General features: G+C 36.9%; 58 protein-coding genes, 1 other RNA gene and 1 pseudogene. 20 read left to right on the forward strand and 40 right to left on the reverse strand.

Annotated features, from left to right (window positions below):
• From H4K35_RS08140 to H4K35_RS08175, 8 genes and pseudogenes are all read right to left on the reverse strand, one after another.
• Window positions 1-1,078, reverse strand: a pseudogene (locus tag H4K35_RS08140) (hypothetical protein); the annotation flags it as partial.
• A 36-nt stretch (window positions 1,079-1,114) separates the two neighbouring features.
• On the reverse strand, window positions 1,115-3,076 hold the full coding sequence (locus tag H4K35_RS08145) for an OmpA family protein (RefSeq protein WP_182626884.1): 1,962 nt from the start codon (window positions 3,074-3,076) through the stop codon (window positions 1,115-1,117).
• Between the two features lie 11 nt (window positions 3,077-3,087).
• A complete protein-coding gene (locus H4K35_RS08150) occupies window positions 3,088-3,993 on the reverse strand; it encodes a type IX secretion system membrane protein PorP/SprF (protein ID WP_255492410.1) in 906 nt (301 codons plus the stop codon).
• A gap of 38 nt (window positions 3,994-4,031) precedes the next feature.
• Complete coding sequence (locus H4K35_RS08155) at window positions 4,032-5,345, reverse strand: gliding motility-associated C-terminal domain-containing protein (protein ID WP_182626888.1); 1,314 nt, start codon at window positions 5,343-5,345, stop codon at window positions 4,032-4,034.
• 424 nt (window positions 5,346-5,769) lie between these two features.
• A complete protein-coding gene (mnmD, locus tag H4K35_RS08160; RefSeq protein WP_182626890.1) occupies window positions 5,770-6,438 on the reverse strand; it encodes a tRNA (5-methylaminomethyl-2-thiouridine)(34)-methyltransferase MnmD in 669 nt (222 codons plus the stop codon).
• Between the two features lie 4 nt (window positions 6,439-6,442).
• Complete coding sequence (locus H4K35_RS08165; RefSeq protein ID WP_255492403.1) at window positions 6,443-6,910, reverse strand: hypothetical protein; 468 nt, start codon at window positions 6,908-6,910, stop codon at window positions 6,443-6,445.
• 10 nt (window positions 6,911-6,920) lie between these two features.
• Window positions 6,921-7,436, reverse strand: coding sequence for a DUF4920 domain-containing protein (locus H4K35_RS08170; RefSeq protein ID WP_182626891.1), 516 nt, complete (start codon window positions 7,434-7,436; stop codon window positions 6,921-6,923).
• A 302-nt stretch (window positions 7,437-7,738) separates the two neighbouring features.
• Window positions 7,739-7,876, reverse strand: a complete 138-nt coding sequence (locus H4K35_RS08175; protein ID WP_182626893.1) for a hypothetical protein — start codon at window positions 7,874-7,876, stop codon at window positions 7,739-7,741.
• A 319-nt stretch (window positions 7,877-8,195) separates the two neighbouring features.
• On the opposite strand from H4K35_RS08175, the gene H4K35_RS08180 reads away from it, so the two are divergent.
• From H4K35_RS08180 to H4K35_RS08190, 3 genes are all read left to right on the forward strand, one after another.
• Entirely contained in the window at window positions 8,196-9,269 is a 1,074-nt protein-coding gene (locus H4K35_RS08180) for a branched-chain amino acid aminotransferase (RefSeq protein ID WP_182626895.1), read from the forward strand.
• Window positions 9,270-9,368: 99 nt separating this feature from the next.
• Window positions 9,369-9,554, forward strand: a complete 186-nt coding sequence (locus tag H4K35_RS08185; protein WP_182626897.1) for a hypothetical protein — start codon at window positions 9,369-9,371, stop codon at window positions 9,552-9,554.
• Between the two features lie 29 nt (window positions 9,555-9,583).
• Window positions 9,584-10,735, forward strand: a complete 1,152-nt coding sequence (locus tag H4K35_RS08190; protein WP_255492404.1) for a hypothetical protein — start codon at window positions 9,584-9,586, stop codon at window positions 10,733-10,735.
• 59 nt (window positions 10,736-10,794) lie between these two features.
• On the opposite strand, the gene kdsB is transcribed toward H4K35_RS08190, so the two are convergent.
• On the reverse strand, window positions 10,795-11,520 hold the full coding sequence (kdsB, locus tag H4K35_RS08195) for a 3-deoxy-manno-octulosonate cytidylyltransferase (protein ID WP_182626899.1): 726 nt from the start codon (window positions 11,518-11,520) through the stop codon (window positions 10,795-10,797).
• Between the two features lie 80 nt (window positions 11,521-11,600).
• Window positions 11,601-13,052 carry an ATP-dependent RecD-like DNA helicase gene (locus H4K35_RS08200; RefSeq protein WP_182626901.1) on the reverse strand — a complete coding sequence of 484 codons (1,452 nt, stop codon included), beginning with the start codon at window positions 13,050-13,052 and terminating at the stop codon, window positions 11,601-11,603.
• Between the two features lie 132 nt (window positions 13,053-13,184).
• Here H4K35_RS08200 and H4K35_RS08205 point away from each other — a divergent pair, with 132 nt between their 5' ends.
• Window positions 13,185-13,976 (forward strand): DUF3822 family protein, encoded by a 792-nt coding sequence (locus H4K35_RS08205; protein ID WP_182626903.1) that lies wholly within the window; start codon window positions 13,185-13,187, stop codon window positions 13,974-13,976.
• Entirely contained in the window at window positions 13,973-14,545 is a 573-nt protein-coding gene (rsmD, locus tag H4K35_RS08210; protein WP_182626905.1) for a 16S rRNA (guanine(966)-N(2))-methyltransferase RsmD, read from the forward strand. Before H4K35_RS08205 ends, rsmD begins: the two co-directional genes overlap by 4 nt.
• Before the next feature lie 236 nt (window positions 14,546-14,781).
• Here the strand turns inward: rsmD and rnpB are convergent.
• Window positions 14,782-15,097: RNase P RNA component class A (gene rnpB, locus H4K35_RS08215), an RNA gene on the reverse strand.
• A 63-nt stretch (window positions 15,098-15,160) separates the two neighbouring features.
• Window positions 15,161-16,000 carry a 1,4-dihydroxy-2-naphthoyl-CoA synthase gene (locus H4K35_RS08220; RefSeq protein ID WP_182626907.1) on the reverse strand — a complete coding sequence of 280 codons (840 nt, stop codon included), beginning with the start codon at window positions 15,998-16,000 and terminating at the stop codon, window positions 15,161-15,163.
• A gap of 311 nt (window positions 16,001-16,311) precedes the next feature.
• Here H4K35_RS08220 and H4K35_RS08225 point away from each other — a divergent pair, with 311 nt between their 5' ends.
• Window positions 16,312-17,496: a serine hydrolase gene (locus H4K35_RS08225; RefSeq protein ID WP_182626909.1), complete on the forward strand. Its 1,185-nt coding sequence runs from the start codon at window positions 16,312-16,314 to the stop codon at window positions 17,494-17,496.
• Window positions 17,497-17,688: 192 nt separating this feature from the next.
• Here H4K35_RS08225 and H4K35_RS08230 read toward each other — a convergent pair whose 3' ends face one another.
• From H4K35_RS08230 to ettA, 7 genes are all read right to left on the reverse strand, one after another.
• Window positions 17,689-18,372 (reverse strand): TrkA family potassium uptake protein, encoded by a 684-nt coding sequence (locus H4K35_RS08230; protein WP_182626911.1) that lies wholly within the window; start codon window positions 18,370-18,372, stop codon window positions 17,689-17,691.
• 14 nt (window positions 18,373-18,386) lie between these two features.
• Complete coding sequence (locus tag H4K35_RS08235) at window positions 18,387-20,177, reverse strand: TrkH family potassium uptake protein (protein ID WP_182626913.1); 1,791 nt, start codon at window positions 20,175-20,177, stop codon at window positions 18,387-18,389.
• A 2-nt stretch (window positions 20,178-20,179) separates the two neighbouring features.
• On the reverse strand, window positions 20,180-20,554 hold the full coding sequence (locus tag H4K35_RS08240; RefSeq protein ID WP_182626915.1) for a DUF3037 domain-containing protein: 375 nt from the start codon (window positions 20,552-20,554) through the stop codon (window positions 20,180-20,182).
• A complete protein-coding gene (locus H4K35_RS08245) occupies window positions 20,541-21,335 on the reverse strand; it encodes a HipA family kinase (protein WP_182626917.1) in 795 nt (264 codons plus the stop codon). The genes H4K35_RS08240 and H4K35_RS08245 overlap by 14 nt, the downstream gene beginning before the upstream one ends.
• Before the next feature lie 154 nt (window positions 21,336-21,489).
• On the reverse strand, window positions 21,490-21,888 hold the full coding sequence (locus tag H4K35_RS08250) for a hypothetical protein (protein ID WP_182626919.1): 399 nt from the start codon (window positions 21,886-21,888) through the stop codon (window positions 21,490-21,492).
• Between the two features lie 126 nt (window positions 21,889-22,014).
• Complete coding sequence (locus H4K35_RS08255) at window positions 22,015-22,440, reverse strand: hypothetical protein (RefSeq protein WP_182626921.1); 426 nt, start codon at window positions 22,438-22,440, stop codon at window positions 22,015-22,017.
• 301 nt (window positions 22,441-22,741) lie between these two features.
• Window positions 22,742-24,430, reverse strand: coding sequence for an energy-dependent translational throttle protein EttA (gene ettA, locus H4K35_RS08260; protein ID WP_182626922.1), 1,689 nt, complete (start codon window positions 24,428-24,430; stop codon window positions 22,742-22,744).
• A 401-nt stretch (window positions 24,431-24,831) separates the two neighbouring features.
• Here ettA and H4K35_RS08265 point away from each other — a divergent pair, with 401 nt between their 5' ends.
• Together H4K35_RS08265 and H4K35_RS08270 are read left to right on the forward strand one after the other, a co-directional pair.
• A complete protein-coding gene (locus H4K35_RS08265) occupies window positions 24,832-26,046 on the forward strand; it encodes a hypothetical protein (RefSeq protein WP_182626924.1) in 1,215 nt (404 codons plus the stop codon).
• 447 nt (window positions 26,047-26,493) lie between these two features.
• A complete protein-coding gene (locus H4K35_RS08270) occupies window positions 26,494-26,682 on the forward strand; it encodes a hypothetical protein (protein WP_182626926.1) in 189 nt (62 codons plus the stop codon).
• Between the two features lie 182 nt (window positions 26,683-26,864).
• Here H4K35_RS08270 and H4K35_RS08275 read toward each other — a convergent pair whose 3' ends face one another.
• On the reverse strand, window positions 26,865-27,053 hold the full coding sequence (locus H4K35_RS08275) for a CAL67264 family membrane protein (RefSeq protein WP_002986661.1): 189 nt from the start codon (window positions 27,051-27,053) through the stop codon (window positions 26,865-26,867).
• A gap of 6 nt (window positions 27,054-27,059) precedes the next feature.
• Window positions 27,060-28,064, reverse strand: coding sequence for a DNA polymerase III subunit delta (gene holA, locus H4K35_RS08280; RefSeq protein WP_182626928.1), 1,005 nt, complete (start codon window positions 28,062-28,064; stop codon window positions 27,060-27,062).
• A 52-nt stretch (window positions 28,065-28,116) separates the two neighbouring features.
• Here holA and H4K35_RS08285 point away from each other — a divergent pair, with 52 nt between their 5' ends.
• The 4 genes from H4K35_RS08285 to H4K35_RS08300 all read left to right on the forward strand — a co-directional run bounded on the left by H4K35_RS08285 (window position 28,117) and on the right by H4K35_RS08300 (window position 31,619).
• Window positions 28,117-28,575, forward strand: a complete 459-nt coding sequence (locus H4K35_RS08285; protein ID WP_182626930.1) for a type I restriction enzyme HsdR N-terminal domain-containing protein — start codon at window positions 28,117-28,119, stop codon at window positions 28,573-28,575.
• A gap of 4 nt (window positions 28,576-28,579) precedes the next feature.
• The gene (locus tag H4K35_RS08290; RefSeq protein WP_182626932.1) at window positions 28,580-29,587 is read left to right on the forward strand and encodes a glycosyltransferase family 2 protein; all 1,008 of its coding nucleotides are present in this window, start codon (window positions 28,580-28,582) and stop codon (window positions 29,585-29,587) included.
• Between the two features lie 74 nt (window positions 29,588-29,661).
• Window positions 29,662-30,495: an OmpA family protein gene (locus H4K35_RS08295; RefSeq protein WP_182626934.1), complete on the forward strand. Its 834-nt coding sequence runs from the start codon at window positions 29,662-29,664 to the stop codon at window positions 30,493-30,495.
• 167 nt (window positions 30,496-30,662) lie between these two features.
• Window positions 30,663-31,619 carry a metallophosphoesterase gene (locus H4K35_RS08300; RefSeq protein WP_182626936.1) on the forward strand — a complete coding sequence of 319 codons (957 nt, stop codon included), beginning with the start codon at window positions 30,663-30,665 and terminating at the stop codon, window positions 31,617-31,619.
• Here the strand turns inward: H4K35_RS08300 and H4K35_RS08305 are convergent.
• Window positions 31,616-32,587 carry a DUF4421 family protein gene (locus H4K35_RS08305; RefSeq protein ID WP_182626938.1) on the reverse strand — a complete coding sequence of 324 codons (972 nt, stop codon included), beginning with the start codon at window positions 32,585-32,587 and terminating at the stop codon, window positions 31,616-31,618. The two genes, H4K35_RS08300 and H4K35_RS08305, sit on opposite strands and share 4 nt — an antisense overlap.
• Window positions 32,588-32,602: 15 nt before the next feature.
• Window positions 32,603-34,081: a hypothetical protein gene (locus H4K35_RS08310; RefSeq protein ID WP_182626940.1), complete on the reverse strand. Its 1,479-nt coding sequence runs from the start codon at window positions 34,079-34,081 to the stop codon at window positions 32,603-32,605.
• Between the two features lie 130 nt (window positions 34,082-34,211).
• Between H4K35_RS08310 and H4K35_RS08315 the strand changes: the two genes are divergently transcribed.
• Window positions 34,212-34,616 (forward strand): hypothetical protein, encoded by a 405-nt coding sequence (locus tag H4K35_RS08315; RefSeq protein WP_182626942.1) that lies wholly within the window; start codon window positions 34,212-34,214, stop codon window positions 34,614-34,616.
• A gap of 145 nt (window positions 34,617-34,761) precedes the next feature.
• Window positions 34,762-35,643, forward strand: a complete 882-nt coding sequence (gene rfbA, locus H4K35_RS08320) for a glucose-1-phosphate thymidylyltransferase RfbA (protein WP_182626944.1) — start codon at window positions 34,762-34,764, stop codon at window positions 35,641-35,643.
• 4 nt (window positions 35,644-35,647) lie between these two features.
• Here rfbA and rfbB read toward each other — a convergent pair whose 3' ends face one another.
• The 6 genes from rfbB to H4K35_RS08350 form a co-directional block, all read right to left on the reverse strand.
• Window positions 35,648-36,673 carry a dTDP-glucose 4,6-dehydratase gene (gene rfbB, locus H4K35_RS08325; protein WP_182626945.1) on the reverse strand — a complete coding sequence of 342 codons (1,026 nt, stop codon included), beginning with the start codon at window positions 36,671-36,673 and terminating at the stop codon, window positions 35,648-35,650.
• 111 nt (window positions 36,674-36,784) lie between these two features.
• Window positions 36,785-37,903, reverse strand: coding sequence for a DNA polymerase III subunit beta (gene dnaN / locus H4K35_RS08330; protein ID WP_182626947.1), 1,119 nt, complete (start codon window positions 37,901-37,903; stop codon window positions 36,785-36,787).
• 80 nt (window positions 37,904-37,983) lie between these two features.
• Window positions 37,984-39,672: a gliding motility-associated ABC transporter substrate-binding protein GldG gene (gene gldG, locus H4K35_RS08335; RefSeq protein WP_182626949.1), complete on the reverse strand. Its 1,689-nt coding sequence runs from the start codon at window positions 39,670-39,672 to the stop codon at window positions 37,984-37,986.
• Window positions 39,672-40,391 carry a gliding motility-associated ABC transporter permease subunit GldF gene (gene gldF / locus H4K35_RS08340; RefSeq protein WP_182626951.1) on the reverse strand — a complete coding sequence of 240 codons (720 nt, stop codon included), beginning with the start codon at window positions 40,389-40,391 and terminating at the stop codon, window positions 39,672-39,674. The genes gldG and gldF overlap by 1 nt, the downstream gene beginning before the upstream one ends.
• 13 nt (window positions 40,392-40,404) lie before the next feature.
• A complete protein-coding gene (locus tag H4K35_RS08345; protein ID WP_182626952.1) occupies window positions 40,405-40,701 on the reverse strand; it encodes a putative quinol monooxygenase in 297 nt (98 codons plus the stop codon).
• Window positions 40,702-40,717: 16 nt separating this feature from the next.
• Entirely contained in the window at window positions 40,718-41,545 is an 828-nt protein-coding gene (locus tag H4K35_RS08350; protein ID WP_182626954.1) for an S-adenosyl-l-methionine hydroxide adenosyltransferase family protein, read from the reverse strand.
• 96 nt (window positions 41,546-41,641) lie between these two features.
• Here H4K35_RS08350 and H4K35_RS08355 point away from each other — a divergent pair, with 96 nt between their 5' ends.
• A complete protein-coding gene (locus tag H4K35_RS08355; RefSeq protein ID WP_182626956.1) occupies window positions 41,642-42,628 on the forward strand; it encodes a PhoH family protein in 987 nt (328 codons plus the stop codon).
• Between the two features lie 41 nt (window positions 42,629-42,669).
• On the opposite strand, the gene H4K35_RS08360 is transcribed toward H4K35_RS08355, so the two are convergent.
• Both H4K35_RS08360 and H4K35_RS08365 read right to left on the reverse strand, forming a co-directional pair.
• Entirely contained in the window at window positions 42,670-43,443 is a 774-nt protein-coding gene (locus tag H4K35_RS08360; protein WP_182626958.1) for a hypothetical protein, read from the reverse strand.
• Window positions 43,444-44,230: 787 nt separating this feature from the next.
• Window positions 44,231-44,467 carry a hypothetical protein gene (locus tag H4K35_RS08365; RefSeq protein WP_182626960.1) on the reverse strand — a complete coding sequence of 79 codons (237 nt, stop codon included), beginning with the start codon at window positions 44,465-44,467 and terminating at the stop codon, window positions 44,231-44,233.
• A 306-nt stretch (window positions 44,468-44,773) separates the two neighbouring features.
• On the opposite strand from H4K35_RS08365, the gene H4K35_RS08370 reads away from it, so the two are divergent.
• The 3 genes from H4K35_RS08370 to H4K35_RS08380 all read left to right on the forward strand — a co-directional run bounded on the left by H4K35_RS08370 (window position 44,774) and on the right by H4K35_RS08380 (window position 47,093).
• Window positions 44,774-45,721, forward strand: coding sequence for an isopenicillin N synthase family oxygenase (locus H4K35_RS08370; RefSeq protein WP_182626963.1), 948 nt, complete (start codon window positions 44,774-44,776; stop codon window positions 45,719-45,721).
• A gap of 139 nt (window positions 45,722-45,860) precedes the next feature.
• Window positions 45,861-46,208 carry a translation initiation factor gene (locus H4K35_RS08375; RefSeq protein ID WP_182626965.1) on the forward strand — a complete coding sequence of 116 codons (348 nt, stop codon included), beginning with the start codon at window positions 45,861-45,863 and terminating at the stop codon, window positions 46,206-46,208.
• Window positions 46,209-46,220: 12 nt separating this feature from the next.
• On the forward strand, window positions 46,221-47,093 hold the full coding sequence (locus H4K35_RS08380; RefSeq protein WP_182626967.1) for a nucleoside phosphorylase: 873 nt from the start codon (window positions 46,221-46,223) through the stop codon (window positions 47,091-47,093).
• A gap of 45 nt (window positions 47,094-47,138) precedes the next feature.
• Here the strand turns inward: H4K35_RS08380 and H4K35_RS08385 are convergent, their stop codons facing one another.
• Entirely contained in the window at window positions 47,139-47,840 is a 702-nt protein-coding gene (locus H4K35_RS08385) for a pseudouridine synthase (protein ID WP_182626968.1), read from the reverse strand.
• A 103-nt stretch (window positions 47,841-47,943) separates the two neighbouring features.
• Between H4K35_RS08385 and H4K35_RS08390 the strand changes: the two genes are divergently transcribed.
• Window positions 47,944-49,359: an MATE family efflux transporter gene (locus tag H4K35_RS08390; protein WP_182626970.1), complete on the forward strand. Its 1,416-nt coding sequence runs from the start codon at window positions 47,944-47,946 to the stop codon at window positions 49,357-49,359.
• A gap of 161 nt (window positions 49,360-49,520) precedes the next feature.
• Here the strand turns inward: H4K35_RS08390 and H4K35_RS08395 are convergent, their stop codons facing one another.
• The 6 genes from H4K35_RS08395 to H4K35_RS08420 form a co-directional block, all read right to left on the reverse strand.
• Entirely contained in the window at window positions 49,521-49,970 is a 450-nt protein-coding gene (locus tag H4K35_RS08395; RefSeq protein WP_182626972.1) for a GNAT family N-acetyltransferase, read from the reverse strand.
• Window positions 49,971-50,041: 71 nt separating this feature from the next.
• A complete protein-coding gene (locus H4K35_RS08400; RefSeq protein ID WP_182626974.1) occupies window positions 50,042-50,758 on the reverse strand; it encodes a CPBP family glutamic-type intramembrane protease in 717 nt (238 codons plus the stop codon).
• Between the two features lie 98 nt (window positions 50,759-50,856).
• On the reverse strand, window positions 50,857-51,342 hold the full coding sequence (locus H4K35_RS08405) for a hypothetical protein (RefSeq protein ID WP_182626975.1): 486 nt from the start codon (window positions 51,340-51,342) through the stop codon (window positions 50,857-50,859).
• A gap of 30 nt (window positions 51,343-51,372) precedes the next feature.
• Window positions 51,373-52,323 (reverse strand): NAD(P)-dependent oxidoreductase, encoded by a 951-nt coding sequence (locus H4K35_RS08410; RefSeq protein ID WP_182626976.1) that lies wholly within the window; start codon window positions 52,321-52,323, stop codon window positions 51,373-51,375.
• A gap of 18 nt (window positions 52,324-52,341) precedes the next feature.
• Window positions 52,342-53,409, reverse strand: coding sequence for a 3-phosphoserine/phosphohydroxythreonine transaminase (gene serC, locus H4K35_RS08415; RefSeq protein ID WP_182626977.1), 1,068 nt, complete (start codon window positions 53,407-53,409; stop codon window positions 52,342-52,344).
• Between the two features lie 4 nt (window positions 53,410-53,413).
• On the reverse strand, window positions 53,414-54,472 hold the full coding sequence (locus H4K35_RS08420; protein WP_182626978.1) for an acyl-CoA reductase: 1,059 nt from the start codon (window positions 54,470-54,472) through the stop codon (window positions 53,414-53,416).
• Between the two features lie 73 nt (window positions 54,473-54,545).
• Here H4K35_RS08420 and H4K35_RS08425 point away from each other — a divergent pair, with 73 nt between their 5' ends.
• The gene (locus H4K35_RS08425; protein ID WP_158962820.1) at window positions 54,546-54,896 is read left to right on the forward strand and encodes a 4Fe-4S dicluster domain-containing protein; all 351 of its coding nucleotides are present in this window, start codon (window positions 54,546-54,548) and stop codon (window positions 54,894-54,896) included.
• 84 nt (window positions 54,897-54,980) lie between these two features.
• Here the strand turns inward: H4K35_RS08425 and H4K35_RS08430 are convergent, their stop codons facing one another.
• Both H4K35_RS08430 and H4K35_RS08435 read right to left on the reverse strand, forming a co-directional pair.
• Window positions 54,981-55,208: a hypothetical protein gene (locus H4K35_RS08430; RefSeq protein ID WP_220497669.1), complete on the reverse strand. Its 228-nt coding sequence runs from the start codon at window positions 55,206-55,208 to the stop codon at window positions 54,981-54,983.
• Between the two features lie 76 nt (window positions 55,209-55,284).
• Entirely contained in the window at window positions 55,285-57,327 is a 2,043-nt protein-coding gene (locus H4K35_RS08435; protein WP_182626979.1) for an LTA synthase family protein, read from the reverse strand.
• Window positions 57,328-57,671 lie beyond the last annotated feature (344 nt).

Raw genomic sequence — 57,671 nt, forward strand, 5'->3', positions numbered from 1 at the left:
CGGTATTGTTGATGATCTCTTCAAAGTTGTTGATCACATCGGCCTGAACGTCTATGACAACCGCTGTACCTTCCTCGTTGGTGTAGGTGTACTGCCCATTGCCATTGGCGTCTTTCACTAAAGTGGTTATCGTTTCATTGGCTTTGACAATCGCCTCAATATCGATGGTGGTCGTTTGTCCATTTTCATTTACATAGGTAAAATCACTGCCGTCATAGCTAACATTGCCGCCAATATTATTGATCACTTGATTTAAGATCTCTTGCACCTCGGTATTGTTGATGATCTCTTCAAAGTTCTGGATCACATCGGCCTGTACGTCTATGACAACCGCTGTACCTTCCTCGTTGGTGTAGGTGTACTGCCCATTGCCATTGGCATCTTTCACTAAAGTGGTTATCGTTTCATTGGCTTTGACAATCGCCTCAATATCGATGGTGGTCGTTTGTCCATTTTCATTTACATAGGTAAAATCACTGCCGTCATAGCTAACATTACCGCCAATATTGTTGATCACTTGATTTAAGATCTCTTGCACCTCGGTATTGTTGATGATCTCTTCAAAGTTGTTGATCACATCGGCCTGAACGTCTATGACAACCGCTGTACCTTCCTCGTTGGTGTAGGTGTACTGCCCATTGCCATTGGCGTCTTTCACTAAAGTGGTAACAATATTCAGCTGTTCGATTTCAATAAAAACAAAATTATCTTGACTATCGTACAACTTCAATAATCCATCTTCAACAACAAAACTTTTATTACCAGGTAATTCCCATTCTTTACGATCTAGATCTGTCAATAATCGATGCCAACTCGCATCTTTCCAATAGTAATAACCAGGTTGCAATTCATTATTTGTTGTTGTATTATACACTAACAAACTTTCAACATTTCCGTTTTCAATTGTTTTTGTGTCAGACGCACCTTTTAAAGGTACTTGAGGAATAAGAACCCCTCTATTGTCAGACGATATTTCAAGTTGAGCAGATAGATTAGGAGTACCCGTACCTATTCCAACTTGAGCATACGACATTGCCCCAGTACAAAAAGCACTGAGTAAAATCCATCTTTTTTTCATGTGGTTCGTGATTTAGATTATATGTTTTCTTTTGTATTACATTGCTATGATAATAAATTCACTGCGTCTGTTTACCTGATGTTCCGAAGCAGTACAAGGAACACCATTTTCACATTGGTTCAACAATTGAGTTTCACCATATCCTTTACCTGTCAAGCGACTAGGATCAATCCCTTGTCCAATCATCCATTGTACTGTTGCTTGAGCACGACGATCAGACAGTTTAGTATTATAGGCATCATTTCCTCTACTATCAGTATGCGAACGAACATCAATTTTCATGGTAGGATATTCTTTCAGCACTTCGACGATTTTCATCAGTTCAATCGCCGCATCTTTGCGGATAGTGGATTGATCAAAATCAAAATGAATGGGTTGTAATTGGAGTCGTTTAAATAAATCATCCTGTAATCCCAATGGTTTTTCTGATTTCTCCAATCCGATATTCACTGTTTTAGCACCAGGTTCTCGATTGACATTAAAGACAACTTCAACCGTATTGTAGGCATTTTTCTCTGCTTTGATGCGATATTTAACCCCACAAGCTAGAGAGGTGGTGCGATAAAATCCTTTACTATCTGTATATAGGGTATCCGATTTTTGATAGAACGCATCAGAAACAACTACTAATGCACTAGATAATAACTCATTAGTATCTTTATCATAAATAATTCCCTCAAGTATTTGCATGCATGGTTTTTCTACTAAGAAATAGATATCATCCGTTCCTTTTCCGCCGGCGCGATTTGAGCTGACAAAACCTTTATTTTGCTTGGTATCGAGATAAAATCCAAAGTCGTCCAAGCTACTGTTAATTGGAGTGCCCATATTCACTACAGGACCGAAACTTCCATTAGGATAGAGTTTGGCAACAAAAACATCCAATCCTCCTAAACCGGGGTGTCCGTCAGAGGAGAAATACAATTGAAAATCGGAGGAGATAAAAGGAAAACTCTCTCTACCTTCAGTATTAATGGCTTTACCGAGGTTTTCTATCGTTCCATATCCCTCATTTTCATATAGCGCTACACGATATAAGTCGGATTGTCCGATTGTACCCTGGCGATCGGAAGAAAAGTACAGCCATTTATCATCTGGTGTTAAAGCTGGATGGGCTGTATTAAAATTATCCGAATTAAATGGTAATTCCTCTACCTGTCCCCACGACCCATCCAACTGTTTAACAGCTTTATATAATTTCAACAGCGATGTTTTATCCTTGTTTTGTTTGCTTTTGCCACTTGGCTTCGCATTATTTCGCGTGAAGTACATGGTATTCCCGTCTTGTGTAAATACGGCTGTTGCATCATTGACATCAGAATTAATCTCTGGAGCGAATAACACTGGTTCTTCGAATCCGTTTTGACCAATTGTCGAGCTGTACAAACTAGTGTAACTCTCATTAGTCCAGGCGTGAATTTGGTTTGCCCGTTGGTGATCCCTTGCTCGAGCAGAGGTAAACACAAATTGATTGCCCAATAGAGTTGCACCATAATCGGAATAACTCGTATTAAAATCCAACAGCTTTATATCATAGCGATCGGAACGATTTTCAATATGGGTGAGATAATCTCGGTTTTTGTTATATAAAACTGAGCGAGAATCTTGTTGTTCAAGCAAAGAGAATTGATCCATTAGTTGCTGCGCTTTCGGATAATCCTGAACAGCCTTTAATGATTGTGCATAGCGATAATAGTATTCCGAAGGCAATTTGGAAGTATTTTTATCTTCATAATTGCCTTCAAACAACTCGGCATACCACTTATGAGCTTCTACTAATTTACCATTGAAGTAATACGCATCGGCTAAATTTTGTAGGATAGAGGTATTGACATAGCCATTTTCTACCATGCGTTCGTAAATTTTAATAGCGTCAACATAGGCTAAGCGATCAAAATTTTTATCCGCTTGTTTTTCTTTTCTAGCTTGACTATATGCTGTTGTAGTGACACTAAGGGTGAGGCAGACCATTCCTGCTTGTAGTAATTTTCTAATCATACTGCATTGTTTTAGAAGAATCTCGGTGCTGCCACCCGCTTAAAGCTGTTGAACAACGTAAATCGAAGGAAGACTTCATGTGAGCCTGAGTTATATCGCGCTAATTTTGAAGTTTCAGCATCGTAGCTGTATCCGACTAAGATATTTTCAGATACTTGAAAACCAACCATTCCACTAACAGCGGCATCCCATCGGTAGGCAACTCCAGCAGTAAATTTGTCAACAAACATAAAATTGGCAGTTAGGTCGACTTGTAAGGGAGAGCCTTGCTCCATTTTGATCAAAGTAGCTGGTTTAAACTTAATATCTCGATTCAGATCAAAAACATAACCCCCAGTTAGATAGACGTGCATTTTTTCTCTGAGTGTTTTGAGGTTGTTATCATCATAACGCGAACGCGTAAGTAAGGTAGGAATGGACAAACCTACATAGGCTTTGTCTGAGTACAAAAACAATCCAGCGCCTATATTTGGAGTAAATTCGTTACTAATATCCTCTTCCGCTACAGGATCGGTTGGATGATAGATGCTCAATTTACTGTAATTAACATCGAGTAAATTGGCAGATCCTTTCAAACCAAATGCAAGTTTATAGCTGTAATTCAAATCGATAGCATAAGATAAATCTACCGCAAGTGTATTGTCATCCATCACTCCGAGGTGATCATTAACAAAACTAACGCCTAATCCTAAACCAGATTCTCCTAGAGGCGTAGTCATCGAAAGGGTTGCCGTTTTAGGAGCCCCTTCTAATCCAACCCATTGAGTGCGGTATAAACCGAAGATATTCAGTCCTTCCCTACTTCCAGCATAAGCTGGATTAATCATGGAGTGATTATACATATAATGGGTATATTGTGGATCTTGTTGGGCCTGAATTGGCGTCGTGCAAAACAAACCTACACTTCCAAGAATCATTATTTTGATTGTACTTCCTATTCTCATTTTACGTGGGTTTAATTAGTCTCTAAATGCAAATTCGCGGCTTTCTTAATCATGCGACTACCATGTTGATCGGTATATTCATAAGTCACTATATAATAATAGGTTCCACTAGGTAGTTTTTTACTTTTATCTACTGTAATTTTACCTCCTGAATAGCCGTTAAATACATTGGTACTGCCGTCTCCATTTGGGTCATAGCCCGTAGTTTCATACACTTTTACCCCCCATCGGTTGTAAACTTCAACGCGGTTATTGGGGTATTTTTTGATATTATCAATAATAAAGTAATCGTTTTTGCCATCTCCGTCAGGTGTTACCAAGTTGTAAATTACCACGTCTCCTTCCAAAATCCAGTCTTGTTTAACTGTCCCTAAGGTAAAATAGCCAAAGTCTTTAATTGCGATAGGCGTCGTAACCCTTTTTGTAGACATATCCACTACGCCCCCCTCATCAACCCAAAGCTGTTTTTGTTCATCCCAGCGAACAATGTGCAGTTCACTTTCTGGATCTTTTAGCAATTCGGCAGGTGTTGTACGATCATCCCAGCTTAGACTTAGTATTACCGTATGTTCATTTCCTGTTTTGCCGTTCAATCGCCAATATTCATTTGTATTTAGCAACTGAACGACACCAGCTGTATTTTTATGTGTCTCAAAAAAAGGAATATCATTGTGGTAATACTCAGCTAAAACAACAGCTTTGACATTGTCTGGAGCTTCGATAAAAGCAGGGCGATAATACGTTTCTTTCCCGATTGGAAATTCAAAACCATCCCGACCTACTTTTTCCACTTCCCCATCGACGAAACTGTGATCGCCAACATTCTTATGTTGCGCATTAGGCATAAAACTCATCATCCCAGTAGACAATCCTTGTTCTTTTATAGTGGGATCTATTTTTATGATCCCCTTTTTAAAATGTGCAGAACCATAGATATCTATATTATTTTGCAAGTTAAAGGCAACCCCTTCCCATTCGCTATCAAATTCCACATTATAAAAGGAAGTTAAACCTCCCCCTTTGATTTGTTTGGCTTGCGTATCCTTATGCACCACAAAATAGGTAGAAGATGTTTTCTTGGTGGGTGTTAAGCCGTAATATCCCTCATTCGAGAAATTTTTATAAAAAATCACTTCACCATCATTAACGACATCCCCTTTTTCGGTATTGACAAAATCAAATCGCGTGGAGAGCTTTGTTTCAGGGCGAACCGTCAATACTCCTGTATTAATAAGCTGTGTTTTTTCAGATTCTTCTTGTCCATAGGATAAACATGGAACACTGACGAGCAGTAAAAAGGTAAATTTTAGATAATGCTGCTTCATAAAATTTCAATTTTAAAGGTTTGTATTCCCTTTTATTTTCTAGCCGTACAGCTTGCATCCAGCCGATAAACAATTAGTAAAATATCTCTTAATTTAAAATACTTATGTCTTAAATTTTACTTAAAATTAAATAAAAAAATCAGGATAAAAAATATTTTAAAAAAACACAAGGCTTATTTTTTTAATAATTACATTAAATTATATATCTTTTTTAACCAAAAAATAAGATAAATAAATATTTATTATCGTTTTTTAACGAAAAAAATCACATATAGATCAAAATTATAATATTATGATAATTTCATTTATTTTTAAAAAAAGTAAACAAGTAGAAATAAACCAGTTTAACCAGGTCTATAAAAAAAAGCTCCCAAGAAGTAGGTACTTCTTGGGAGCTTTTGTGCTAATTTATTTGTGTTTTTTCCTATTTATGAGCGAGAGTCATTTCTCTTTTTCCAGGTGGTCCTGCTACAATTTCAAGGGTAAATCCTGCAGCGATCATATTTTTTTTAATAACGCTTCTACAAGCATAAGTAACTAACATCCCGCCTTCTTTTAGACTATCATACGCTTTTTGAAAGATCTCTACTGTCCATAAATGCGGTTGATATTGATAGCCAAAAACGTCGAAATAGACCAAATCGAAGTAATTGTTTTTGACTACTACATCTTCGAAAGTTGCGTGAATCTTTTGTACAGTTACCTTTGTATGCAAGGCTAGTTCTACATCCCAAATAGCCTCGTGTAAAGCTGAAAAAAGAGATTGCCCTTCTTGAAATTCCGGTAAAAGCGAAGGAAAGGTTAACACACTATATTCTTCTTTTGTCAAGGGAAAGGCTTCGATTGCGTGATAAACGACTTTCTTTTGTAAGGGAACTAAGGTCGCCATGGTCAAAAAAGCATTTAATCCTGTTCCTAAACCAAATTCTAAGACTTTTACTTCCTCTTGTTTAATAAATCGCATTAACCCCTGCTCAATGTAGACGTGTTTAGATTCTTGTATTGCGCCGTGAATCGAGTGGTAAGTTTCTCCCCAATCTTCTACTTCTAAGGAATGTGACCCATCTGAGGTAACAATAATTTTTCTCTTCATTGAATTAAGGAATCAATAATTTTTTAATTCTGGGAATCGGACCTCCGCATTTCTTTTGATGACAACTTAAACAAGCTTCTACAATGGCATTGAACTTTTCTTTGGTTTGGTGGTTGGGATCTGCATAAAAAGCTTCTTCCACCTGAATAAAAGCCCGAGCTTGTGTTTCAAAAAACAGATCTCTATCGGTAGGATCTGTCATAACCGCTGTTAATAAACGTTGATGTAAACTCGGCATACTGTCTGTGATTGACATCCCAGCCAGTATGCGATCGCGAATACGCTTATTATCAACGTGCATTTGCTCCATTAATACGGCCATTTCAGAAAGCTCATACAGCTCAAATGTGCTGCTTTTTTGCTGTGCTGTCGGCGTTTGATCGAGGTGATCGTCCTTGCTCGTTTGTTTTTTTACCTGCTGACAGCTGACGCTTCCACACATGAGCAATAAGAATAGGGTGAATCGAATCATCTTTTAGTTTCTATTTGACAATTGCGATACCGTCTGCTTCAAAAGCATAGGTTACTTTAGGCTCTGTAATAGCAGCTATTTCGTCTTCGCTCTTTCCTGCATCTTTCGCATAGTGCTTTAATTCATCTATTGAAACTACAGACACAAAAGCTTTTCCTTGCATCACAACCTCATGACCTCCTGCGTTCATTGGTGCAAAAAAACCATAGTCTTTAAAACGGACAAAGCTACTTTTATCTTGATCCAACGCTACTTGCATCCAACAACCTTTCTTTTGACAGACTTCCTTAATAGTAGAAGTAAAGGATACGCGTAGTGTATCGCCTTCTTTCAATTGATCAAATGCTTTTCCCATGTCTTCTTTAGTCCATACTTCTTGATTGGCATCCAGCGCTTGTCCAAAAGTTTCATATTCTTTTTCAATTGCGGAAATTACAGGTGCTGTTTCGCTAGTGGCCTCCTGTTTTTTTGCGCAACTAACAGTCAATAAAGCTGCTAATCCTAGTGTTAGTCCAACGTATTTCATGAATTTCTGTTAAAATTTTTAATTGCTCAAAGATAAGTAAAAAACAAAGTGAAATACATAAACTATTGCAGCTGTACTTCCTTTTCAAACACCTAACAATCTGGTGATTCAGGCGAAAAAAACAGAGGTAATTTAGGTTAGACAACCAACATACTTAGAGCAAATCCCTGCTATTAACACAGCAGTATATCACTTATAATCAAGGTAAAACACCTTGTTCTATTTTTATTTTTTAACATCCACTTTATCCTATTAAAATACAAAAAGTTAAAAATACCCTAGGACAGCATATTTCGATTCAGTTACTTCAACTTCTTGATATGTTCTAGTTCTAAAACGTCCCAGCCACAACCATCGCCTAAACCAATCGAATTGCTATAGAACACATAAAGCACTTTTATCGCTAAGCCTTTTATATTCCCGGCAAAAAATAGTAACATTTACTGTTGAGTTTAAAAAAAATCAAGCATAAAAGAATCATTTATTCACTAATCAACAGTTACCCAAGAAAAAAGAGTTTCTCACTAAATCAAAAAAATAAACTAAAAACAAAGAGTTTACACAAACAAATTCAAAGTATTCTATATTTTCTCAAGTTTTTTTTTGATAATACAAAATTTTATTCAGCTACGTAATTATTCTTTAAATTAAATTGATAAATAGTGAGTTTTTTTGCTATTTTTGTAAGGCAGTATTTTAAAAAATACAGTGTATACGTTTTAATTTATACAACAACAACTTTTAAAAAAACACTATAAAATGAGTTTAGAAACAAAATTTGAACTTTCTATTGAAAAAATAGAAAAGTCTAGAGTCGATTCAATTGATTTCGAGAATGTAAAATTTGGATCTATTTTCACGGATCATATGTTGGTTTGTCATTATAAAGATGGTAAATGGGGACAAGTGGAAATCAAACCTTATGGGCCGATGAGTTTTGCTCCTTCAATTAATGTTTTCCACTACGGACAAGCGATTTTTGAAGGGATGAAAGCATACAAAGACGATAATGATGATGTATGGTTATTCCGACCACGCGAAAATTGGGCGCGTTTTAATAAGTCTGCAGAGCGTATGGCTATGCCACACATTGATGAAGAAAGATTTATTGACGGTTTAAAAGCACTATTAGATTTAGATAGAGAATGGGTAAGAAAAGGACAAGGAAACTCGTTGTACTTACGTCCATTTATGGTTGGAACACACGAAGGTGTTGTTGCTGGTCCATCTAGCGAATTTATGTTCTGTATTATCTGTTCTCCTGCACGTACGTATTACTCAGGGAAAGTAAAAGTACAAATTGCAGAACACTACAGCCGCGCAGCAAATGGTGGTGTTGGATACACAAAATGTTCTGGAAACTACGGTGGGCAATTCTACCCTACGCAATTAGCTCAAAAAGAAGGATACCAACAAGTAATCTGGACAGATGATGCTACCCATACAAAATTAGAGGAAGCTGGGACAATGAACGTATTCTTCAGAATTGGAGATACTTTAATCACAGCCCCTACTAGTGAGCGTATCTTAGATGGTGTTACAAGAAAAAGTTTAATCGACATTGCCAAAAGCAAGGGAATCAATGTAGAAGTAAGATCCATCGTTGTACAAGAATTACTGGATGCACATGCTAAAGGTGAACTATTAGAAATCTTTGGTGCTGGAACTGCAGTAACAATCGGACAAATCGAAGGTTTTGCTTACCAACAAAAATACTACGAGTTACCAAATGTAACAGATGAAAATTCTTACGCTATTATGCTGAAAACTAACCTACAAGGTATTCAACAAAAAGCAATTGAAGATACTTTCAACTGGACTGAAAAAATATAAATACCCTTTTGGGATACATTTTATAAAACGGCAGTGATCCTGCCGTTTTTTTATGCTCTAATTTGAAGGTTTTTACTTATTTTTGCTAAAATCTTTATTATGTTTACAACAGGGCAAATTCAATTCGCAGCTTTCTTTATTATCACATTTACGATTATTCTAATCATTATGTACCGTAAAGATCTTAATCTCCACCGCAAATACTACAAAAATAGACTGTGGATCTTACTCGCGTTTTTAGCCTTTATTGGTTCGCTATTCATCCTAAAGAACGTACTTAAATAATATTTAACCCTAGGTGTCTACTGCTAACTATGAAAATCCTCAAGTATTTCCTGCTTCTCGTTACTTTGCTATGCATTTCGCTAGTGGTTTTTGTATTAACACAAAGTGGTAATTTCAAAATCACAAAATCATTTGAACTTGACGCCCCTCAACCCATTGTATACCGATACATACAAGATTTAAACAATTGGAACGATTGGATTGAAACAGAAAATAATACCAACGGAGTATACAGTATCACCCTGCCAAAAATTGGCGTTTACCAAATTCGAAAAGAATACGAAAAACCATACGACAGTATTTCACAAGATATCCTGTACGACAACAAATTGTCCAATATCATTTGGAAATTTCACCCTCAAGGACAAAAGACAAAAGTTGATTTCACTTTCGAAGGTTCCATTGACTTAAAAACGAAAATACTAACTTTCTTCTCTGGATCTCCAGATAAAGTGGTTGGCTCTTCCCTGGATAATAGCATTAACGCTTTGATTGTTTTCTTTATTAAACAGTATAGAGAATATGATCTAACAACTTCAGGTACTGCTAAAAGAAATACTTTTGACTATATCTACCTCGATAGCACAGCAGATTATACCGATATTAAAGCAACAATTGAAGCTCTACATACACAACTTACGGATTTTTGTACTGTCAATAAAATTAAGGTGGAACCAACACCATTGCTTTTGTTTGACAACAACCCTTTGACGGAAAACTTAGCGTTTCAATTTGGTTTTAAACTACAAGATTCTATTTTCTTAAATGAAGTAGAAAGAGTAAAACAAGGAACTTTAGTAGCCAGTGACTATTTTGAGAGCACGGTTGTAGGATACTATTCTCACCTGCCAAAAGCACTGAAAGAGATTCGTACAGTGGTTGATAAATCAGACGTTTTCACCTCTAATCCGGCTCAAAAAATGTTGATTGAATTAAATCAATCTTCCCTAAATAATCGCTTGCCTTCAACATGGAAAACAACAGTTCTCCTTCCTGTAACGCAAAACAAACAACCAATAACCCTTCAAAATCAAGCCTATACCACGGGTTATTCCACCGAAAATGATAGTATAAAACCGCGTAAGCGCACCTATAAACCTCCAGTGGAAACAACAATACCTGTTGTAGCGCCCAAAGAGGAACAAAAAAATACAACTGTAGATACAACTACTGCATCCTAAAAATAAAAAAAGAGAATCTCGAGATTCTCTTTTTTTATTTGCACCTTATTTTTCACGCCCTATAATAGCGTTTTGGCATAAGCTAAATCTTCTGGTGTATCAATACCAACCCCCGCATGCTGGGTAATTGCCATTTTAATGCGTTTCCCATATTCTAAATAACGCAACTGTTCTAACTTTTCAGTAGCTTCTAAAAATTTCATGGGCCAAGTCGTGAATTCTAACAAAGCTTCACGTCTAAATGCGTAAACTCCAATATGTTGATAGTATTGAACTTTGGTGTCTTTGTCTCTTGGATAAGGAATAACCGAACGCGAAAAATACAAGGCAAGCTGTTGCTCATCGACCACTACTTTAACGTTGTTCGGATTTTCTATACGTTCCCAATCGTCAATTGGCGTCATCAAAGACGCTAAATCGATCTGTTTCTCCTGATCTGCTTTAAAAATTTCAATTAATTTCTCAAGGTTATCCTTATTGACAAAAGGCTCATCTCCTTGTACGTTAATAACAATATCTGCCTCAATTCCTTCAACTGCTTCTGCTATTCGATCACTGCCGCTTTCATGCTCCTTTATACTGCGCACAACACGACCGCCATAATGCTGAATTTCATCGAAAATCAAAGGCGAATCGGTAACGACAAATACCTCGTCAAATAGTCCTGTTTCAACCGTAGCTTCGTACGTTCGTCGAATAATTGTTTTACCGCCTAACTCCTGCATTAATTTTGCAGGGAAACGCGTAGAGGCATAACGTGCCGGAATAACAGCAATTACTTTCATACTAGTTCTATTATTTTCAATCAAAGATAAGGGATTTCGCGAATCTCTTCCAAGAATATCACCTTGTTTTATCCCAAGTTTTACTCCAAATACGCGTCCACATCCTCTTCAAAATACTCCTCTTGAAAACCAATTAAATACAATTTACTCTTGGCGCGCGTAATTGCTGTATACAACCAACGCACATAGTCTTGATTTATTCCCTCTGGTAAATACGGCTGTTCAATAAAAACCGTTTCCCACTGTCCACCTTGCGACTTATGGCAGGTAACGGCATAGGAAAATTTCACTTGTAGCGCATTAAAGTATTCGTTTTCTTTTACCTTCTGATTCTTTTTATACTTGGAAATTTCATCCTCATAATCCAGAAGTACCTCTTGATACAAGCGATTGCTCTCTTCATAAGTCAACGCTGGCGATTCACTGCTTAACGTATCTAAAAGAATAACTGTATCAAACGGAGTCATCTCATCATAATCAATCATGCGAATGCGCACGGATGCGAATCGAAAACCGTATAGTTCAACTGTTTTATAAATTTGTAGAATTTCGATAATATCTCCATTGGCTAAAAAGTCCGTTACCGTTGAATCTTTTAACCAGTAGTAATTGTTTTTAACAACCATCAATAAATCTCCAGCTGCTACTTCGCTCTCTCGATCTAAAATACGCATTCTGATTTGTTGATTATACGCATTGGCGCGTTTATTTGAACGAACAATAAACATCGTTTCCTCTGGTCCTGCATTGGAATAAGAAGATAGAATAGCATCTTGAATGTCATAGCTATCAGTTAGACGAATAATATCCTTAAACCCGTATAAATTGAACTGAAACGTATCCATAAAATGAGAGTCCAACAACATACGCAGTTCCGTTGCATTATATAGAATACCCGAATCCTCCTCTTGACGCATCACCTCATCCAATTCGATGTGATGAATCGGCATATTGTAATGAAAGCTCAATTGATCAGTATCCAAAGCGGGGCTAACCGTCATATTGATCGGAGGAAGCTGTGCTACATCTCCAATTAAAATCAACTTACAGTTTTGTCCCGTATAAACATAGTAAATCAAATCATCCAATAAGGATCCATGGGGATACATACTGCTGTCTCCTGCTGAACCATCGCCAATCATCGAGGCTTCATCCACAATAAAAATCGTGTTTTTATGCTTGTTTTGTCGCATCGTATATTGCATTCCCCCTCCATTTTTTAACGGCTTCGGATAATATATATACTTGTGAATCGTAAAGGCTGGACGCTGTGCATAACTGCTAATCACCTTAGCTGCTCGCCCTGTAGGTGCAAGCATAACTGCATATTTTTGGATCGAACGCAATTGATTTACTACAACCGACAACAAGGTCGTTTTTCCCGTACCCGCATATCCTTTCAAAACAAATAACTCATCCTGCTGATCCTTCGTAATAAACTCCGCTATTTTCTGTAAGAAAATATCTTGTTTTAACGTGAGTTCATACGGAAATTGATGTCGTAATACTTTATAAAATTCAGTTCCTCTCATGCTAGTTTTCTCCAAAATACACCTAAAACACCAAAGATACTAAGCTTTTTAGCCCAAGACTAATATACTCCCTTAAAATTGTTTAAATTTGTCTCTTGTATTCGCAGTCAGAAATTTATAGCGCAACAAACAATGAAGCAAAGCTTAAACAAACTTATCATTCAGGTTTCCCTACAGAAATTTACGTTCATCGTACAAGAGGTTGAATCCAAACAGATTCACCATTTCGTTTCTGAAGCCTTAAACCAAAATAGAACAATTGAAGATCAGTTGCAGGCGCTCTTTGCTAAACACGAAATTCTATCAGATGCTTTTGAGGATATCGTTGTATTACACGACAATAATCTCAATACGTTTGTTCCAACAGCTATATTCGATGAAAACGCATTGGGATCCTACTTACAGTACAATACCAAAGTTTTTTCTTCCGATTTCTTTGCCTTTGATGAGTTAGCCAATCAAACCATCAACAACGTCTACATCCCTTATGTACAAATCAATAACGTTCTCTTTGACAAACTAGGCTCTTTTACCTATCAAAACATCAATACTGCTTTGGTAGATCACGTATTAGAACGAGCAGCAAATAACACGAATATTGAAGTATATGCCTATGTGCAAAAGGATCATTTCGAATTGGTTGTTACCCAAGGTGCACAACTAATACTGTTTAACTCCTTTTTATACACAACCCCTCAAGATTTTATCTATTATCTGCTCTTCGTATACGAACAACTCAAACTCGATCCAGAAACCATTCGATTAAATTTGATGAGTCGCATTGAAAAAGAAGATGCTTTATTTGAACAAGTCTATACGTACATTCGTCACCTAGACCTTATAGAGGAAAATACTAGGATTGCTCCTTCTCTCCTCCTACATTATCAAGTACCTAAACAACATTATATTTTATTCCATCTATGAGAATTATTTCAGGAAAATTAAAGGGAAGAAAACTAAGTCCACCTAAAAACCTACCGGTTCGCCCAACTACTGACATGAGTAAAGAAGCTTTGTTTAATATTCTAAACAATCACTTCAATTTCTCTGAACTACAAGTGTTAGATTTATTCGCGGGAACAGGAAGTATTAGTTACGAGTTTGCTTCAAGAGGCGTGGAAAATATTGTCAGCATTGACGCTGATTATGGTTGTGTTAACTTTATCAAGAAAACAGCGAAAGACTTTGAGCTAAACATCGTACCTTATAAATCAGACGTGTTTAAATTCCTTGAAAAACACCAGGGAACCTATGATATTATTTTTGCTGACCCTCCGTATGACTTTACGCAAGAACAGTTTGAAAAAATAGTAACCGATATCTTGACCAACAACATCCTAGACGAAGAAGGAATGCTTGTTGTTGAACATTCAAAATTCACTAAATTAGAGCATTTGCCTCATTTTTCTTTTGAGAAAAACTACGGCGGATCTGTCTTCACCTTTTTTGAATACGCATCAGAAGAAGAGGACGAAGATACAGACGAAGAATAGTAAAAAACGTACACTTCGCTTCTTCCTAACGCATTGTTTTTTAAAACTACCTTATTTCAGGGCTAAAAAATAGAGTAAAAAATACATTGATTTGATTTAAAACCGAATAAACCAAGTGATTTGTATTTTATATGTATATGATTAAGTAATTTATACATCAAAATCTAACGTTTACATAAAAAAAGATTGACTTAGGATATAAGTCAATCTTTTTTATTCTAATACATTGATTTAAAAATAAATGCAGATCTATAAGCCGGATTCTGTATGCACCGAAATGCATCCTTATCATTTATCCAGGCCATCAATTACTCAATGGCTCTATCTGCCTACCCCTAAAGCATCGGGCGAGCAGCCCTCAAACGCTAAATATACATGGCATTTCACCGTATAGAGTTTACCTGATTTCACTACAGCATTACCTGTACATCCTTTCTGTTGCACTTGTCCTCACGGATTGCTCCGCGGATGGGTGTTACCCACTATACCGCTCTATGGTGTCCAGACTTTCCTCTCGTTTATTGCTAAACCAGCGATAAGGCGATCTGCATAAGATTGCAAAAGTACAGCTTTCCGCGAAAAGGCGAACAAACTATTTACTTTATTTTATATCTATTATGGAATCCATTTCTTAGGGAAATTCGGCTTGCGTTTTTCTAAGAATGCATTGCGCCCTTCAATTGCTTCTTCTGTCATATAAGCTAAACGGGTTGCTTCTCCAGCAAATACTTGCTGGCCTACCATACCATCATCTGTCAAGTTCATCGCAAATTTCAACATCTTAATTGACGTTGGAGATTTCGCTAGTACTTCTTGTGCCCATTCATAAGCTGTATCTTCTAACTCAGCATGTGGAATCACCGCATTAACCATCCCCATTTCAAAAGCTTCTTGTGCAGAATAGTTTCTTCCTAAAAAGAAAATCTCTCTCGCTTTTTTCTGTCCAACCATTTTAGCTAAATACGCAGATCCATAGCCCCCATCAAAACTCGTAACATCCGCATCTGTTTGCTTGAAAATAGCGTGCTCTTTACTCGCTAAAGTCATGTCACAAACCACGTGTAAACTGTGTCCTCCTCCAACTGCCCATCCCGGAACTACCGCAATGACAACCTTAGGCATAAAGCGAATTAATCGCTGCACCTCTAAAATATTCAATCGGTGCATTCCATCTTCACCTACATAGCCTTGATGCCCTCTAGCCTTCTGGTCTCCACCACTACAAAAAGAGTACACCCCATCCTTAGGTGACGGACCTTCTGCCGATAATAATACTACGCCAATAGAAGTGTCTTCTTGTGCATCGTAAAATGCACGATATAACTCACTTGTTGTTTTGGGTCTAAAAGCATTTCGAACTTCCGGACGATTAAACGCTATTCGAGCCACTCCATTACACTTTTTATAGGTAATATCTTCAAACTCGATCGCCGTTTTCCATTCTATCTTACTCATATCTTTTCTTATTTGTGAGTAAAATTACTGCTTTTTTATCTCTTTTCTAAACAAAGACCTAGAGAATCCCTGCTGATCGATCTCTTCTCCTCTGCTCTACTTGCCAAACCCCGTCCGCTATACCCTCTGCTCATGAGATAGGAAATGTAAATTAATCCCCCCTTCTTACATCTCCGAAAAAAGCACGTTTTGTATACTTCTCAAATTTATTAAGTAGTATATGAAAGTTTCGTGAGAAATTCCTTTGATATTCAATAACTTTTACTAATTTGGTTTTTTCTTTAAAAAATCCCTACAAGACAGTAAGACTAATGAATACCAAACTCACACTCGCTTTAGTTAGCTTATTAGCTTTAGCTTCTTGCAAACAACAGCAAGAAACTACTATGGATTTAGCCTTGAATATGCCTATCATCAAAGAACACAATGTGTTTATTGACAAACCATATGAGTCGTCATTTCAAGAGCTAAAACCAGAATATATCCTTGAAAAAGGCCAGCAAATTGAAGATTTTTACAATCAATATATTAAAAAAAGCGGCTATACAGGTAGCTTCTTAGTGGCTCAAAATGGAAAAGTTTTATACGAACACTATTCAGGCTATGCCAATAAAAAACAAAATGAATCCATTACAGAAAATACACCTATTCACGTTGCTTCTGTTGGAAAAGTAATAACAGCCGTAACGGTTTTGCGACTGGTACAAGAAAACCTCATTTACTTGGATCAATCCGTTTCGGAAATTATCGACGGTTTTCCCTATGATGAAATTACAGTTCGAATGCTGCTAAACCACCGTAGTGGTTTGAAATACTACGGATACTATCCCAACAAATGGAACAGCCAAAATGTAATTACTAACGATCAAGTAATTGAGGTAATTAAAAGCAAATCCGTAGCGTTGGATTTCAAGCCCAATACGCGTTTTACTTATAGTAATACCAATTACGTAGTCTTGGCTTCTATTGTTGAACAAGTAACTGGTAAAAAATTTAAACAAGCTGTACGCGATTTAATCTTCGATCCGCTAGAGATGAATCACAGTTTTGTGTTTGACGATATTACACATAAAAATCAAGTAACTCAATCGTATAACTCCAATTATCGCGAGATGCATTGGGACTATATGGATGGTACTTATGGGGACAAAAATATTTATACCACACCTAGAGATATGCTGAAATTAGATACTGCCATGTATTCAGATGATTTCTTAAGTGCAGATCTTAAAGGACAAATGACAGAGGGTTACAGTTTTGAAAGTAAAGGGACACGCAATTATGGACTGGGCATGCGCTTGATCAAAATGAAGAACGATAAAAACTACACCTACCACAACGGTTGGTGGAGAGGAAATACATCCTCCTACATTCGCTTAGCCGATTCAAATGCCTGTATTATTCTCTTTTCAAACAAGTACTCCAAATTAACGTATAAAACAATCGACTTATCGCATTATCTAGGAGATTATCCCGTTGGAAATGTAGAGTTATAAGAGAGGGGGAAATGGCGCTTTGCTTTTGTTCTTTGTTCATTGCTCATTGCTCATTGCGCTTTGTAAGGGAACTCATCTCATCACTCGTCAAGGGAATTTCTAATAAAAAAAGGTTCGATTGTTTAAAAACAATCGAACCTTTTTTTACACTTAGTATTCGATAATTCCTCCATTCTCTCCCATCCATTTCCTTTAATCATTCAAAATGCGTTTGATGTCCTTATTGTCACCGTAAATCACCATAATATCTCCTTGATGCAAAATAGTATCATAGGAAGCAATCCCTTGTACTTCGTGAAATTTTCGCTGAGCACCAAAGAAGTTGCGTTCTTCACGCACTTTTAAGGTCGTTAACACTACTAAATTATAATTGGTTCTGAATCCGATCTCTCCCAAAGTTTTGTTGGCGAAACGCTCAGAAATGGTAATTTCTACAATACTATAACGCCCGTTGATCTCGTAGGAGTCTACCACACCTTTGATGCATAATTTCTTTGCCCAACGTTCGGCCGTTTCTTCTTCAGGATGTACAATCTCATCTACACCAATCGCCTGTAGGACATTTTCGTGTAAAGGTGTAATGGCACGACTAATTAATCGCTTGACATTGAGATTTTTTAATACTGCCGTTGTCATAATATTAGCCCCTTGATCTTCTCCAATCGCTACGATAACAATATCCGTATTTCCCAACGGAAGACCAGCAACCAAATACTGATCGGTTGAATCCAAACAAATAGTATGTGAAACCTTGTCTTTATTGGCATCAACACGAGCCATATTTTTATCCACTCCGATTACTTCATTGCCTTGCTCCGTCAACTTTTGCGCTAAAGAAGCGCCAAAATTCCCCAAACCTATAATTATATATTTCATCTTAGTCCTCTTACTTAGTTAATCAATATTTCCTCTGTTGGATACCTGTAGTTTGTCATGGTTTCCTTTTTGCTAATTGCCATTAAAAGCGTTAGAATGCTCACGCGTCCAACAAACATAAGCATAATGAGCGTTACCTTACTTGAATCTGTTAAATCAGTAGTGATACCCGTACTCAAACCCGCTGTACTATAGGCTGAAAAAGCCTCATAAGACAACCGAATAATATCGATCTTAGGTTCAAAAAAAGTAAGGGCAAAAAGAGCAATTCCTATAATAAACAACGATAGAAAAATAATGGCGAACGCACGTCTTACTGCTGATTCGTCTACTTCTCTACGGTTGACTTCAATTCTTGTTTTTCCTTTCATCAGCGTCCATACATTCAATAGGGCAATGGCAAAAGTTGTTGTCTTAATCCCCCCTCCTGTCGAAATTGGAGAAGCTCCAATCCACATCAACAGTATCACAATCAAAAAGGTAGGAAGCGTAAATAAATTATTGTCTACCGATGCAAATCCAGCAGTACGCGGAGAAGTAGCCGTAAAAAAAGCCACAACCACTTTTCCTATGCCGTGGTGCTCTGACAGCGTATTGTTATATTCTAAACAATATATCATAACAGTCCCTCCCACAATCAAACTCGCCGTGGTGATCAAAATAATCTTAGTACTCAAATTAATTACCCGTGGAATGTATATACTCGCTTCTTTTATACTAAAAGGCAACAGTCGATTGACGATCAAGTGCTTGATGTATTTATAGACGTTATAGACAATCGGAAAGCCCAATCCCCCCATGATAAACAACCCTGCAATAATCAATTGCAACGGGTAATTGAAGCGATATTCAAGCGTGTATAAATTCTCGGGTAGTGTTGAAAAGCCCGCATTACAAAAAGCAGATACGCCGTGAAAGACAGCGAAAAAAATGCGGTCAAACAGCGAGTCAAAAACTTGATTTCGAATACTGATAAAAATGGCAATCATCCCAATTATTTGAATAATGCCAGAAATAATAATGATGCGTTTTAACGTGGCAAAAACATCGCCTAATTTATCTATAGAGGAAACATCCTTGAGGACCAATTGATTGCCATAGGAAGCCTTTCCTCTAAAGAAATAGCTAAAATAACTCGCAATGGTCATGATTCCCAATCCTCCACATTCCATCAAAAAGATCATTACGGTTTTGCCAAATATAGTAAACTGACTACCGATATCCACCGTAGATAATCCCGTCACACAGACAGCACTAGTAGCAGTAAACAAAGCGTCAATATAACGTAGACTACCAGGGGTAACTGTTGCTTTTGGAAAAGACAACATAAAGGCCCCTATGAAAATAATCAATAAAAAACTGACAATAAACAGCTGAGGTGGCGTGAGTTTAGTTTTCTTCAAGTTGAGCTGTAACATGGAAAACTCGCGAACAACCATCAAGAATACAGCAAAAAAGATCACAGCATTACTATCGAAAAAACGAAGCGTATGCTCAGGTTGCCAACGCACGACAACCAGCGTCAAAAAAAGTAAAACGCTAAACGCATCGAAAATCTTTACTCCTAAGCTGGGCTGTTTTTTCTGTCGAAATGCACTAAAATACCGATAAAAGATAATCACCATCCCTATAGTCAAACACACATTGTACAAATGGTGTAGATGACTGTGATAGTCGTTGAGCGTATTGAAGCCCAAATCAAAAATCAGAACTAGAAGTGAAATAAAACTAAGCACAAAAGGCAAACGCACCAAAAAGTACTTCACCTTATTTACAACGATTGTTTTGAAATAAAATAACGGCATAACTACAGGACAAGTTCGTCAAAAAGTTGTTCAAACGTTTGATTTATATCCGCTGTTAAGCCACAATGTGTAGCCGAAACTTGAATACAAGAGCTCTTTGTCGCAGCTAACCAGCGAAAGCGCTCTGCAGCATCAAAACTGTTAATAGGGCTTGTTTTAGCTTCTGCTTCTGCTATGGAAATAAACGCCTTCACATGTGTTTCTAAGCTATCGTAATCCACTTCCGTACGAAAGCACGATAGTTTTCCGCGATCCAAATAATACTGTCCCTGAACCATTCGCTTCTGTTTACAAAAAAGCAAAAGTCCAATATTGATAAACTCACCGCGTTCAACGCGAGGAACAAATCGAATCACTGCATACTCATAAACTAACATCGCGTAATTTTTTTGCTTCATTAACAAATACACTCGCCTGCTCTCTTCTCAATTGCAAAAACTGAAAATAAATCGCTCTAATTTCTTCAGGTTCCAAGGTGGATTCTTCCCACATTAACCAATCTACGGGAATCTGGTTCACAATATCTTGCAATACCTCATCCGTCAATACCTGGGTAAACACTTGATTAACCTGATCTAATTTAGAGGCTTTTGCCAATAATACATGATCCTTAATCAACGTAAAAGGCGTGACTGCACTTTTTTCCCAATTGGTAAATGAATGGTGAAAATAAAAAGAGGCCCCGTGATCAATCAACCACAACTCCTTATGCCAAACTAACATATTGGTATTGCGAAAAGTGCGATCTACATTAGTAATAAATGCATCTAACCAAACCACTTTCGAAGCCAACATTTCATCTACTTCGAAGGCCTGTGGGTCAAATGTCAATGCACCGGAAAGAAAGTGTAAGCCCAAATTTAAGCCTTGACTAAACTTGAGTAAGTCTTGAATTTCTTCATCCCCCTCTGTTCTCCCAAAAGCTTCATCTAAAGTCGCGAATACCAATTCAGGAACAGGTAATTCCAGCGTTTTCGCTAGTAATCCCCCTAGTAATTCCGCAATTAAAGCTTTTACTCCATGTCCTGCTCCTCGAAACTTAATAACGTATTTAAAACCATCATCCGCATCGGCCAAAGCAGGTAATGATCCCCCTTCGCGCAAAGGAGTTACATAGCGTGTAACCACCACACTTCTCAAATCAAGTGATTTATTCATGTTTGTGTATTCAATTTAGTTCAAAAGATTGGGTCTATTAAAAGTAAGCTTTCTCTTTGTTTCTAGCAACCCCATCCGCTTAAAAGTAAAAAAGGGATAAATCCCTTCTTTACACCTCTATTTTATATTTTAAAAAAGTACAATCCTTATAGGATTACTTCATCGTTATCTTCGCATTTGTCAATATCTTGCGCAGCGCATTTTGTTGTTCTTTTGTTTTTAAGTTGAAGATTTCTCTCACTTTGCCACTGTTTAAACGCACCTCTGCTTTGGTTGCCAATCCTCTTGGCATTTTGACCACCTTGATGTTCACTCTGTCTATTTGTTCTATCGCTGTTTTCTTGATGAAGTTCTTGTACACTAAAAACAAAAAAACAGCAGCGATAATGCAAAAAACATAATCCATCTCTTTCGGAGCGTTCCAATCCGCCATAAACAAGCGAATCAAAGACATTCCCAAAATAACAGATGACATCAATCGAGAAGAAGTTAATCTCCCTTTGTAATTATCCTGAATCAACAGTTGTTTTGTTTCATTGTTAAATGATACCATAGCGATCGTTTTTTGATTTTTTTCAATCCTGCAAAGTTACGTATTTAAGTCTGAAATAGTGCTTTTTTTAACCTTTTGACAAAAGATTCTTTACCCTAATTTCATCACTATTCGCCTCATGTCCATCTAGATTTCTTTGGCAAAAAAAGTAGTAAATACATCTTCTTGTGCCACTTCATTGGAGTTCAACAATTGTTTCAACAAGGGAGCATGTCCTTGATATAATTCGGCATGCTCAAAAATGATCTGCCTATTTTTCATGATGTAACCATCGTAAAAGCACATTTGCCAATGCCCTATTTTATTGAGAACACCTATTTTTAAATAGGGATGTTTATGACTAAATGCAGCGATCTTGTCCTCCAAAAAAAGTACAGAAACATCAAAATTCGTCCAGCAAATCTCCTCCATATCAATAGAAACAAGAAGTAATGTATCCTTTTGATGGGCTACAAATTTTATCGTACCAAAGGGAAATAAAGTGCGCAACTCCGAGGTGAATGCTTGCTGATTTTCAGCGTGTAACACCAGTATGATATAAAGACTTTCCATAGACTAACTTCTTTTTATTTAAAGTTAATCCCTATTTTTTTTGCATCCTTGCTTTTTATTTTACTAAAAGATAGCGAAAATGTTATTAATTTATTACCCCCTACCTCGGATGACCTTGATCAACCGTCAACGCTAAAACTACTACAACGATGAAGTAATGGTGAATCATCCAATTCCTATACAAGTTGTGTATCCTTATTTCAGTACGGGATAAAAAGTCTAGTGCTATACAAGACAAAAGAGGGTGACCTTTTGGGACACCCTCTCTTTGATATTTCAGCATGTGCTTTATGCCATGTGTTTATCGAACTAATTTTTTGTATTTCAAACGCGTTGGTGCAACATCACCTAAGCGTTTTTTGCGATTTTCTTCATACTCAGAGAAAGACCCTTCGAAGAAGTACACTTGAGAATCTCCTTCAAACGCAAGGATATGCGTACAAATACGATCTAAGAACCAACGGTCGTGGGAAATTACTACAGCACATCCTGCAAAGTTATCCAACCCTTCTTCTAAGGCACGTAGCGTGTTTACGTCTAAGTCGTTCGTAGGCTCATCCAGTAGTAAAACGTTCCCCTCTTCTTTTAAAGTCATGGCTAAGTGTAAGCGGTTGCGCTCTCCACCTGATAGTGTAGCAACCTTTTTGTTTTGATCTGATCCACCAAAATTGAAGCGACTTAAATACGCTCTAGAATTCACTTGACGTCCTCCCATCATAATCAATTCTTGACCATCACAGAAGTTTTCCCAAATAGATTTCTCCGGATCAATATTGGAATGCGACTGATCGACATAGGCAATTTTTACCGTATCTCCAATAGTAAATGTTCCTGCATCTGGCGTTTGTTCTCCCATGATCATGCGGAAAATTGTCGATTTACCCGCACCATTTGGCCCGATAATCCCCACAATCCCCGCTTGAGGTAAGGTAAAGTTTAAGTTGTCGTATAACAACTTATCTCCAAAGGCTTTCGCCACCCCTTTAGCTTCGATTACATTCGTTCCTAAACGAGGTCCATTTGGAATGTATATCTCTAACTTTTCCTCTAGTTGTTTTTGATCTTCATTCAACAACTTATCGTAGTTCTGTAACCTTGCTTTTTGTTTGGTTTGTCTTCCTTTTGCTCCTTGGCGAACCCAATCCAACTCGCGCTCCAAGGTCTTACGACGTTTAGAGGCTGTTTTCTCCTCTTGTTCTAAGCGTTTTGCTTTTTGATCCAACCAAGAAGAATAGTTTCCTTTCCACGGAATTCCCTCTCCTCTATCTAATTCTAAGATCCACCCTGCTACGTTATCCAAGAAGTAACGGTCGTGGGTTACTGCAATTACCGTTCCCGCATATTGTTGTAAGTGCTGCTCCAACCAATGCACAGACTCTGCATCTAAGTGGTTGGTCGGCTCGTCCAATAGTAATACGTCTGGATTTTGCAACAATAAACGACACAACGCCACACGACGACGCTCTCCTCCTGATAACACTTTAATTGGCGTATCAGGATCTGGTGTGCGCAACGCATCCATTGCAATTTCTAGTTTTGTATCCAACTCCCATCCGCCTACCGCATCAATCTTATCTTGTAATTCAGCCTGTCTGTCCATGAGCTTTTGCATCTTATCCGCATCCTCATACACCTCTGGCAAACCGAACATATCGTTAATCTGATTAAATTCATCGAGAATAGCCACAACTTCAGCTGCACCTTCTCTTACAATTTCGATTACCGTTTTCTCTTCATCTAACTCTGGCTCTTGCTCTAAATACCCCACAGTATACCCTGGTGCAAATACAACATCTCCTTGGTAGTTCTTATCCACTCCAGCAATAATCTTCAATAGCGAAGATTTACCTGAACCGTTAAGACCCAAAATACCAATTTTAGCCCCATAAAAGAAGCTCAAATAAATGTCTTTTAAAACTGTTTTGTTTGTTGATGAGTACGTTTTACTCACCTTCGACATGGAAAAAATTACCTTTTTATCGTCTGACATAAAGTAAAAAATTGATTGAATAATGATGTGATGCCACCGTTGTTACTCACCCTGAGTAACCCTAGAACCATCGAATACCCCAAAAATACACATTATTACGGAGATAAGAAATATTTTTCATCCTCCCCCTATCTCCTTATTTGCTTTTCCCTGCTATTATCTAAAAGGCTCACGTAGCTCCCTTCTTCTTATTCTTAATTTCCTCTTCCCTTGCATTCTCATTTAGCGATTTATTCTCCTTATAAAAGAAAACAAAAGTTATAATTCTCTTCCTGTTCTAAACAATACACAACACAAAAGATTAATTATCAATAAAATACAACCTTATTATATTTTTATTAATATTTAATCTAAATAAAAATAGATTGCTATATATTTGCGATATCATTAAATAATCAATTATGTTTACGAAAAAAATTATCCATTTTGCAGTAATTTTACTGCTAAGCACTTTTGTTTTTAGCTGTAGTAGTGATGACTCCTCCACTAAAGAAGAACTTACTCTAATACTAAAAGCCGATGCAGATCGCGTATTACTTGGCGAAGAAGTATCTTTTGAAATTACTGACAACAAGGGAAAACCAGTTAGCAACGCCACCCTCTTAGTCGACGATCAGAAAATTGTTGGCAATACGTTTAAAGCAGCGGCAGTTGGCAGCTATAAGGTTGTAGCTACGAAGGCAAATTACCTCAACAGTCAAGCCTTAACCATAACGGTGGCAACAGAAACCCTAACCATTAAAGCAAATAAAGAAAAGGCAAAAGTCAACGAAAAAATTACTTTTTCTGCAACAAATAGCGAGCAAAAAGACCTTACAGCCCGTGCAATTTTTTACGTAAACAATACACCTATAGAAGGAAATATCTATACTGTTCAAGCTTCAGACGAAGAATACCTCACCTTTTACGCAGTTAAAGATAACGTTAAATCAAACCAAATTTCTGTTCAAATCGAAAAAGAGGAAGAACAAGTTCAGCCGAAACTCGATCAAATCATCCGCGGAAAATGGAAGTTAACCAATGCTACTTCACACGATATTGTTTACAACTTCTACGAGGGTAATACCTTCGACTTTGTTTATTTTGGAATGTTAATGCAAGGGGATTACCGCATAGTAGGGGATAAAATTCACCTAGACGTTATTTCATCTGGTCTCAAAATGACTGATTATTCTATTATCACAATTAAAGAATACCTATCTTTAAATGAATTGGATGTTGTCTTAACTGTATCAGGTATTCACGAACAAGGGCAACACGGGCGTTTAATTCGCCAAAAAGAAGATGTCTCTTTAAATCTCCAACAGCTCATCGGAACGTGGCAAGCAGAACAAAATGGACTACCAATCTTCACCATTACTTTTAACGAAAATGGCACTTGTGCAATTACAAAGGCAGAGAACACCGCGAATATTCCTAATATCGAATCTATTCAATACTTAACTAAATACGAGAAGTACTCAAATAACACCTTGATATTAGAAAATAGAAACGGAGCATATACTTATTACTTAACCATTGAAGAATTCACATCTTCTACAGCGTTAGGTGCAACTTTATTTGAATATGTAATGTACCCTCAAAAATCGAATGCACTAATTTTAAACAAAATATAAGTGATTCTACTATATTTTAAGAAAGAAGCTACATCCGTTAGCTTCTTTTTTTTGATATATGTGGTTGTACTCGCATACTGTCTCCCGACACTAAGGTCTTCAAAATAACATCGCGTTATCGCTAACTAGCATACTCCAAGACAAGAGACAAACAGATATTCGTTGAAAAAGACAAAATAGTTGATAAGAACAAAAGTCAGATCACCCCTATTGCAATCCAAGACAGTCCACTGCTGCACAAAGCATCTAGGCTATTGTTCCATACAGCTCCCATAGAAGGTTCAAAAGCACAATAACACTTAAAAAGAGTTAAATCAGCACCTATTCAGCAAACGAAAACCTTAGATATGTTAAAGTTTTTAAAAATATCAATCAATTAATCAAAAACACCCAAAATAATCAAATATTTTTTACTATATTTAAAGTAAGAAAAAACACATGAATTGTATGGAAATATTTTTGAAAACGATCCGTTTTAAAGACCTACAAGAGCAGGATGTGGAAACAAACCAATCTGTAGGCGAAAATTTAAATTACCCACTGAGCGAAGCTGAAATACCAGCTGGACTGTACGTAGAGCTAGAGGAGGAAGAAAAAAATTATTATGATGAGTACGAAGAACACTTGGGAATTTAAGTATGTAGGATCTTGTAACTGATTATCCGTTTTTTGAATAAAAACAATAATCAATTACAAGATTTTTTTTTTACCTTATTTTGTCTTACGTTAAGAATATTGGATCTGAGTATAGATTAAAACAACGTATAACCCTTACATTTTTTTATCTAAACCCAGACCTTAATCGGAGTAAGGATCAGTTAGACGCGCCCTTTTAGCGCGTTAAATACCCAGGCAATAGCCAAGAAGCCCACTCCTACAGCGGCAAATCCCCAACCAGCAATCTCGTAGTATTTTAACGTTCCCAAGGCAATGAGTACGATTCCCATCAGAATCATAATCAAGGTTGCATATCCCAATATTTTATTTTTATTCAAATTATTTGCCATTTCTTTTTAATTAAAGATTTTCATCAACATTTCCTTTAACAAGTCTCCCTGTGGTAGTTGAGTCGCTCCGACTCCTTTTCCTTTTAAATCCACCTCTTTCAAATGCGCAATAATTTGACTCACGCGTTTCATAGGATAGGTTTTAAACCCCAATTCATAATCTTTTATTGCATATTGAACAACTTTTAAGCTCTTCATCACATTTTGCGGCGATTTGTCTTGCAACCCGTGATACAACAGCAATTTAGAAAAATACGCATACACAATACCTATGGTTACCACAAAAGGGTTGTTTTTAGGGTTTTGTGCAAAGTGGTTTGCAATTTTATACGCTTGTAACTGATTGCGATCGACAATCGCTTTCATTAACTCGAAGTTATTGTAATCTTTGCTTATACCAATATTCTTTTCAATAATCTCAGCTGTAATAGGCTGACCTTTGGGTACAATAAGAGTCAATTTATCTAATTCCTTCACTATTTTAGAGAGGTCATTTCCCAAAAACTCAATTAACATGGCTGCCGATTTAGGATCAATACCATACCCTCTCTTGCTCACCGTTTGTTGCAACCACCCTTCTAATTTATAATCTTTTAGTCGGTTGCTCTCAAAGAGAACCGCGTGTTTTTGGAGGCTCTTATACAACTTTTTACGTTTGTCTATCGTCTTGTATTTATAACAAAACACCAGTACGGTAGATGGCTGTGGTTGGTTGACATAATCGTCTAGTTGCTCGATAGTCTTGGCCAAATCCTGAGCTTCTTTGACAATAATCACTTGTTTTTCAGCCATCAATGGAAAGCGCTTAGCATTGGAAACAATATCTTGAATGCTCACATCTCTACCGTATAATATCATCTGATTGAACCCCTTTTCCTCTTCAGTCAATACATTACTTTCTATATAATCCGCAACATTATCAATATAATAAGGCTCATCTCCCATCAAAAAATAAACAGGAGCTATGGTCTTATTCTTAATATTTCTTACGATTTCTTTGAGTTGTTCCAAAATATAATTTACTTAAAATTGTAGTATCCGCTTAAACAAATATCTTTGTATTATGCAAAGATTAAACTTTCCATCTTTTGATTTCCGATTCAAAAATAGTGAAAATAAGATATCTATTTTTGATGTGATCCGTAAAAAATTTATTCTTCTAACTCCTGAAGAATGGGTTCGACAACATGTTGTCCACGATTTGATGGTGGTTAAAGGATATCCTATCTCACTAATTAGCGTTGAAAAAATCGTAAAAATCAATGGCATGAACAAGCGATATGACGTTGTTGTGTTTAGACCCAATGGCGAAATTGAAGTTCTGGTGGAGTGCAAAGCTCCTTCCGTTGCTATTACACAACAAACCTTTGATCAAATTGCGCGCTATAATTTTCAGCTGCGCGCTACACATCTTTACGTGACTAACGGCTTGCAACACTATTTTTGTCAGATGGATTATGAGAAAGAAAGTTATTTCTTTTTGCGTGCACTACCCAACTACTCTTCTTTAAAAACCGAATAACCCCATGGGAAAACAATTTGCTTTAGTTGTCTTAAACTGGAATGGAAAGAAATTATTGGAGACTTTTTTACCAACGTTGGTAGCTTATTCTCCGCAAGCTAATGTATACGTTGTGGACAACAACTCTACAGATGGGAGTCAGGAGCTGATACAACGCGATTATCCCAGTGTACGACTCATACAAAATAAAGGAAACTACGGCTATGCCAAAGGGTATAATGAAGGGGTAGCAGCATTGACAGAGCCGATTCTAATTTTAATCAATTCTGACATTGAAGTAACGGAAAATTGGTTGGTTCCCATTGCCGAATTATACGAAGAGGATCCCGAATTAGCCATAGTACAACCCAAGATACTCGATTACAAGAACAAAGCTTATTTTGAATATGCGGGGGCTGGTGGCGGTTATATTGATCGCTACGGTTTTCCTTATTGCAGAGGACGCATCTTTTCTACCATTGAAAAAGACGAAGGACAATACGATGATATTGCCTCAATTTTTTGGGCAAGTGGCGCTTGTTTTTTTATTAAAAACGACGTTTTTAAAATACTAAATGGTTTTGATGAAGACTTTTTCGCTCACCAAGAAGAAATAGACCTGTGTTGGCGTGCCCAAAATAGAGGCTACCGCATCAAATATTGCGGTTTTTCAACCGTCTATCACGTGGGAGGGGCTACCTTAAACTACGCCAATCCCCAGAAGACTTATCTAAACTTCAGAAACTCGTTGATGATGCTTTACAAAAACCTCCCTGCTCATCATAAGTTTAGCACCATTTTTATTCGTTTATGCCTAGATGGCCTTGCGGGTATTTACCACTTATTCTTGTTGCAACCAAAGCACTGTTGGGCAATTATTCGTTCCCATTTTGCCTTCTACAAACGCCTCTCAAAAATGAAAAACAAAATTGAATTTACAAACATTAACAATTATTTCACTGAAAAATCCATAATTTTTACGTACTTTGTCTGTAGAAAAAAGAATTTCATTACAATTCACAATAAACAATAAATAATTTATACTCAAGTATACTAGAATTTCAATGCTTTTGGTATATTTGACTCAAAATTCAATCATTTTTTTATATGAAAAAAGTAGTTTTAGGTTTATCTGTTTTAGCTCTGACACTTACGTCATGTGGTACAAAACAAAAAATTGCTGACTTAGAAGCAAAAAACAAAGAAGTACAAGACTTGTTAAATACTTGTACTATTCAATTGAACTCTGCACTTGCTGAAAAGAAAGTTCTTTCAGAACAAGTACATGACTTAAAGAAAAATACCTCTGACTTAATTAGCAACGTAGGTAACTTAACTATGCTATCTTCAAAAGGTGCTGACAACTTAGAGAAATCTTTAGAAAGTTTAAAAGAAAAAGATTTAAAAATTACCAGATTACAAGATGCCCTTACTAAGAAAGATTCTGTAACCTTAGCCTTAGTTAAGAGTGTGAAAAAAGAAGTTGGGTTTGACGATCCAGATATTGAAGTAAACGTTGAAAAAGGAGTTGTGTATATCTCCATTGCCGACAAATTATTATTCAAAACTGCTAGCTACCAAGTAAATGATAAAGCAAAAGCTGTATTGGCAAAAGTAGCTAAGATTGCAAAAAGCAAACCTGATTTTGAATTAATGGTTGAAGGACACACAGATAACGTGCCAATCAAAAACACAATGTTTGAAGATAACTGGGACTTAAGTGTGAAAAGAGCAACTTCTATTGTACGTGTGTTACAAAAAGATTTAGGTTTAGATCCTAAACAATTAGTAGCATCAGGACGTGGAGAATATGTGCCTCTAGTTGACAATGATACAGCTGAAAACAAAGCTAGAAACAGAAGAACTAGAATCATCTTAATGCCGAAAATTGATCAGTTCTACGATATGATCGAAAAGGAAATGAAAGAAATGAAAAAATAATCATTTAGATACAAGAAGAGCCGTTTGATTCGTCAAACGGCTTTTTTTATATCTATCTTCTTTTATTCGCAAAATAGACTTCTTTTTTTTTGCTTAATTCACAAAAAACTTGTAATTTTTATTGTTCTATTACAGATCAATATTAACCCTTTTCCCTTACCAAACCTATGAACGAAATTCCAACAAACTTCAACAATTTTGATATCATCGGCGATATTCACGGGCACAGCAATGACTTAAAAAAACTATTAGGCGCGCTAGGCTACAAATTAAAAGGTAATTACTATCATCATCCCGAGCGAAAAGTGCTTTTTTTAGGCGATTACATTGATCGAGGTGTCAATGTAGTTGAAGTTTTAGAAATAGTTAAAAATATGGTCGACAATGGTCAAGCCATCGCTTTAATGGGCAACCACGAATACAATGCTATTTGTTACAACACCCTAACGGAAGATGGAACTTATTTGCGCGAACACAGCAAAAAAAACTTCAATCAACACGCCATCACCATGGCGGCTTTTATGCAAAAACCCAACTTGTATAAAATGTATGTAGAATGGTTTAAAACACTGCCTCTTTTTTATGAAAATGACACCTTTCGCGCTATACACGCGTGTTGGGATCAAGATAGTGTAACCTACCTAAAAACGCGTTTCCCCAATCATTGCCTAAACAGTGCAGTACTTGAAGAAGCTAGTACAACAGGAACAGCATTATACGAGGCATTAGAAATTATCTTAAAGGGCAAGGAGCTCGATCTTCCCAACAACCAATCCTTTATTGACAAGGACGGAATCATACGTCATTCCTTTCGCGTAAAATGGTGGGAAAAACCACAGCTACCTCCTACCCTACATAGCATTAGCGCTTCTGTAATCAAGCATCAAGCAAATGATGCTATAGATATTCAGCACTTAAATTTTTACCCTCCAACGGATAAACCCGTCTTCTTTGGCCATTATTGGATGAAAGTCCAAACAGGCGGTCAACCGCAAATATTAACACCCAACACCTGCTGTCTCGATTACAGTGTAGCCAAAAATGGTCATCTGGTTTGCTATCGTTACAGCGGAGAGCAACAACTCGATTCCGCTTCAATCAACTATATCAAAGAGTACAATTAATATATAGAAGGATCCAACAAATCAATCAAGTCATATTGCAAGATTTTTGGATCTTTTTTTAATGAAAATCGCTTCGTCACAAAAAAGACTAGGCTTGTATTCAACAGTTGAGAGGAATAATCTTCGACTTTGTTGAAATACAAACCGCTCAGGGACGATTTCATTCCGCCCCCCCATTCATCACCTTGATAGCTCAGATTGATGTCACTCCTTATCTGTCCATTGACGTAAAACGCTGTGTGTTTATTGCTTAAATTCTCATCAAAAATACCGTTGAGCCCAACATTCACTGATAAGGAAGCTAAGAATTTCTTGCGTATCACCAAATTGTAGCCATACCCTATAGTTGGTCCAAAAATATAACGTCTACTGTCGTGCTCACGCACGCCTTCTGCTAGTTCTGGCGTATTTTTAATGATGCTCAAAAAAGCCGACCCTCCAATTAACAGAGCACCCGCAGACTTCCTTTGTCTGCTGTTCTTGTTTTGAGCCGCACCGATGGAAAACCTATCCGAGTTAAAGACGTATGTATATCGACCTCCGTACAAATTGATTCTCAAGTCACTGTAACTTTGATACATATCCATCTCCTCATTAAAATGGTAAAAGCCCTTATACTGTTGAAAATAAAAATCAACCATAAACTTCTTGCCAATTAAGTGGTATTGGAAATCAACTGTTGAGCTCTTCCCTTTCTCTTTATCACTCATTCCCGAAAATCCATGGCTATAGCTCAAGGAGGAGTTCTTCCACGCAAAGGCTACCCCTATTTTTACGGGACGATTGGGCTCAAAAACCAACTCTTCTTTTTCTTGTTCATACTTGAGCGACAAGAAATCTTGATTTAAACTAAGCGTCGCTCCATAAGTATGAGCGTACTTTTCAATGTAGAGTGAATCGACTTGGGCCAATCCACAAGTACAATAAAGCAAACTACTTCCTAAAAAAAATCGAACTTTGTTTCTCACTTCTTTGATTTTACACTATGACAATAGCTCTTCAATCTGCTGAATACCATCGCGTTGACAAATAATGCGATAGCGCTTGTATTCGGTATGATCTCCGTATTCAATTTGCGAGATAAAATTGATGTAATATACTTTATCTGCATCAAAACTGATTACTTGTTTGTTCTGTTCATCTAAACTCAAAACCGGTACTTTAGGCGTATCCATGCGTTGCATCAATCGCGTTAAGTTGAAACGAAAAATATCGTGTACTCCTTTAAAGAAATACGTACTATCTTTCAACATTTCTCCACGATCCAACGAAACTTTTTTGCGATATAGCAGTATTTTTTCGTTGTGAATGCGATTTTCTACTTCTAACAGAACCGATCGATTTCTTATGTTTAAAATCTCAGAGGGTACTTTTTCATCGGTAATAAAATCAACGGCTTCTTTGATCCATCCAATTTTTCTTCCTTTAATACTTATAGAGGTTTTGTTGTCAAAATACTTCCCTCCAAGCTTTCCTGCAAAATAGAAACGCATCAGTTCTTTGATCCGATCTTTTAGCATATAGCCCACCACTAAGGCAACAAACAAAGGCATGGTAAAATTGCCGTATTTCTGTTGGAAGGAAAAGGCTACAATCGTAGCAAATACCATGGATATACCTGCAGCAATACTGTAATACACTTGTTGAACAAAAACACCATCCCCATCTTTCTTTTTATTTGATTCCAACAACAGATCGGATTCTACATATTTATTGAGCATGGCATACCGATAAATTACGGCCTGGTTTGTCGCGTGTTCATTTGCTTTGATAAAACTATAGCCCCTGTTTTTCATATAAGCTTGTTCAGATAGAATCAATTCTTTTGTTTGTTGCTGTAATAATTGAAACTGTTCATCAGAGACAAGCATTAACCGATCGAGTAATAAAAAGCTATAACGCAATAAGGTATAGGAAAAGTATTCATCGGCAAAAATAAAGTAGTTCAAATACTCTTTTTCTGCAACTTGTTCATTCGCCATCAGCATTTCTTTCAAGCTTCTAAACTTTGTTCGAATGGCGGTACACGACTCGATATACGACTGAATTAAATGAGTCTGATCCCCAGGCTTTGCGTGTTTGCACTCCGCAACTGCATTGCGCAAGGCAGAGCGAAAAATAGCCATAAACATCTTCAGCTGATATTCGACTTCCCTTACTTGCTGTTCGGTTTCTGCTTCTAGCAATTGATGTGTTGCAGCGCTCAAATTATTAAAAGGAACAGCCCCCTCATTTACAATAGCCGATAGCGTGTAAATGGGTGTTATAAATCTAACCTTGGATTTAACGTCTGAATAGAATTGATCTTTCGAGTAATTCGACTGATTGAGATCTAGCGTATTTGGAACGAAAATCCACGTATTGATGGTAAAATCACTTTGATGCTCCTCTTTGGCTTTAATAAAACCAACCTTCATTTCTAAAGTAAATGCATCATGTGACCTCACTTTAATATCTAGCATTTTTTATCTTTTTTAAAAAAACTATTTTTTCTCCGTACGAGTGCCATATTTAACAATAGAAGGCATACTAATTGAGCATCTATTTAAAAAAACAGCTCAATACAAATTTAATTATAATATTCACACATTTATGCCTTTATTTTCTAACAAATTCAGACAAAATATTTCCAATCTACGAAGAGAAACATCAAATTGCACGTTCACCCACAACCTTTTAACTTATTTAGAGCATCCGCATATGACCCCCTTGGGATTTTACATTTTCTTGGATAACTTAGCAATTGACGATCTCACGAGCATCAAAAAAATTTCCTTGTCAATTCTATGTGAATTGGGCTTGGCGGCTTTACAGCACCAGGTCTCCTTTCAACACAACTTAGAAGACTTGGAAAAACTAGGTATATTACTCCAAATACAAACGACAACGTACAAACAATTTCTCAAGCAAACGCGTTTTATAGGACAAAGTCTTGAAGATAAGGCGCACATCAGACAGGAAATTGAACGCATTTTAAAACAAATCAATTGCGTATAGGGCGTATCACAGCAATCTGCGGGACAATGTACAGTTCTTTTCGTCTAATATTTTTAACGCTGGTGTACCTAAAACAAAAATCTTTACTTATCTTTCAACACTGTATGGGGAGCAATAGCTATCCCCTCCCAAAAAAAACCATACTATGAAGGGAATTATACTAGCCGGTGGTTCAGGAACTCGACTACATCCACTTACTTTATCGATTTCAAAACAACTGCTACCTGTCTATGACAAACCGATGATTTACTACCCATTGTCGACACTTATGTTAGCTGGTATTCGCGAGATTTTAATAATTTCCACGCCACGTGATTTGCCGATATTTGAATCACTCCTCGGTACAGGAGAACAACTAGGTATACAACTTTCATACGCAGTACAACCCGCACCAGAGGGCATCGCCCAAGCCTTACTCATTGCTGAAAATTTTATTGGTTCAGACCCTGTTTGTTTAATTCTTGGCGATAACATATTTTATGGCAATGACTTACAAAAGAAAATACAACAAGCGATACATCTCGTAGAACAAGATCAAAAAGCCGTAGTTTTTGGTTATACTGTAAAAGATCCGGAACGCTATGGCGTAGTTGAATTTGACGATTCCCATCAAGTGCTTTCAATAGAAGAAAAACCAGTAAAACCCAAATCTAACTTTGCGGTCGTAGGTTTGTATTTTTATCCCAACACCGCCGTTGCATATACTAAAACCTTAACTCCCTCTCAAAGAGGTGAGTTGGAAATCACAAGCCTAAACAACTTGTATTTAGCGCATAACAACCTAGTTGTTCAGCTTTTGGGTAGAGGATTTGCTTGGCTCGATACCGGTACCCATGAATCACTGGTTGAAGCTACCGAATTTGTAAAAACGGTTGAAAAGAGAACGGGACTTAAAATAGGTTGTTTAGAAGAAATCGCACTTTCTAAGCAATGGGTGTCTGCTGCGACTCTTGAACACAGTATTGCCTCATACAAAGGAGAGTATTACGACTACATTCGAGAGAATCTGCGCATACATCAAAAATAATACCTTAGGCTCTACGATTTTCAATGGCAGCAATCCACGCTTGATTCGCTAAGTACCAATCAATTGTTTTATGCAATCCCTCTTGGAGTGTTACTTGGGGCATCCATCCGAGTTGTTGTAATTTACTAGCATCTATGGCATATCTAAAGTCGTGTCCTTTGCGATCTTCCACAAAATGGATAAGCTTTCTACTGTCTCCTGCTTCGCGCATCAAGGCGGTGTCTAGTAAATCACACAAGAGTTGAACAATCTCTAAATTTGTCACTTCGTTATTCCCACCAACGTTATAGGTTTCTCCTAATTTACCGTGGGCAAGAATAAAGAGAATCGCCTGAGCGTGGTCTTCTACATACAACCAATCGCGAATATTAGAGCCTGTGCCGTACACTGGAATTGGTTTTTGGTGTAATATACATTGGATGGTTAGGGGAATCAGCTTTTCAGGGTACTGATTAGGCCCATAGTTATTAGAACAATTACTAATCAAATAAGGCATTTGATAGGTTTCACCATAAGCGCGGACAAAGTGATCAGAACTAGCTTTTGAAGCGGAATAGGGAGAATTTGGCGAATAGGCTGTAGATTCAACAAATAAGCCTTCAGTGCCTAAAGTGCCGTACACCTCATCTGTGCTAATGTGATAAAATACTTTCCCCTTCCAATTACCTTCCCACAGTTGACGAAAGGCGTTTAACAGAACAACCGTTCCCAAAACATTTGTCGTGACAAAAGCCAACGGGTCGACAATGGATCGATCCACGTGAGATTCGGCTGCCAAATGAACGATATGCGTAAACTGGTATGTGGCAAATAACTGGTTAATAAAGGCTTCATCGCGAATATCGCCTTGAACAAATTGATAATTCGGAGCTTGTTCAAGTCCTGTTAGGTTGGCTACATTCCCTGCATACGTCAACAAATCTAAATTGACGATTACTGCTTCGGGATATGTTTCTATCAAGTTTCTAACCACATGGCTTCCTATAAAGCCTGCGCCTCCGGTAATTAATATGCGTTTTGAATCTTTCATGCCTTTTTTACTAGCGATTGATCACAAATATAGGTATAAAAAAACTACGCATACCTAGATAAGCGCAGCTTTATATAAACAAAAAAGGCCTATAAACATAGACCTTTTGTATTAGTTATTTAACATAACAGGCATAACAAGCATTGTAACTGCTTCTCCGTCTTCTAAACCATCTACGGGTGTTAGAATCCCTGCTCTGTTTGGCAATGACATTTCTAATTGAATCTCATCAGACTGAAGGTTGTTCAACATCTCCAACAAGAATCTTGAATTAAACCCGATTTGCATATCATCTCCTTGGTAATCACAAGTAAGACGCTCGTCCGCTTTGTTTGAGTAGTCGATATCTTCTGCTGAAATATTCAACTCTGTACCAGCAATACGCAATCTGATTTGGTGTGTTGTTTTATTGGCATAGATTGCCACACGACGAACAGAATTCAAGAATTGAACGCGGTTTAGCAATAATCTATTTGGATTTTCCTTTGGAATTACTGCTTCGTAGTTTGGATATTTTCCGTCAATTAAACGACAAGTTAAAGCGTAGTTATCAAAGGTAAACTTCGCATTTGAATCATTAAATTCAATTACAACATCCGCACCTGAGGCCATTAAGATATTTTTCAAAATATTCAATGGTTTCTTCGGCATGATAAAGCTTGCTTCACTTGGCGAAGTAATATCTGTACGAGAATATTTCACTAATTTATGTGCATCTGTAGCAACGAAAATCAATCCTGTTGGAGCAAACTGAAAGAATACTCCAGACATAACAGGTCTTAAATCATCATTTCCTGCTGCGAATATCGTTTTACTGATCGCTGTTGCCAATACGCCAGCAGATACTTCTGTTCTCGATGGATCTTCTAAGCTTTCTGCTTTTGGGAATTCATCTCCTGCTGAATAAGCTAACACATACTTACCAACATCAGAACTAATTTCAATCGTATTGTTTTCCTTTACTGAGAAAGTCAATGGTTGCTCAGGAAATGTTTTCAATGTTTCCAACAATAACTTAGCAGGAACAGCGATACTTCCTTGACTAGTTGATTCTATCTCTAGGCTAGCAGACATTGTTGTTTCTAAGTCAGAAGCTGAAACTCTCAAGATATTATTATCTAATTCAAACAAGAAATTGTCTAAAATATGCAATGTATTACTACTACTAATAACACTTCCTAACACCTGTAATTGCTTCAATAAATAGGAACTCGATACTATAAACTTCATATTAAAATATTTTTATATGTAAAAGGCTTTACACCTACAAATATATTCGTTTAACTTCAATAATAAAAGCAGAATCTACACTACTTTTTAACAAAAGCCTTTCTTTTGAAGAAAGAAAACAAAAATCCAATCAAGAGTACTACGAGAATTGGAATTCCTAAAACAATAATTTGAATCGTTGAATAACGTTCAAAAACACGCATCTTGTCTAGCACTGGAATTTTAACTTCCTTAGTACGAAGATTAATCAGTCCTGAATCATCCAAAAGATAGTTTACAGCATTAAACAAAAACTCCTTATTTCCATACAATTTATTAGTCCATTTATCATAGCCTAATTCCATGGGTTGGTAGTTTTGATCGAGTTGATTTTTTATAATATCACCGTCACTGATGACAATCATTTTGGTTTCTTCGCTTCTTTTTTTCGCATTTGGTAATGCAAATGGCAAGATTCTATTTTCAAAAACAGACTTAAATTGTCCTTCTAACAGAACACCTAAGATGTAATTTCCTTTATTTTTATAGTGTTCAGGCGAAGTTTCTTCATTGATCATATTCAAATTAATTTCCGTTGGAGTACCCACGGTTAAAGAATAAGCAGAAGATTGCAACAGCACTGTTTTTTTGATATCATTTTTCAAGGTGTCGATTGGAGATACAAAATCCAAGCGAACGCCTTCTATATTTTTTACAATTGGATGCGTAGATTCTGGATACACAAATGGAGCGAACTTCCAAATAAATTCTCCATATTGCGTTTCACTTCCTTGACGACCTAGCGCCAATTTAATAGGAGTAGCTACCTCGTCTTTTACTAATAAGGGATTAATCCTCACCCCGTATTTAAACAACATCTCTCCAAGTGATTGGTCTTTGGGATAAGCAAATAGAGATCCTTTAGCGCGTAAGCTGTCGAAGTCGGCTTGAACCTGATCCAACAACCACAGCGTTTTACCGCCATTCATTATAAATTGATCCAACACTTCAATTTGTTTTTCGTCAAACTCCTTCGTCGGTTTAGCCATAATTGCTAGATCGAATTCTTGCAATTGTGCTAAAGTTGCTTGTGGTGATTGAGCCACCGAATCTAAAGTGAAGGGCGCAAGGTGATAATTATCTTTGGCACTAATTAAAAAATCAGCCAGATAAGGATCCTCTAGTTGACCATTGCCTTTTAAAATAGCGATCTTTTTCGACTTAGGTAGGTTGACTTTTGCAATAGCTTCGGTAAAAGCATACTCCAAGTGTTGAATCGACGTCAATACTTTTTCTTCTGTATTAGCGCCAATCATATTTTTCAACAATTGCACTTTGACCATTTGTTCCCCTTTGCTGACAAAAGCCCAAGGAAAAACTAATGCTTGTGATTGGATTCCCTTATTGTTTACGGTGAGAGTCACCGGTTTTGCACCGAGTTCGTATAAATTACTGACAATTTGATCTTCCGTTGCACCTCCTTCTTCTAAAGGATTGACAAATCGAAATAAAATATTGGGATTTTCAGCACTAAACTCCTCCAATAGCTGGCGAGTTTCACCTTGTAACTTCACAAATTCTTGAGAAAACTGACCTTCTAACAGGACCTCTATTAAAATTGGTTCTGTAACTTGATCAATAATGTCATTGGTAATAGGCGAAAGAGTATAACGCTTGTCTTGCGTTAAATCAAAACGATGATATACATAAGCTCCAATTGCATTTAACAGTACAATTCCTGCAATAAAAATTCCGAGCTGAACAATATTTTTCTTTGTTTCTCTTTTCATTATTTGCGCAATTGATTAATTCGAAATACGGTTAAACTCAAGAATACAGCAGAGAAAGAGAGGAAATAAAGAAGGTCTCTTGTATCGATTACCCCTTTAGAAATACTGCTAAAATGGGCGTTAATTCCAAATTTCCCTATACCGTGTATGGCTTGAATGCGATCTAACATCATCAATCCGTAAGAAGCGATTAAGCAGAATACAACAGCTAAAATAAACGACACCACTTGATTACTGGTAAGCGAGGAGGCAAAAATCCCCATAGCTACATAGGCAGCTCCGAGGAATACCAGTCCCAAGTACGAACCTATAACACTCCCCATATCAAAAGTCTGTCCTGCTAATAGATTATTTTGCAACACCCAAACATATACCAGTGTAGGCAGAATGGCTAAAATCACCAGCACCAATACACCAAAAAACTTTCCCAAGACGATTTGCCAAGGGGACAACGGTTTGGTCAATAGCAATTCTATGGTTCCCTGTTTGATCTCTTCTGAGAAACTTCTCATAGTCACTGCGGGAATTAAAAATAAAAATACCCAAGGAGACAAAAAGAAAAAAGGAGATAAATCGGCAAAACCACTTTGGGGAATGTTGTAATCTCCGTCAAACACCCAAAGAAACAATCCATTAATAATCAAAAAAACAATGATGACTAAGTAGCCAATGGGCGATCCAAAGAAGGATTTAATTTCGCGCAAACACAGTGCTTTCATATCGTAAATGCGATTATTTTAATGTAGCATATTTGTCCACACTCCATGCTTCTGCTTTTTCCTTAAACAACGTTTTAAAATAAGGCCATACTTCGCCAAATAACGTCGATTTTTTATAGGTTGCTAGATCAGCTTCTTCAGACCAATAGCTGTAGGTAAAAAAGATATTCGTTTGGTGTTTATCACGGTAGACTTCTAAGAATTGGCAACCGGGAAAGTTGCGAATTTGATCTTTATATTTTTCAAAATGATTTAAAAAATCATCGATTTTATCCTCTTGTAAGGTAAGTTTTACTATACGTACAAACATATTTTTTTACTTTAGATTAGGCTTCACTAAATTCGATAAACAACTGATCTTCTAGATTCACACCCAAGAGGGTTCGAATAGAACCACCAGGTTCATTAGTTGTAGAATACATAATGGCGATTACCAATTGGCCAACTTCATTGAACAAAGCGAGTAATTCTCCTGCTTTTCCACTCAGTTCACTAGGATCATTGGCATTAAAATCGGCATAGTATTCATTTATTTTTGTAATTGTACGATTTTTTATTCGAATACCAAAGTTTCTTCCACGCCCAACTTGTTCAAATACCTCTCTAGATATGTTACTGACAAGATTACCAAACTTATCCTCATAGACATAGGTTCCAATAATCAGATTGGGCTTTATCGTTAGATTTTCAACCAGGAGATTCATTTTATACAAGCTGTCAATAGGCTGACCAATGGCGTGTAATTCTTTTCCTTCGCACAATTGATAAGCGCAATAGACAAAGACGTCATTAGTACTCATCCCTTCGACGTGATTAATGGCAACTGCTTGTTCAAATTGATGTGTTCCCAACGTAACTGCGATTGCGCCATTATCCGTTCCAATAAAATAGTGATCTTGATATTTTACGCAAATAGCGGGGGAAAAAGGCAAGATAGCAGATGCAACAGACAAAATATGAATGCTTCCTTTCGGAAAATGGCTATAGGCCATAGAAAGTACGAATCCCGCATCGGCCACTCGATAATTTCTCACACCATGCGAGATATCCACTACATTACAATTTTGAATATTAGAATATATCTTCCCTTTTAAAACTCCTACATAATAATCGGTATATCCAAAATCAGTTGTTAATGTAATTATTCGCTGCATTATTTTTTAGTCTCTGTTTTTATAAGAAAAATCAAATTTTTATAGTAGATTTGAAATACAAAATTAGACTATTTTTTTAATTAATTCGTATTAGTATTGAACGAAAGAATAATAGAACTCTCGGAAATTAGCCCTAAAGAGTTTTGGGGACCACAAGACTTACATTTAGACGTCTTAAAAAAGCTTTATCCACGTGTTAAAATCATCGCACGAGGATCTTTGTTAAAAATCTATGGAGAAGAAGAGGTTTTAGATGAATTCGAACGCAAATTTGTGCGTCTGATAAAATACTTTACTCGATATAATAAAATTGATGAGAATGCGATTGAGCGCATTGTGATGGATAGCGATTTACAGCAAACCACAGCACTAGATGATGTTTTAGTGCACGGCGTTGGCGGAAAGCTAATCAAGGCAATGACAGACAATCAACAAAAACTAGTCAAATTTGTAGAGAAAAACGATATGGTTTTTGCCATAGGCCCAGCGGGTACTGGAAAAACATATACGGGTGTTGCTTTGGCCGTTCGCGCCTTAAAAAACAAAGAAGTCAAGCGAATCATTTTAACTCGACCCGCAGTAGAAGCAGGTGAAAACCTTGGTTTTTTACCTGGGGATATGAAAGAAAAATTAGATCCGTATATGCAACCCTTATACGATGCATTGCGCGATATGATTCCCCCTCAAACCTTAGAAGACTATCTTTTCAAAGGAGTGATTCAAATTGCACCTTTGGCTTTTATGAGAGGTAGAACCTTGGACAATGCTTTTGTAATCTTGGATGAAGCACAAAATACAACCCATTCTCAGATGAAAATGTTTTTAACGCGTATGGGTAAAAACGCTAAATTCATCATTACTGGAGATCCCGGTCAGATCGACTTACCGCGCAAAGTTTCTTCTGGATTAAAAGAAGCCATCGAAATTCTTAAAGATGTTGAAGGAATTGGTATGTTATACTTAGACGATAAAGATATTGTTCGTCACAAATTAGTGAAGCGCATTGTCAATGCTTATAAAATAGTGGAAGACCGAAGAGATGCGGTTAAACCAGAGGATATAAAAAAGGTTGAAAACAATTAAGTTTTCAACCTTTTCTTATTACAAATTATTTACTCCCAATGTTATACGTTATAGGTATCTCTAAAAAACTGCAATTTCAGATCTTCTCCTATAAATAAATTCAAATCATCTCCATCTAATTCATAGCGATCGCACTCTTCAAGAATTTCTAACAATTCTTTTTCTCTGCTCTCGTTTAATGAAACATAATCAGGGGAGAGTACAATTTTGAAAGCGATGTTATCGCCTTCACAGCGCAGATCACCATAGATCATGTGATTGCCACCGCTGCCAGAAAAACTACGCGTATTGACATCAATACACACTAAAGGAATTTGATTAATACCCAGTTCTTCAATTTTCTTATTTTCAAAGGCTTTGAACACCCAGTTACCCGATAATTTTTTATCGTATAGGTAGTGTCCAAAACATGCAAAGTCAGTTTCAATTCCGTCTTTCTTACTTAAACTCACGGCCACCGAATGATCAAATCTACCGTCTAAAAAAGAGCGAGCACTATCGTCTTTGTAAATGACGATCTCAATTTTTTCATTCGCACTAGCTGAACGGTACACCCTACCCTCACCTTCAATCAGTGGTTCCTCATAAGGAAAAACAATTTTTACATTGGGTTTTAAACTAGCGTACACAATTCCCTTTTTACTGATGGTAATCGTTTGCAACGAATCTTGTGCTAGTATCTTAAAAAACACTCCCTCTGAATCTTCTTTTTTCAAGAGATCCAGTTGCTTTGTATCATTTTCTTTCTGCCCTTTTTCAGTTAAATTATCACTTCCACAAGAGGGAAATAACGAAACAGTTAAAGCCAATATCATATTCTCAATCTTTTACGTTACAAAGATAAACCCAAACAACATACCAAAAAAAACCAACTTTTTTTATTTAGTAATAATTTAACTTTTATTACTCATTATTTTAGAGTTTCAAGTATAAAATTAAATAAATTATTGTAAATAAAAAAATAATATTACTTAAAAATAAAAGATAAAATCAATAATTTAACAAATACTTATAAACGAGCATAAAAAACCACTCTCTTAGCTAATTAACAATTTTAACGTAGCTTATAACGGTTCCCCTTAATAAAATCAAAAAGGAAATCCTCTTTTTATTTAAGGCAGCTGTTGCATTTCTACAAAACAGGGAAAAAAGCAAAGCAAAGTTCTCATTTTACACTATTTTTTACTAAAAACTAAAACAGAGGAGTTGGGGTAATCTTCTTTTTATATAACGAGAACTACTTGCTATTATTTCACCTTCATCATTTTTTTTATTTGAATAAAAGAAAGCCTTTTTACGATGTATTGGGTGTGCATAATGTTTTTATGTCAGAATGCCCCAGGGAGAAAAGAAGAAAATAACAATACAGTTGTTCTCAACTGTAGCAAGAATATAGCAGTAATAGAACACAAGCTATCAAACAGTTAAAAAGGGAAATAATATACTCAAAAGCAAAATTTTTTTTCGTTCTTCAACATTGCTATTTTTTGTTGTGCTTGCTTTTTCAGTTTATTATAAAATAAAAAAAACTGTTTGCACCAAAGGGAGAAACAGTTTAAAACAATAAATTATGTCTTTTAAAATACAGGAGTGATGCCATCGCTATAGTAAAGTAGTTTTATATCCTGTTTGACGTAAACAAAACATTAAATCATCTTCATTATTGCTAATGCAATACACGCGAATCGTTGAATTGTCCATTTTCTGAAAAATAGGCTTAAAGCTTTTTGGCAAACTTGCATAAAAAGGGTCCATTTCTTTTAACTCATACTTTGGATCTATATCAACAGTAACTAACACCACAAATTCATTTGATTTTAATACAATTGGTAATTTCATAACTATCTTTTTTATTTAATTCTATCGAAATTTAAAAAAAAAATCAGACAATTCATATTTTGCGCTAAAAATAGTTCGTATATCTCGCGTAAAAACCTATAAATAAAAGAACATATGTGAAATTAAATTCGTTTTTTTTACCTCTTTTGATTTAATACGTACTAAAAATATAATTACAAAAAGGATATAGTGGCGAAACGTCTATTTGTTATACACTATTAAATAAATGTTATAGTTCCATACTATGATGTATTTTACCTACTTTTGCTTTCTATAAAACAGTAAGAGCAACTAACAACTTAGACAATGCAAAACATTCCTAGTGTTAACTTACGTGATTTCCTATCGGATGACCCGGTACGTAAACAAAAGTTTGTAAATGAAATCGGCCAAGCCTACGAAGAAATTGGATTCGTAGCATTAAAAGGACACTTCTTAGACGATCAATTAGTTGAGAATCTCTACACAGAAGTCCGCAATTTTTTCAACCTTCCCTTAGAGACCAAGAAAAAATACGAAATCCCAGGCATTGGAGGCCAAAGGGGATATGTATCTTTTGGTAAAGAGCACGCCAAAGGGCGATCTGAAGGTGACTTAAAAGAGTTTTTCCACTTTGGACAGTATGTAGAGAACAATGCTGAACTGGAAAAAAGCTATCCTGCCAACGTTGTGGTAGAGGAGCTGCCACAGTTTAACCCCATCGGAAAGCAAACGTATCAAATGCTTGAAAAAACAGGAGTATATGTGTTAAGAGCATTGGCACTTTACTTGGGACTTGAAGAATTTTACTTTGACAAATTTGTCAAAAACGGAAACAGTATTTTACGTCCAATCCACTACCCACCTATCACGCATGAACCTAAAAATGCGGTTCGCGCAGCAGCCCATGGCGACATCAACTTGATTACCTTATTAATGGGGGCACAGGGAAAAGGATTACAAGTACAGAATCACAAGGGCGAATGGATTGACGCTATCGCAGCAGAAGATGAATTAGTGATCAACGTTGGGGATATGTTGTCTAGACATTCGAATAACCGCTTAAAATCAACTATTCACCAAGTGGTGAATCCTCCTAGAGAACTATGGGGTACTTCGAGATTTTCTATTCCTTTCTTCATGCATCCCGTGAGCGATATGCCTTTGGATTGTTTAGAAAACTGTATCGATGAGACACATCCAAAAAAATTCGACGACATTACAGCAGGTGAGTTTCTACACCAACGCTTAGTTGAACTTGGATTAATAAAATAATATTTTGGTGATGGCAACTGGGGGGAGGAAATACTAACTCTCCCCTTTCCATTTTCCACTTTCTCCTCTCCCATTTTACCTTTTTTTATTACCTTTGAATGATAGCAATAAATTTGATACCTAAAACCTAGTAAGTAAAATGGCAAAAAAAATCAGCAGTTTAGAAGATCTTGGTGGTTTTGTTTTTTCAACCAATAAGGACTTTGAATTGAGTCAAGATGAAGGAATTGACACCCTACCTCCCCAGGAGCAACGATTAGAAGCTCATTTAGACAAAAAAAATAGAGGGGGTAAAATTGCCACAATTATTAAAGGTTTTGAAGGAAATGACGACGATTTAAAGGCGCTAGCTAAAGAGTTGAAAACACTTTGTGGCGTTGGAGGAAGTGCCAAAGACAGTGAGATTATCATTCAGGGTAATTTTCGCGATAAGATCATGGAGTATTTACAAAAGAAAGGCTACAAAGTAAAACGTGTAGGCGGTTAAAAAATAAAGAGCATGAAAATAAAATCATCTGAACTTATTTTAAATCCGGATGGCAGTGTATACCATTTGAATTTAAGACCCGAACACTTAGCGGAAAACATCATTTTTGTTGGCGATCAGAATCGCGTAGATCGAATCTCAAGACATTTTGATACGATTGAATTTTCAACGCAAAAAAGGGAGTTTAAAACGCATACTGGAACGTACAAGGGCAAGCGTTTTTCTGTAATTTCAACAGGGATTGGACCGGATAACATTGATATTGTTGTCAATGAAATTGACGCTTTATTCAACATTGATTTAGAGACAAGGGAAATTAAAAAAGACCTGACTTCGGTAAATATTGTTCGCATTGGAACTTCTGGTTCTCTGCAAGCGGATATTCCTGTCAATAGTTTCGTTCTCTCTCAATATGGATTAGGTTTGGACAATATGATGCGTTCCTACCTGATTGAGGATATTACTGATTATGCCATGGAGGAGGCTTTTATTGCTCATACACAATGGGATTTAAGAAAAGGACGCCCCTACTTTATTCAGAATAGTCCTTGGTTGGAGGAGCAATTGAGCAGTGAGCAAACATTCAAAGGAATTACGGGAACTGCGGGTGGATTCTACGGACCACAAGGACGCGTATTGCGTTTACCTATTCAAGATCCAGCCTTGAACCACAAAATTGACAATTTTGCGTTTAACGACTACCGCATTACCAATTTTGAAATGGAAACCTCTGCAATTTATGGTTTAGCGAAATTGCTAGGACATCACGCTGTTTCTTTAAACACAATTATTGCCAACCGCGCCAATGGCACTTTTTCGGAAGATCCGTATGCAGCAGTTGATCAATTGATTCTATACACATTAGATAAATTAAGCAAAATATAGTTTAGTATTCTTTTCATAAAAAAGCGCAGTTTGGCTGCGCTTTTTTTATTTTTTATAATACGCTTGCAAGTTAAATCCTAAATGGGCATTGTACAATTCGTACTGTTCATCTAGGGTCGCTGTTAGGTGAATTTGCTCTTTGGTCACAGGGTGTTCAAAAGTCAGCGCTACAGCGTGTAGCAGCATAGCTGTTAAGCCAAATTGATCCAACCACAGTTTATTTTGCTTGTTGCATCCATGTGGACGGCTTCCTAGAATAGGGTGAAAAATATGTTTAAAATGCTTGCGCAACTGGTGTTGACGCCCAGTTTCTGGATAGGCTTCAACTAAAGAATAACGCGAAGTTGCATGTTTTCCGAAGGGAATAGCCACCTCGACGCGCTCTAGCGTTTTATAATACGTTTTTGCCTCTTGCACTTGACCGCTGTCATTAGTCAGCGCATAGTCTATTGTTTCTTCATCCACAGTATAACCACGTACTATAGCCAAATACTTTTTCTCAACCTGCCGCGTAGCAAAAATAGCATTGAGCTGCTTTAAAACTTCTTTGTCCAAAGCAAATAACAATACTCCTGAGGTTTTTCGGTCTAATCGATGAACGGGATAGACGTATTGCCCTATTTGATCGCGCAAAAGCTGTACGGCATACTCTTGGATATCACTGGCTATAAACGACTTGTGCACCAATAAATCACGAGGTTTATTAATAGCTACTACATATTGATCTTGATACAAAATTTCTAACATCTCGCAAAGATACTTCAACTTGATTACTACCAAAGCCATTGGTATAATATATGCGCTAGTTTTTAAATAAAATGATACATTTGCTAACTTTTTTACCTTTCCTATGACGACCGAAGTATCTTCAAAAACAGGTTTTTTTGCACTTATCAAGCAATCCTTTTCCAATGAAAATCTAGACTTAACAAAGATTCCAACGAATAAAGCGGTGCTTTTATTGGCGATTCCCATGATGTTTGAGATGCTGATGGAATCGGTTTTTGCTTTAGTTGATTTGTATTTTGTCGGTCACCTGAAAGAGAGCGCCTATGCCATACAAACGGTAGGGTTAACAGAGTCTCTACTATCGATTATATATGCGATTTGCATTGGGATTAGCATGGCTGCCACGGCAATTATTGCGCGTCGTATAGGAGAGAAAGACAGGGAACAAGCGTCTATTCATGCGGCACAAGCAATTTCTATCGCTTCAATTATCACAATTATTTTGAGTTTCTTTGGCTTTATTTACGCCAAAGATTGGTTGATTTGGATGGGTGCCTCAGCGGAATCTGCAGCCTATGGCTACAACTATACGCGTATCCTATTGGTGAGTTGTGTATCCATCATGATGCTCTTTTTAATCAATGGTATTTTTCGAGGCGCAGGAAATGCAGCGATTGCCATGAAGAGTTTGTGGTTAGGGAATCTTATCAATATTGTGCTGTGCCCTATTCTCGTGAGAGGTTGGTGGATATTTCCTGAAATGGGGTTAGACGGTGCGGCATATTCCACAGCGATCGGACGCAGTGCGGGAGTATTGTATCAAATTTACTTCTTAACGCGTAAAGACTCGTTAATTCAACTGAAATGGCAGTACTTTAAAATGCAAGGGGAAAAGGTTTGGCACATTTTAAAAATAGCTATCCCTGGCATGGTCCAATACATGATTTCAACGTGTAGCTGGGTGATTTTAGCCCGCATTGTCGCTCAGAGTAGTGGTGAAATCGGGTCGTCTGGTTTCTTGACTTGCTTGCGCTTAATGATTTTCTTTATTTTACCCGCTTGGGGATTGAGCAATGCTGCCTCTACTTTAGTTGGGCAACACTTGGGAAATAAAGATCCACAACGCGCCGCTCAATCCGTTATGACAACCCTAAAATACAACGTAATCTACATGCTAGTTGTAACCGTAATCTTCTTTACCATGGCAGATTACCTAGCCTCTATCTTTACGACACAAGAGGACATCAAATCGGTTGCTATTCTAGCGATGTACATAGGTGCCAGTGGTTTTGTTTTTTACGGAATAGGAATGACGCTAATGAATGCCTTTAACGGTGCAGGCGACACGCTTACGCCTTCCATTCTTAACTTTGTAGGATTCTGGCTCTTCCAAATTCCACTAGCTTACGCTCTTGTTTACTATTTTAACTGGGGAGCCGAAGGTGTTTTTATTGCTATTCCTGCTGCGGAAACACTCATCGCAGTATTAGCTTTTATTGCTTTTAAACGAGGAAAATGGAAACTGAAACAAGTGTAATAGTTAGGGGTTGAATGAGAAATACTTAGACCAATCTTCATCTAAAAAACACTGTTTGAAATTGACTAATCCACCAGACATCAAATGATATACTAAAAAGGGAATGGCTTGTAATTACAAGCCATTCCCTTTTTAGTATATCATGCGCCCCATGCTGTTCACTACTTGCGAATCATATCTACATGAGGTATGCCATCTTCCAAATACTCTGCTGAAACAGCCTCAAAGCCAAACGAGCTGTAGAACTTCTTTAAGTAGGTTTGCGCTCCGATTTGAATAGGCTGTTGGTCAAATTCTTCTTCAATTTTTTCGATGGTTAGGGCAAGTAAGATTTTGCCTAATCCGTCTTTTCTATGTGCTTGATCCACGACAACTCTACCAATTGAAATTTCTTTATAACTCAGTCCCGGTGGAACAATTCGAGCATAAGCAATTACCTTTCCGTGTTGTGTTGCAAATACATGTAGGCAATTTTTATCTTTACCATCCAATTCAGGATAAGGACAATTTTGTTCCACTACAAAAATATTGGTGCGCAATTGCATGATATCATACAACTCATCCAATGTCAATTCCTCAAATGCTTTTGTGTGCCAATGAATGCTATTCATATCTTGAAAATTTTAAACAAAAGTACGTATTTATGTGATTTTCTCCCTCTCCTTTTTTTAGTTATATCCACTTAATGGGGCAACAATAAAAATACGCTTATAGCGAAGCCATTGTTTAAAACGTGAAAGAGATAACCATACCAAAATCCAAAACGCATGCGCAAATACCCCATTCCCAATCCTAGAATAAATTGAGGCAGGGTAATAATTGGAGCTAAAAGGATGACACGTATGGGAAAATCTTCAAAATTAAAAATGTGGATTAAGGCAAAAGAAAAGGACAAGCCATAAAAGATCAAGGGAAAGTATGTATTCCATCCCTTAGCCATTGCTGCTGTATATTTGAAGCATACACTGATGAAAGCAACCAGTGCTAGTATGAGTAGCAGGGTGAAGTACAGCATTCCATTTTCCGTATATTTTTCGATTACTGCAGAAGCGGCTTGCCCCATATACAGGACAAAGGCCACTGCGCCTACTAACACATAGCGCAAGCGAAAACGCATGGCTAATCGAAAGGCTACCTCTTCCAATAAAGGACCGATTAACACAGCGAATACAATAAATCCGGCTATGCCAATTTGCTGCATTACTTCCTCAAATCGATCGTGTTGTGGCACATCAATAATAGAATCGACCAAAACACCACCAAATATGATAAATACAAATAGGCAACACCATAAACGGAACAGGTGTACAATTGCTTGTGCAGGTGTTTGGGAACTTTTTTCAGTAGTAGGTCTTCGCAAAAAAGACAGGAAATCAAGCAGTAATTGACGGGTAGACATTTTTTTTTATTTATAGACAATCAAGGTAGTAAAAAGATACAATAAAAAAAGCCAAAAGAAATTCCTTTTGGCTTTTTTTTATCTTGTGTCTCTATCAACTAGAACAATCCTTTCAATGCATCTATAGCCCCACCAAGACCTTCTTTTCCTCCTGTTAAAGAACCTAACATATCTTTTAGTCCTCCTCCATTACCCTCGCTTAAACCGCTTAGTAAATCTGTAAGTTGAAATCCACTTTCTCCGCCTTGTACTTTAGATACGATCATTTCAATTACCGATGGAATTACAGTATCTGCAAAGTTTGATGCCACTCCTTCTGGCAATCCAATTTTCTCTGTCAAACCTGAAACGAGATTTCCAATCATTCCCGATACCATTGGATTGGAAGTTAAGTTGCTAACTCCTCCACTCAATAGATCAGTTAATCCGCCGATATTACCACTACTGATACTATCTTTGAAACCGTTGATAATACTGTCGCCTGTTTCTTTGGTAACGGCTCCGGTTAAATCACTAGAGATAGCTGATCCACTTACTTCCTTAGCAGATACTTGTTCAATCAATTTTGTTATTTGCTCTAACATACTATTTGTTTTTTGAATAAATCTACGCAATTAATTTAATAATTCTCGCATTTTATTTTGTATTTCACTCCAAATATCATGTTGGCTTTCGTGTGTTGCTGTTCCAATATTTGGTGAAAGTGAAAACGCTGGTTGCATGAGTACTTGTATTGCCGGATGGGGTTCCTCTTCAAAGCGGTCTAATCCAGCAAAAAGGATAGTTTCTTTGTTTACCTCATCGACTAAATCGACTTCATTAATTGCCTCAGGATAAGCACAATTCACAATACCAATTAGGTTAACTGCTTGCTCAAAAGTGTCTTTATTCACTACATAACGTTGGAAATACTTTGTGTGAATAGAAATAAAATGAGCTTGAGCAGCTAATTCGCTCAGGGGAATAGCTTCCAAATCAATTGGAAATACAAGGCCATTAGGCAATTCGAACGCTGCCTTTACTTTTGGTGTAGCACTATCGCTATACACCACATGCATCCCTAGTCCCAATGCCTTTTGTGCGAGCAATTGCCCTGCTAAATTCATCCCTATTATCCCCAAAGTCTTTCCTGATAGTTCAACTCCTGAACTATACGATTGCTGTAGAGATTTAAACATCGTATCTCCTTCTAAGGGCATATTTCTATTGGCTTCTTGCAACAACCTTGCACCGCTAAACAAGTGCGCTAAGACCATTTCTGCCGTGGCATTAGCCAACGCTTCTTCTGCCCAAATAACGCTAATTCCATTGCTCTTAATGTGATCAATACTTTCTAAATTGACTGTCACTCCAGCAAAGACAATTGCTTTTAGATGATTGAGTTCGTCAATCATGCGTTTGGTCAACAAGGTTCCTTGTTGAATTAAAAGTATATCGATTTCATTTTTTTGGGTATAGGCCACCAATTGCTCATGGGCTACGCGTACCTCTTTTACTTCAAAACCGAAAGTTTCTAAATTGTGTTTGATATCTTCTGGTATACCATCATTGGCTAATACTCTCATCGTGTTCTTTTTTATTCGTTAGACCTTCGTCTTCATTTGGTGCATAACAGTTGTTAGTGCAGCTACACTTTCGAGTGGAACAGCATTATACAACGATGCTCGATATCCTCCAACAGATCGATGTCCTTTTACGTTTTCGATATTGGCTTGTGTACATAGTTGATCAAACACTTGATTCATTTGTTCTTCTGCAAAGCGAAACGTTACATTCATCTTTGATCGATCTTCAACTGCAGCTACGCCGTTTACAAAATCCAATTGGTCAATAGTCTGATACAGCAAAGCAGCTTTTTGATTATTAACGCGTTCAATGGCAGCTACTCCCCCTTGTTGTTTCAGCCATCTAAAATTCAATAAACACGTATATATTGCAAATACATTGGCGGTATGATACAAACTATCCGTATTAATATGTTCTTGATAATCCATCATTTGAGGGATTAGGCGTTGGGTTTTTCCGAGTATTTCCTCTTTGACCAAAATAAGGCTAACACCTGCTGGTCCTATATTTTTCTGTGCTCCTGCATAGATTAAATCCAACTGATCGTAGGCAAATTCACGGGAATAAATATCTGAGCTCATATCGCATACCAAGGGTGCATTTGTTTTGGGAATATAGTTAAACTGCGTACCGTAAATGGTGTTATTTGATGTAAAATGCAAATAATCTAGTGCTTCCTCTACGTGGATTTCCTTTGGGATGTAGGTGTATGCTTGGTCCTCTGAGCTTGCTACAATGGAGACCTCTCCCATTAGTTGTGCTTGTTCAATGGCTTTGGCAGACCAGGTTCCTGTGTTGATGTATCCCGCTTTTTGTCGCATCAAATTATACGGAACACGCAAGAATTCCATACTTGCTCCTCCTTGTAAAAACAACGCGACATATCCTTTGTTTTGCAGGCCTAATAATTCTAGACTCAATGCTCTTGCCTCTTCTAAAACCGCCAGAAACGCCTTACTACGGTGGGAGATGGATAAAATAGACATTCCCGTATGTTCGAAATTGAGAATGGCTTGTGATGCTTGTTCATACACCGTCTGTGGCAATAAACAAGGACCTGCACAAAAGTTATGTATGTTTTTCATTGTCTTATAGTTTCAATAAAAACGCAAGTGTATCCACTTGGTCAGCGTAATCCCAAAGTTGTGGGGATTGAGTTTGTCCAAATGCGATACTATCCGCAGTAAGTTTATTTGAAACGATGCACTGTATTTTCTCGTGATCGTTTTTCAATCGTTCAATTACATCCTCCATATCGTCGTAATATTCATAATACACAGAGGAAATGGGAGAGGCGTAAGAAACGTCTTCTTTGATCGTCAAAAAGCCATTGTCTAACAATTTGAATTCACTCATCAAGAAAACGGCTTTATTATAGTCGTAGTTATGGGCATATTTTTCATAGAAAATTACGTCTTTTTGGGCGTACATTCCTTGAAAGAAAGCCTCAAAATCGTATCCTCTTGGAACGAATAATTTAGATACATTTCGACAACCTAAACCGTAATAAGTAAAGATATCTTTGCTCAATTCGGTCAATTGTTCAGGTGTTTCTTCCCCAGTTAATATAGCAACTGAATTTCTATTTTTTCGAATAATATGCGGTACGTTGCTAAAGTAGTAGTCAAAATAACGAGCGGTATTATTACTTCCCGTTGCGATAACAGCGTCAAATCCTTCCATTTTTCCTGTGATAAACAGGAGGCGTTCGGCAAACTGAGGTTCTACGGTTTGTAGGTATTCTGCTAAAAGAGGCAGTAATTTTTGATCGTTAGACGACAATTTAACAAGGGCAATATTTCCAGAAATCAGCACGGAAATCAGATCGTGAAATCCCACTAAAGGGACATTTCCCGCTAAGATAAGGCCTACTTTTTTCAACGGTTCTATTGAAAAATCATAAGCAGAGCACCATTGGTTTATATTTTCTTCTGTTAAAGCATTTGCCCATGATTGAATGGCAAATAGAACTTGTTCCTTTACAAACCATCCATTATAGTGGACTGATGTTTCGATTAGAGTCTCAAATGAAGAAAAAAAAGTATCATTATGTTCAACTTTTTCACTTTTTACAAATTCATTTGTAGCAAATTGTCTTAAAAAATCTCCTAACGTTACGAATGCTTTTTTTTTAGCTTCTAAATCCATATTGATTTGTTTCTGAAATGTTTTGGGTGTAAATTTGTAGCAAAGTTAATACATAAAAAACAAAATATAAGCTATGGCAATCATTATAACTGACGAATGCATAAATTGCGGTGCTTGTGAACCTGAGTGCCCGAACAATGCGATATACGAGGGAGCTGACGATTGGAGATATAAAGACGGGACAGCCTTAAGAGGAAGTGTTGTTTTACCTGATGGAACAGAAATTGATGCTGATGCAGCTCAAGATCCTGTTTCGGACGAGTTTTACTACATTGTTCCTTCTAAGTGTACAGAATGTAAAGGCTTCCACGAAGAACCACAATGTGCTGCTGTTTGTCCTGTTGATTGTTGTATTCCAGACGACAATCACGTCGAAAGTGAAGAAACACTTTTGAATAGACAAGCTTTTTTACACAATCACTAGTCGGTGACAGCAGAAAAATTCACAGCTCAATGCTGAGATATTATAAAGAAAAAGAGATTTGGCATCACACCAAATCTCTTTTTTTTATTCCTTTTTCTTAGAGGATAATAGAAAATAAACGACGTAAAACCACCCTAAAAATCCGTGAAGGATCGCCCAGAGTACCGAGTTATTACGCGACCAGGAGGCAACAATAGCTATTACAGAACCTGTTAAGCCTATTCCGCCAAGCAATCCTTCACTTGTAGTTGAATTGGCAAATGCGGTTGTTCCTACCAACAACATCATCATCACTAACATATACTTATTCATAATTCTATTTTTTTGTTTACTATATAGCGTCAAAAAAACAAAATAATCCAAAAAAAAGCAGGTTAAAGTGTCAATTCTATTTGTGTTTATTTTGATGTTGGTTGATGCTTTTATAGATCTCTACTGTTTTCATTACGGTATACGCCTGCATCTTATGCTGCAAATACAACGCATGACTAGAGGTGTTATCCCCTACTTGTAGTTTTCTCTTTTGCTGATTGCTCCAGGTGTAGTAATAGGGTTGATTGTTTTCAATAGCGATTGCTCCCTTATCATCGGCGATAAAACTGTAATCATTTAAGGCAAATCGGTGTTCTACCTCAGGGTCAAAGAGATCATCTCCCGTATAAAAATAGGTCGCATCGGAAAGTGCTAAATTAAATATAGTAGGAAATATATCTTTGTGTGATGCCAAAACATCTGCGTCAAAAAAGGCCGGTTTATACTGTTCTGGAATATACATCAAAATAGGGACACTTCGCTTTAAGAATCCTTCTTCTGGTGTATATTCAAATACTTGGCGAATGTTGTGATCTCCTGAAGCTACAACAATTGTATTTTCCCCTAACGGAGAATTGCGAATTTCTTTGATGAAGCGAGCGAGTTCTGAAGCCGCATATTGATGGGAGTAAAAATTAGCATAAGCTGTTTTCTCATCGACGCGGATTTTCTTCTTCATCTCTTCACTCATGGTGATGGGTTTCTTTTTGAAATAAGAAGGCACTTCGAAAGGTGTGTGGTTACTAATGGTCAATCCAAAAATAAACGCAGGCCTTTTTGTTTCTTTTAGGGTTTCACGGATATAGTCAAAGAGATATCCATCGTGAACACCCCAAGCGAATTCCTCTGCGTTAGGAAATTTTTCCTGGATGAAGTTTTTTCCTTGAATAATATCAAACTTTTGATGCTTAATCATATTATCGATATTTCGCCACGAAATACTTGCTCCTGTTAAAAAATAGGTTTCATACCCGCTATTTTTGAAAGGAATAGCAATTGAACTCGAAAAAGGGGTATCGAAATATACCGATTGAGAGATAATGGTTTTTGGGGTACCAATCAAAAAGTCTTCCAGTGTTTGAATGGTCCCATTATAAGCCGATAAACTGTTTTTAAAATAGTATAAATTAGGCAGTTCTTCACTTAAATCACCTAGTAAGTTTAACGTTTCACTATTCAAGTCGAAGTAGTGGTTACTCATACTTTCCATTTGTAAAAACACCACATTGGGAGGGTTTTGTTGAAGAAACTCTCGGTGTTTTGTTTTTGTAAATAGCGATTGATCAAACAATTCACGCTCACTATCTCCTTTATATCCCAATTGAACCTCTTCAACACTTGCAAATCCATTGGAGGCTAATTCGTGTTCTACATTAGGACGAATCGCGTTGTCCTTTCGTTCGGAATTGGCAAACTTCAAAGAATATAAAGCATTATAACACAGTGAATTTACAAATTCATTTTTTGAAATATTGGTATGTTCTCTTCTCAACGTAAATACACCAACACTTCCCCTCATTCCAATGAAAAATAAAGGAAATACCAACAAGGTGATCACCCCATATATTTTTGCACGAGGTTGTACTGGATTTACTCGTTTGTTTTTGACTTTTTTACTCCAATACAACCAAGCAATTATCACTAAAACATAGACCAATCCAATGGCAAACAAGGGGTAATCTGTCCATACCGATGTTAATACAGCTGTTGTGTCGTCGTTGAAGATTCCAAAGAACAGCAAGTTGATGTGAGATTGAAAAAATTGATAGAAAAAATAATCAATTACGATTAAGGTAAGGAAAACAATCGCTACAAATAGTAAATAGTAGCGTGAAAAATTGGCGTAAAATCGACTAAATCCCTCTTCATTTTTTTTGGGAATGAACAAAGAGGTTAACCAAAAAAGAACCAAAGGCAAAAAGCCATAACAGATAGCAGATACATCAAAACGCGCACCTACAATAAAAGCTTCAGCTATTTTCCACTTTTCTTGCACAAAAACTTCTGATGCTCCGTAGCTCAACAAAAACACCAAACGCCCTACGGCAAATAACAAGACAAAAAACAAAAAATAGTTCAGTCCACGATATACCGTTTTTCGAAAAAGATTGAGATTCATATTCTATTTTTTCACATACTTTAATTCGCAAAAGTAAGAATTAAATAACAGTTACTTAATGCAACTACTAAGAAATGCACCTACTTTTTAATCTTGTACTATCGAGCTGTACGTATAGTAAACCTTATATTTAGTTTTTATGTTGCATTTTCTATATTTTACTAGTTCGACTCCTTTCTTGCTTTTCCGTATATGGGGTATTCTTCAAAAATAACTATAAATAGGGATTTCTCATTTTGTAAAAAAAACTGAATTTTGACTTTGTAAGAATGAGAAAAATTGCGCTGAAAAAGAAAACGATTACTTACAATTTTGTTTACAATCGCTCGCTCCTATTGCGGGCG

The organism is Myroides sp. NP-2 (assembly GCF_014145665.1).
Lineage (GTDB): Bacteria > Bacteroidota > Bacteroidia > Flavobacteriales > Flavobacteriaceae > Flavobacterium.

Excerpts from the sequence above, each read along its gene's own strand:
- H4K35_RS08380 (WP_182626967.1), top strand. The coding sequence starts at position 46,221 with ATGAAAATAAAATCATCTGAACTTATTTTAAATCCGGATGGCAGTGTA.
- H4K35_RS08430 (WP_220497669.1), bottom strand. The coding sequence starts at position 55,208 with ATGAATAAGTATATGTTAGTGATGATGATGTTGTTGGTAGGAACAACC.
- H4K35_RS08375 (WP_182626965.1), top strand. The coding sequence starts at position 45,861 with ATGGCAAAAAAAATCAGCAGTTTAGAAGATCTTGGTGGTTTTGTTTTT.
- ettA (WP_182626922.1), bottom strand. The coding sequence starts at position 24,430 with ATGTCAGACGATAAAAAGGTAATTTTTTCCATGTCGAAGGTGAGTAAA.
- H4K35_RS08235 (WP_182626913.1), bottom strand. The coding sequence starts at position 20,177 with ATGCCGTTATTTTATTTCAAAACAATCGTTGTAAATAAGGTGAAGTAC.
- H4K35_RS08410 (WP_182626976.1), bottom strand. The coding sequence starts at position 52,323 with ATGAGAGTATTAGCCAATGATGGTATACCAGAAGATATCAAACACAAT.
- H4K35_RS08145 (WP_182626884.1), bottom strand. The coding sequence starts at position 3,076 with ATGATTAGAAAATTACTACAAGCAGGAATGGTCTGCCTCACCCTTAGT.
- H4K35_RS08170 (WP_182626891.1), bottom strand. The coding sequence starts at position 7,436 with ATGAAATACGTTGGACTAACACTAGGATTAGCAGCTTTATTGACTGTT.
- H4K35_RS08155 (WP_182626888.1), bottom strand. The coding sequence starts at position 5,345 with ATGAAGCAGCATTATCTAAAATTTACCTTTTTACTGCTCGTCAGTGTT.
- H4K35_RS08390 (WP_182626970.1), top strand. The coding sequence starts at position 47,944 with ATGACGACCGAAGTATCTTCAAAAACAGGTTTTTTTGCACTTATCAAG.
- H4K35_RS08290 (WP_182626932.1), top strand. The coding sequence starts at position 28,580 with ATGGGAAAACAATTTGCTTTAGTTGTCTTAAACTGGAATGGAAAGAAA.
- H4K35_RS08360 (WP_182626958.1), bottom strand. The coding sequence starts at position 43,443 with ATGATATTGGCTTTAACTGTTTCGTTATTTCCCTCTTGTGGAAGTGAT.
- H4K35_RS08220 (WP_182626907.1), bottom strand. The coding sequence starts at position 16,000 with ATGAGTAAGATAGAATGGAAAACGGCGATCGAGTTTGAAGATATTACC.
- H4K35_RS08185 (WP_182626897.1), top strand. The coding sequence starts at position 9,369 with ATGTTTACAACAGGGCAAATTCAATTCGCAGCTTTCTTTATTATCACA.
- dnaN (WP_182626947.1), bottom strand. The coding sequence starts at position 37,903 with ATGAAGTTTATAGTATCGAGTTCCTATTTATTGAAGCAATTACAGGTG.
- H4K35_RS08295 (WP_182626934.1), top strand. The coding sequence starts at position 29,662 with ATGAAAAAAGTAGTTTTAGGTTTATCTGTTTTAGCTCTGACACTTACG.
- H4K35_RS08405 (WP_182626975.1), bottom strand. The coding sequence starts at position 51,342 with ATGTTAGAGCAAATAACAAAATTGATTGAACAAGTATCTGCTAAGGAA.
- H4K35_RS08315 (WP_182626942.1), top strand. The coding sequence starts at position 34,212 with ATGCCTTTATTTTCTAACAAATTCAGACAAAATATTTCCAATCTACGA.
- H4K35_RS08205 (WP_182626903.1), top strand. The coding sequence starts at position 13,185 with ATGAAGCAAAGCTTAAACAAACTTATCATTCAGGTTTCCCTACAGAAA.
- H4K35_RS08200 (WP_182626901.1), bottom strand. The coding sequence starts at position 13,052 with ATGAGAGGAACTGAATTTTATAAAGTATTACGACATCAATTTCCGTAT.
- H4K35_RS08365 (WP_182626960.1), bottom strand. The coding sequence starts at position 44,467 with ATGAAATTACCAATTGTATTAAAATCAAATGAATTTGTGGTGTTAGTT.
- mnmD (WP_182626890.1), bottom strand. The coding sequence starts at position 6,438 with ATGAAGAGAAAAATTATTGTTACCTCAGATGGGTCACATTCCTTAGAA.
- H4K35_RS08300 (WP_182626936.1), top strand. The coding sequence starts at position 30,663 with ATGAACGAAATTCCAACAAACTTCAACAATTTTGATATCATCGGCGAT.
- H4K35_RS08270 (WP_182626926.1), top strand. The coding sequence starts at position 26,494 with ATGGAAATATTTTTGAAAACGATCCGTTTTAAAGACCTACAAGAGCAG.
- H4K35_RS08350 (WP_182626954.1), bottom strand. The coding sequence starts at position 41,545 with ATGCAGCGAATAATTACATTAACAACTGATTTTGGATATACCGATTAT.
- gldF (WP_182626951.1), bottom strand. The coding sequence starts at position 40,391 with ATGAAAGCACTGTGTTTGCGCGAAATTAAATCCTTCTTTGGATCGCCC.
- H4K35_RS08150 (WP_255492410.1), bottom strand. The coding sequence starts at position 3,993 with ATGATTCTTGGAAGTGTAGGTTTGTTTTGCACGACGCCAATTCAGGCC.
- serC (WP_182626977.1), bottom strand. The coding sequence starts at position 53,409 with ATGAAAAACATACATAACTTTTGTGCAGGTCCTTGTTTATTGCCACAG.
- H4K35_RS08395 (WP_182626972.1), bottom strand. The coding sequence starts at position 49,970 with ATGAATAGCATTCATTGGCACACAAAAGCATTTGAGGAATTGACATTG.
- H4K35_RS08225 (WP_182626909.1), top strand. The coding sequence starts at position 16,312 with ATGAATACCAAACTCACACTCGCTTTAGTTAGCTTATTAGCTTTAGCT.
- H4K35_RS08250 (WP_182626919.1), bottom strand. The coding sequence starts at position 21,888 with ATGGTATCATTTAACAATGAAACAAAACAACTGTTGATTCAGGATAAT.
- H4K35_RS08400 (WP_182626974.1), bottom strand. The coding sequence starts at position 50,758 with ATGTCTACCCGTCAATTACTGCTTGATTTCCTGTCTTTTTTGCGAAGA.
- H4K35_RS08310 (WP_182626940.1), bottom strand. The coding sequence starts at position 34,081 with ATGCTAGATATTAAAGTGAGGTCACATGATGCATTTACTTTAGAAATG.
- H4K35_RS08180 (WP_182626895.1), top strand. The coding sequence starts at position 8,196 with ATGAGTTTAGAAACAAAATTTGAACTTTCTATTGAAAAAATAGAAAAG.
- H4K35_RS08285 (WP_182626930.1), top strand. The coding sequence starts at position 28,117 with ATGCAAAGATTAAACTTTCCATCTTTTGATTTCCGATTCAAAAATAGT.
- H4K35_RS08345 (WP_182626952.1), bottom strand. The coding sequence starts at position 40,701 with ATGTTTGTACGTATAGTAAAACTTACCTTACAAGAGGATAAAATCGAT.
- H4K35_RS08435 (WP_182626979.1), bottom strand. The coding sequence starts at position 57,327 with ATGAATCTCAATCTTTTTCGAAAAACGGTATATCGTGGACTGAACTAT.
- gldG (WP_182626949.1), bottom strand. The coding sequence starts at position 39,672 with ATGAAAAGAGAAACAAAGAAAAATATTGTTCAGCTCGGAATTTTTATT.
- H4K35_RS08165 (WP_255492403.1), bottom strand. The coding sequence starts at position 6,910 with ATGATTCGATTCACCCTATTCTTATTGCTCATGTGTGGAAGCGTCAGC.
- H4K35_RS08255 (WP_182626921.1), bottom strand. The coding sequence starts at position 22,440 with ATGGAAAGTCTTTATATCATACTGGTGTTACACGCTGAAAATCAGCAA.
- H4K35_RS08275 (WP_002986661.1), bottom strand. The coding sequence starts at position 27,053 with ATGGCAAATAATTTGAATAAAAATAAAATATTGGGATATGCAACCTTG.
- H4K35_RS08245 (WP_182626917.1), bottom strand. The coding sequence starts at position 21,335 with ATGAATAAATCACTTGATTTGAGAAGTGTGGTGGTTACACGCTATGTA.
- H4K35_RS08265 (WP_182626924.1), top strand. The coding sequence starts at position 24,832 with ATGTTTACGAAAAAAATTATCCATTTTGCAGTAATTTTACTGCTAAGC.
- rsmD (WP_182626905.1), top strand. The coding sequence starts at position 13,973 with ATGAGAATTATTTCAGGAAAATTAAAGGGAAGAAAACTAAGTCCACCT.
- H4K35_RS08370 (WP_182626963.1), top strand. The coding sequence starts at position 44,774 with ATGCAAAACATTCCTAGTGTTAACTTACGTGATTTCCTATCGGATGAC.
- H4K35_RS08175 (WP_182626893.1), bottom strand. The coding sequence starts at position 7,876 with ATGTTACTATTTTTTGCCGGGAATATAAAAGGCTTAGCGATAAAAGTG.
- H4K35_RS08230 (WP_182626911.1), bottom strand. The coding sequence starts at position 18,372 with ATGAAATATATAATTATAGGTTTGGGGAATTTTGGCGCTTCTTTAGCG.
- H4K35_RS08425 (WP_158962820.1), top strand. The coding sequence starts at position 54,546 with ATGGCAATCATTATAACTGACGAATGCATAAATTGCGGTGCTTGTGAA.
- kdsB (WP_182626899.1), bottom strand. The coding sequence starts at position 11,520 with ATGAAAGTAATTGCTGTTATTCCGGCACGTTATGCCTCTACGCGTTTC.
- H4K35_RS08190 (WP_255492404.1), top strand. The coding sequence starts at position 9,584 with ATGAAAATCCTCAAGTATTTCCTGCTTCTCGTTACTTTGCTATGCATT.
- H4K35_RS08240 (WP_182626915.1), bottom strand. The coding sequence starts at position 20,554 with ATGTTAGTTTATGAGTATGCAGTGATTCGATTTGTTCCTCGCGTTGAA.
- rfbB (WP_182626945.1), bottom strand. The coding sequence starts at position 36,673 with ATGAAAGATTCAAAACGCATATTAATTACCGGAGGCGCAGGCTTTATA.
- H4K35_RS08420 (WP_182626978.1), bottom strand. The coding sequence starts at position 54,472 with ATGGATTTAGAAGCTAAAAAAAAAGCATTCGTAACGTTAGGAGATTTT.
- rfbA (WP_182626944.1), top strand. The coding sequence starts at position 34,762 with ATGAAGGGAATTATACTAGCCGGTGGTTCAGGAACTCGACTACATCCA.
- H4K35_RS08385 (WP_182626968.1), bottom strand. The coding sequence starts at position 47,840 with ATGTTAGAAATTTTGTATCAAGATCAATATGTAGTAGCTATTAATAAA.